The following is a 41,080-nucleotide window of genomic DNA, read 5'->3' on the forward strand; positions in this document are numbered from 1 at the left end:
GGCCGCCTTACGGCCGGACGAGTGTAGGCCGATCAGCCCACCGAAAGACCCGTAGGCCAAACAGACGAATCACACCTAATTCCTGATAGACCCTTCCGCTTGTCCTGTCTCAGCGCATCTGTCAGATGATGGGGTTCCGACCTGCGGAGTTGCCATGTCGTGAATTTCCTGTCGCATTGAAACTGTCGGATTCTGACTCGTTCTCGTTCGTGTTGGCGGATTCTCATCGCGCCGGGTGCTGAGCGGCGATGTTTGCATCGTTCGTGGGGTTTGATCTCACTTTATGGTCGAGGTCGAGTGGGCTGCCGTGGATGGTGGGGACTGCGGAAGTCGGTGCTCGGAGCAGTGGCTCGCGTCGCGTTCGAGTCGGTGCCCCCGGTACGGCACTTCGCGTCCTACCGCGCGCAGCGGCACTTCATGGGCCTGTATTGGTCGGCGACGACGGGGTGGCAAGTCGAGTTCGATTCGTGGCTGGAGCACGATCACGCGATCCTGATGGACTTCGATCCGCAGGTCGTGGGGTTCGCGTCGCAGCCTTTTGGCTGTTCTGGGGCGATGAGGCAGCCCGGTGAGCCGCCACGGTTCCTCAGCACTGCGGGATTTGACGCTTCCAGGTATTCGGGTCGCCGGTGTCCAAGTACCAGTCGTTGATGTAACCGTCGCCGATTCCGCTGTCGACCCGCATCCAGTACCGGTGGCCGTGGCCGTCCTCGTCGGGGTCGCCCGTGCTCCAGCAGGTGAGTTCCAGCCACTGCCCGTTGTCGTAACGGTTTGCCACCGGCGGCGAGCCGTAGCGCGGTTCGCTGTGCATGTCCAGGGCCAGGCCCGAGTCGACGTTAATCACTTGGGCGCAGCGGGCCGGGTCACTCGGGTCGGCGCCGGGGCAGGGGCGCGGGCCTGCCTGGTTTACGTTGCGGGTCAGGGCACTCAGCTTGTCGCGGATGTCGTGTCCGAACGAGCGCTGCATATCGTCGTACGGGGTGGTCGAATACCAATGCCCCTCCACGTACAAAGGGCGCCCGGTCGCAATGAGTCGACAGGGGATGTCACCCGTCTCCAAGTCGGCGAGGAACACGTCCGCCCTCGCCATCTCCTCGTCATACCCGGGCCGTGCCTCGGGGTCGTTGTAGGCCGTCACGCGGTAAAGGAGGGCGTAGCGCATGTGCAGCCCGATGTCGAGGACTTTCCTGAGCCGCTTGGCGGGGTCTTCCTCGACGCCTTTGTACGGCTGGTAGGCGTACTGGCTGTCGACCTCGAAGTGGTTCGTGCCCAGCGGACCTTGCGGGCCTGTGACCCACAGGCCGCGGATGAGCCAGCCCGGCGCCAGGGCGAACCTGCCCAAGCTCCAGCTGGGATCGTCGACGATCCTCTCTGGAGCGTCGGCCTCGCTCGCAAGCGCTATGTCGACATTTCCGCCTTGGCTGGCGGGGCTGTTGGACAGGATTTGGTCGGTGTGGTCGTACTGGAGGAACGTCGGCCGCGGGTCCACCTCCCTGTCGCACGCCCCTTTGCCGGGGCTGCCCTTGGGCAGGTGCGAAGCGGCGACGGCGAGAGCTGTACGCCGCTCCTCGTAGCGCGGCCGGTATTCCTTGAGAATCCCCTTCAGGACCTTGTCCGTCCGCTCCTCCTCGCTCTCTTCGTTCCCGCCGCATCCGGACAGCAGCATCGCGACCACGACCGCCGCCATGCCCAGGGCGGCGCCCTTCTGCATCCCCGTGCGCATCCGAGCCCTTCCCCTCGATGCCATTGCCCTGCAAGGGTGCCCGACACTGGCTTCCCTCACGCAGAGATGAGGGAATCGACGGCCTCGATCCACAAGATCGCGGAAACGTTGGGAAAGGCACTTCCCGGGAACTTCGTCGCTGACTATGCGGAGCGTCTCGATGCAGCACGGCGCCGTCTCAGGAAGACCACGGGCAGCTTCACCCCGAAGACCAAGACGGCTGAGTCGGCTGTCCTGCCGTCAGTCCGCTTCCGTGAAAGCCATGTCCTTTGAGAACACCGAGGGTCAGCGTTCTCGATCGACTTGGCAGCACAGCAGCTCAGCGGCCCCCTGCCCGCCAGATGCACTGCGACAGGACAGTGAAGAACGCTGATGGATCGGGTTCTCAAACGACGTGGCTTTCGCGGAAGTCGCGCTCGTGGCAAGAGAGGCTCCGCGAGTACGAAGCAGGGGTGCAGGCTCAGGTGAAGCCGCCCCGCTCTCGATCATTCCTCCAACTCGGCCGCCACGATGCCCAGCAACCCAGGAAACCTTTGCTCTAGATCAGCCCGGCGCAGGCTGGCCATCCGGCTGTTGCCCCGGGCAACCTGCCGGATCAATCCGGCCTCGCGCAGAGCGCGGAAGTGATGGGTGACTGTTGCCTTGGAGACTGGCATCCCGAAGGAGCTGCACGTTCGCGCCGTTCCATCAGGCTCCGCTGCCAACTCACGCACCACTCGGCGGCGCAGCGGATCCGCCAGCGCGGAGAGCACGGGACCGAGCTTCATCTCCTCGACGGTCGGATGGCCTTCATCGTCGGGCATCCGGACACCTCCCTTTAGGTAAGGCTTGCATCGTACCTATGGACTCGCTAGCGTGGGGTAGGTACGAACTTCATCGTACCTACGGGAGAGGCAACCTTCATGGCCCAGCCGTTCACACTCGTAGGCACCGCTCGCCCCAAGCCGGAACGCGCCGAGGAGCTGAAACAGCTCCTTCTCTCGTTCGTCGAGCCGACCCGGCAGGAACCTGGATGCCTGGAGTATCACTTCCACGAGGATCGGGGCGAACCCGGTGTCTTCGTCTTCTACGAGGCGTGGCGCTCCCAGGCGGATCTCGACGCCCATCTGGCCCTCCCGCATATGCAAGCCTTCTGGGAGCGGCGCATGGACTATCTGAAGTCCGACCTCGACATCCGTTTCCTCACCATGCACAGCCCTTACCAGTTCGCCGCCCGGACTTGAGGGCGGGCCTCCGGCGCCCCCAGCGGCGCCGGGCCGACCTCGAACATCTCGGGCGGCCCCACCCTGCCATGCGCGCCGGGAAGACCCGAAGGGGCAGGGGCCCGCGAGGCGCGGGCGGTAATCACGCCCACACGGCCGGCTCAACACACAGAAGGCCGCTGCTCAGAGCGCGATGTAGTGAGAATCTCCTGACGCAGGTGAGATCTGGTGAGAATCCGCCAGCACGAACGAGAATGAGTGAGAATCCGACAGCTACAGCGCGACAGGACACCGCTGAACTTGAGCGGGAACTCACGGGTCCAAAGTGCCGGTTTCCGGGCCTGGACCGGCGGGTTCGTGTTGAACACGCGGGTTGGCGTGGGGATGGTCAGCGCTGCGACGGTTCGCTGTCCGGATCAGGGCAGGGTCAGGATGCGGGGGCCTTCTTCTGTGATGGCGACCGTGTGCTCGATGTGGGCTGCTCGGCTGCCGTCGATGGTGTGCAGAGTCCAGCTGTCCGTGCCGGTGCGGTAGTCGTCGTGTCCGCCGGCCATGAGCATGGGTTCGATGGCGAGGGTCAGGCCGTGGCGGAGGGGGAAGCCGCGGCGGGGGCGTCCTCGGTTGGGGACGTGGGGGTCTTCGTGCATGTGGCGGCCGATGCCGTGGCCGCCGAAGTCGGCGGGCATGCCGCAGCGTGCCGATCGGGCGACGGTGCCGATGGCGTTGGAGATGTCACCGATGCGGTTGCCGGGGTTGGCTGCGGCGATGCCGGCGTCGAGAGCGCGCTGGGTGGCGTTGATCAGGTCCACGTCGGCGGGTCGTGGGGTGCCGACGGTGAAGCTGATGGCGGCATCGCCGGTCCAGCCGTCGAGCTCCGCTCCGCAGTCGATGCTGACCAGGTCGCCGTCCCGCAGGCGGTAGCCGGTGGGGATGCCGTGAACGATGGCGTCGTTGACCGATGTGCAGATCACCGCGGGGAAGGGGGTAGGGGCGAAGGAGGGCTGGTAGCCGAGGAAGGGTGAGCGTGCCCCGGCTTTGCTCAAAACGGTGCGGGCCGCTTCGTCCAGCTCCTGCAGGGACACCCCGATGCCTGCGGCTTCCTGAACGGCGGCGAGGGCGTGGGCCACGACGCGCCCGGCTTCCCGCATCGCGTCCAGCGCCGTATCGGTCTTGATCTCCACCATGCCCTGCGACTCCCTGTCTCACGCGCCAGCATCCAATTCTTATACCGGTATTAGTATCACAGGCATGGTGAGAACTCCTTTGACCCCGTGGGAACGGCAGCGCGGAGAGCGGTTCGGCGCGCTGCTGCGTCAGGCGCGAGGCGACCGCAGCATGGTGGAGGTCGCCGCAGCGGCGGGGGTGTCGGCGGAGACGCTGCGCAAGATCGAGACCGGTCGGGCGCCGACTCCGGCGTTCTTCACCGTGACGGCCCTGGCCGCAGCGCTGGAGGTGTCCTTGGACGAATTGGCGGCTGCCTGCGTCCAGGACAGCGACTGCGGTGACGAGGCCCTTTCAGCGTGAACCTCGACGGTGGGTTCGGTTTTCTCCGAGATGGGCCGGGGTTTTACTGCGGCCAGGCCGGGCCGGTCTCCGGCTCCGATTGCAGAAGTTTTCGTGCCGAGTCCGCGTAGCGGATGGCGGTCTTTTCGTCGATGCCGAAGACGAGAGCGAGGTGGAGCGGGTCGGCGCCGTGGGTGAGGGCCTCTTCGAGTTGGCGGTCGACGCGGAGTCGTTCGAGGGCGGCGGTGAGGTTGCGGGTGGCCCGGGTGGTCCAGAGCTTGCCGGCAGGGCCGAGTTCGACGGCGGTCTTCTGGGTGATCAGCAGGTGGGGGTTGGCGGTGTTCGGCCAGCGGTTGCGGCGGTAGTCGAGCCAGTCCAGGACGGCACGGCGGGTGAGGTCGTCGAGCGGGCGGACGTGGCCGCCGACGGTGATGCGCCGGTTTCGAGGAGAGTCCGCACCCAGGCTTCAACGTCCCGGCGAATGCCCGGGGACACCCCGCAGAGCTTGCGTCCCAGCCACCGGTCGACCGCAGGGGCACGGTCGTCGCTGAACAACCCGAGGCGGTCGAGTACTTCGGCGGTCCGCACGACCGGAAGCCCCCGGACGCGCAAGGCCGGGAAGAGCTCGGAGTACCGGATCAACTCACCCTCGCAGTAGCCGGACAGCACGATGACCAGAGCCCGCCGTCGTCGATGGATGTACGGGCGGAGAAGGCGCCACCCTCCTTCTCCCTCGCCCGCATCGGCCGTCTCCTCGTAGCGGTGGGACACCAGCACCAGCCTGCTGCCCCTGGCGTACGAACCGAGGCCATGGCCACCACCGTGCAACCCCCTTCGGGGCTGTCATTGCGACAGATCACATGACCTGAGGACACGTCAACTAGCAATAATAATCTGTGAGTTCGGTAATAGTTCAACGATTCGAGCACCGCGACCGTTCGACGATGGTTGGGTTCACCGCATGACTTTCAATCGACACCAGCCCGTGCCTGCAGGCACGGGACGCCGTGCTCTGCTGCGCGCCGCCCTCGCCGGAACCGCCACTGTCGGCGCGAGCCTCACACTCGGCACCACATCCGCCACGGCCGCACCCCGAATACAGGCCCAGAGCACAGGGCAAGTCACCCCGGACGAGGCGCTGCTCAAGTTGTCCACCGGCAACCGGCGGTGGCGCAAGAACGAGCAGCAGCACCCTCGCGAGTCACCGTCCGTGCGCCAAGCCCTCGTGTCGGGTCAGCACCCGTTCGCCGTCATCCTGGGGTGCGTCGACTCCCGCGTACCGCCGGAGCTGGTCTTCGACCAGGGACTCGGCGACCTGCTGACGGTGCGGGCGGCCGGCGAGGTACTGGACGAGGCCGTCCTGGGCTCCATCGCCTATGGCGTACTGGAATTAGGCATACCGTTGATCGTGGTCCTCGGGCACCAGTCGTGCGGCGCGGTGTCGGCGGCCGTTCATGCGGACGAGACCGGAGAACAACTCCCCGCGCATATAAAGTACTTGGCCGACCAGATACGTCCAGCCATAGATTACAGCCAGCAAGGCGACGCCCGCGTCGACTCCACCATCACGCGCAACGTCCGCATGGTCCGGTCGCGCCTCGCCGCCGAGTCCGACCTCGCCGACAAGGTGTCGGCCGGGAGCCTCGCCATCGTCGGAGCGCGCTACGAACTGAATACACAACTCGTCCAGGCCATCGTCTGACCGGTCCTCACCGACGCCGCTCGCTGTCGCCGGGCCCCTCACCCTCGTCCTCGCCGCCCCCCTCGCGGGAACCAGTCGTGACGGAAGTGTGTCTGTCATGGGGAGAGCAGGTGGGCTATCCTGCCGCAGTTCCTAGGGGGCGGGATGAACGCATGGTCGGTGCCCGGGTACACGGAATCCCGGGAGCTGGGTTCCGGTGGCAGCGGGCGGGTAGTCCTGGCCGTCCATGAAGCCACCGGCGTGCCCGTGGCCGTCAAATACCTCAGCCAGAGGCTCCGGGCGGACCCCGCCTTCGTCGAGGAGTTCCGGGCGGAGGCGCGTCTGCTCGGCGGCCTGGATTCGCCGTATGTGGTGGGGCTGTACGAATACGTCGAAGCGCCGCAGGGCGCCGCCATCGTGATGGAACTGGTCGATGGCGTCGCCCTGCGCACGCTGTTGCTGGCGGAAGGCGCCACCGGCCCCGAGGCGGCCCTGGTGGTGCTCAAGGGCTCGCTGCTGGGGCTGGCCGCAGCCCACCGCACGGGTGTCGTCCACCGCGACTACAAGCCGGAGAACGTCCTGGTCGCGGCGGACGGCACTTCCAGGCTCGTCGACTTCGGCATTGCCGCAGGCCGCGGCAGCACGCCGGGCGTGGCCGGCACTCCCGCGTACATGGCTCCGGAACAGTGGAACGGGGAACCCGCCTCCCCTGCGGCCGACGTCTATGCCGCGACCGCGACGTTCTACGAATGTCTGACCGGCCGCAAGCCGTTTTCCGGCGAGAACTTCGCCGAGCTGGCGCTGCAGCACATCGGAGCCCCGGTTCCCGAGGAGGAGACCCCGGAGCCCGTGCGCCCGCTGATCAGGCGCGGGATGGCGAAGGAGCCGCAGGAGCGGCCCGAGAACGCGGCCGCGTTCGTCGCGGAGCTAGAAGAGATCGCCGGGGCCGCCTACGGCCCGGACTGGGAAGAGCGGGGCCAGCGCAGACTCGCCGCGCTCGCAGCCCTCTTGCCGTTGCTCTTTCCTTCAGCCTCGGGCCAGGCCACGGGGACCACCGAGCTCGCCACGACGGCACTGGGCGGCGGCTGGGGCGGCAGCTGGAAACCGGGCCTGCGGGGAGTGCTGGCGGGCGTCGCCGCGCTGGTGGTGGCCGTGATGGTCGCCGTTGCCGCGGGAGCGAGGGGGGACAACCCCCGGCTGGCGACTGCCCAGTCCCTCGCCACCACCAGCCCGGTACCGGGCGCCATCACCTCGCCCGTCGGCGGGCCCACTTCAGCAAGCCCGTCGCCGACCGGAAGCGCCTTCCCCGACAGCTCCCCTTCTCCTTCTTCCGCTTCTCCCTCCGGCGGCGCGACCACCGGGCCGCCGTCACCTGCCCCGCCGTCGACAACGGCTTCCACGACGCCGACGTCCGCGTCGTCCACCGAAACCAGCCCGTCCGCTCCCACCACTCCTCCCGTGCGCGTGAAGTCGGTCTCCGTGTCGAGCCTGCGGCAGACGAGTACGAGGGGTGCCTCCGCGTCCATCGACGTCGCGACGGACGGGACCGGCCCGGTGACCATCGTCATCGCGTGGTTCACCGGCGACGCCAAGGGCGAACTGGGTGCGCAGGACGGCTCGCAGGCCTTCGAGCGCAGCGGCGCCACCCAGTACACCATCACCCTGGACCACACCTTCCAGGGAAAGGGCTGCTACTGGGGTGTACGGGCCACGACGAACCCGGTTGCCGCGAACGGCAGTTCCTCGCAGCAGATCCTGACCCGGCGGTGCACCGTCCAATGAACGATCCCCGGATTCCGTACGACGGCCCCACTCGCGACGAGGCCGAAAGCGACGCGTACAGCGCGACCGCACTGGGCAGTCACTGGATCGAACGGCCAGCCCTGGAGCCCGCGAAGAAGAGAGCCACTCCGGTCCAGGGCGAGCAGCGGGCGAGCGTCACCCCCGACCGCGTGGAGGGCGAGGTCCTCCGCTTCGGCCCCGGAGTGACCGCGGACATCCACCGGCACAACCCCGGCAACACCACCGCCGGGCTCTGGCACGGCACACTGCCCGGCCCGCCTGCCGGGCGGCAGCTCCCCGATCGCCGCCGCGGCGGGCTGCGCCGGTACGCCCTGGCCGGGACCGTACTGCTGGCCGTGCTGGCCTTCCTCGCCTGGCAGCGATACGGGCCCGCCCTGGCCGTGGACGACGTGACGGTCCGCACCGCGGCGGAGGGACCCGGGTGTGACGGCACGGCGGATGTCGTGGGCGTCGTGAAGACCAACGGACGGTCCGGCACCGTCACGTATCGCTGGGTACGCAGCGACGGCACCGCCTCGGAGCTGCTGCGGGAGAAGATGACGCGCGGCCAGAAGCAGGCGCGGCTGCATCTGCTGTGGACGTTCCACGGCCGCGGCGAGTACCGGGCCGGCGCCGAACTGCGGATTGTCTCACCCACCCGGCACACCGCCGCCACGCACTTCATCTACCGGTGCGCCTGACTCTCCGCGGCCCGGCGCGCCTCTGGATGCCCGCGTTGTCCATCGACGCGCCCAGGAACCCTCGGCTCAAGTCGCCTCTCGGCCCAGCAGGGTCCCGGCGGCCCCGGCCCGGTCCGGCATTGCGTTGAGGGCCGCGACGAGCCGCTTCTCCTCGTAGACGAAATGCGACTCCAGCAGGGCGGCCAGGCTGTCCAGCTCCGTCCGTAGGCGCTGCGCGTCCACGGGCTGTGTGTCCAAACCGGGCCGGCCGAGCAGCTCCTCCAGTCCGCGCAGGATCCCGGCCACCGCGTGGTGGTCGCGCCCCAACTCATCGAGCACCGGCCGCAATTCGGGGTGCAGCTCGCCGAGCGCGGGGAAGGCCCCGTCGTCCTCGCCGGAGTGATGCCGACTCACTGCCGAGCAGAAGGCCAGGCAGTGCGCCCGCAGTTCGCGCGGCCGCTCGGCGCGGCCGTCGAGCCAGGCGTCGGTGTCCTCGCGAAGCCGGGCGAGCTCCTCGCGGAGCGAAAGGTGGATGTCGATCAGCTGATTGCCGAGGGCTGCGATGCGGCCGTCCGGCTCGGGGGGTGTGTCCATGGCTGTCCCATGATGTGGCGCCTCCATGCCCACGGCGGTCTCTTTGCCGGGTGCACCGCGACGCTGACATGGGATCCCATCATCCTTCGGACGGACCGTCAACCGGCTTGCGGACATCCGGCCCGGCGTCCTCGACCGGGGGCTCAGCGGCTGCCGGGTCCAGGATGCGCATAAGGAAGTTCCTGGTCCGCTCGTGCTGCGGATCGCCCACGACCTGCTCGGCCGTGCCCTGCTCGACGATGACGCCGCCGTCCATGAACACGACGCGGTCGGCGACCTCCCGGGCGAAGCTCATCTCATGGGTGACGACCATCATCGTCATGCCCTCGGCGGCCAGCAGCCGCATCACGGAGAGCACATCGCCCACCAGCTCGGGGTCGAGCGCGGAGGTGGGCTCGTCGAAGAGCATCACCTCGGGACCCATCACCAGCGCCCGCGCGATCGCCACCCGCTGCTGCTGCCCGCCGGACAGCTGCGCCGGATAGGCCTCCGCCTTGTCGGCGAGGCCGACGCGTTCCAGATTCTCCCGGGCGACGGCCGCGGCGCGGGCCTTGTTCCAGCCCAGAACCCGGCGCTGGGGCAGCGTGAGGTTCTGGGTCACGTTCAGGTGCGGGAACAGGTTGAACTGCTGGAAGACCATGCCAATACGGCGGCGTACCGCATCGATGTCCACGTCAAGGTCGGTGACTTCCGTGCCGCCGACGTAGACCTGGCCCGATGTCGGCTCCTCCAACAGGTTCACGCAGCGCAGCAGGGTCGACTTGCCCGAGCCCGAAGGTCCGATGACGCACACAACCTCGCCCCGGGCAATGTCCAGGTCGATGCCGCGCAGCACCTCGTTGTCCCCGAACGACTTGTGCAGCCCCCGGATCTCGATCTCCGGGCGGTCCGTGCCCATGCTGTCCACCGTCTCCGTCTTCTGTGACATCTCGTCCTCACCTGGCCTTGTCGGCGCGGGCCTCGAGGCGGCGCACCACGAAGCTCAGCGGCACGGTCACGAGGAGGTAGCAGAGCCCGGCCACGAGGATCGGGGTGGAGTTGGCGGTCTGACTGGCCAGGTCCCTGCCGAACTTGGTCAGCTCCCGCTCCTCGAGGGTGACGCCGAGGAACAGCACCAGCGAGGAGTCCTTGAAGAGCAGGACGAGCTCGTTGGTGAGCGGCGGGATCACGATGCGGAACGCCTGCGGGATGATCACCGACACCATGGCCCGCGCGTGCGAGAAGCCCAGTGACCGGGCCGCCTCCATCTGCCCCTTGGGCACCGCCTGGATGCCCGCCCTGATCGTCTCCGCCATGTAGGCGGCGGCGACCAGACCGAGGCCGAGGGCGACCTTGCCGTACGTACCGCCGGGAATCTGCGTGCCGGGGAACGCCAGCGGCACCGCCACACCCACGAAGATGAAGATCAACAGGGCGGGCAGGCCGCGGAAGAACTCGATGTAGACGCTCGCGACCCACCGGTAGGGGGCGACCGACGACAGCCGCATCAGCGCGATGATCAGGCCGAGCACCAGGCCGAAGATGAACCCGGAGAGCGTATAGATCACCGTGTTGCGCAGGGCCGTGGTGATGATGGCCGGGAAGAGCTCCTCGGCGAGGTCCTTCTGCGCGAACTGGTTCTGCAGCCGGTCCCAGTCGGCCAGGAAGCCGATCACGATCAGCGCCGCGACGAATACGGCGTACTGGATGCCCTGCGAGACGCGGCGCCGCTGGCGCCTGGTCAGCCGAGAGGTCACGACTTGCCCTGCGGCAGCGGGCCGATCCACTGCTCGTACAGCTTCTTGTACGTGCCGTCCGCGCGCGCGTCGTTGATCGCCTTGTTGATCGCGGCGAGGAGCTTCTTGTTGCCCTTCTTCACCGAGAAGCCGTACTGCTCGCCGGTCTCGATGTTCTGCCCGAGCGTGAACTCGGCGGCGTTCGCCTTGTCCTTGAGCCAGCCCTGGACAACCGGGTAGTCGATGACGACGGCGTCGACCTGGCCCGTACGCAGCCCGTTGAGCACCGCGTCCGAGCTCTCGAACGCGACCGGGTTGAAGCCCTGCTCCTTGGCGTAGCTCTCACCGGTGGTCTCCGCCTGCGCGCCGAGCTTCTTGTTCTTGGCCTTGAGGTCCGCCAGGGACGTCACGCCGCTCTTCTTCGTCGCCAGCAGCGCCTGCGTGGCGTCGAAGTACGGGACGGAGAAGTCCACGTTCTTCTTGCGCTCATCCGTGATCGTCATGCCGGCGGCGGCGAGATCGCACTCGCCGGAGTTCAGGAAGGCGCCGGTCTTGAAGTTCTCGAACGGCGTGTCCAGGATTTTCTGCTCGACCTTGAGGTTCTTCGCCACCAGATCGATCAGGGCCACGTCGAAACCGACGACCTTGCCGTTCTGCTCGAACTGGAACGGCGGGTAGGGCAGGTGCGTGCAGGTGGTCAGCTTGCCCTTGGACACCACGGGCACGCCGCCCGCCGCCTCACCCGGTCCGTCGTCGCCGGAAGAACAGCCCACGGCAAGGAACATCCCCGCCGCCGCGGCACAGGCAGCGGCCCGGGCCCGGATGCTGCTGCGGTGACTGCGGTGTCCGCTGGCCGTCCTGAACACGGTTTGACCTCCAAGATTGTGTGTTGCGGGCGGTCGGCTCGGCGTGCGCGCCCGTCGGAGAGCGTAAGGCACTCAGGGGGCGGGGACGAAGCCGTCCACGATGCCTCCACTGCCTGGACCGGCGGCGTAGGCGGCACCGGCCCCGTGCCATGCCCGCCGCGCCGGCCGAAGCCGGCCTGCTCCCCGTTACGGGATCGGGATGATCAGTTCGGGGCGGTCCCACATCACAGCGGGCGGATTCGCGCTCACCGTGCCGATCCGCTTCGCGCCCACACTGCGGTAGAAGCCCTCGGCCGGCGGGTGCGAGACGATTCGCACGGCGGGGAGCCCGGCGTCACGCGCTTCGCCGATCATATGTTCGATGAGTTGGCGGCCGATGCCGAGGCCCTGGGCGGCGTCGGCGACAAACATCAGGTCCAGCTCCGGCCGGGAGAGGATCAGGGCGTAAAAGCCGAGCACCCTCTCGTTCTCGCCGACGGCGAGGAAGACGGGGTGGGTCTCGATGTAGTCGGGACCCACCCGGTATCCGGCGATCATCGGGGCGTACTGGCCCTCGTAGGCGCGGGACTTGCGTACGAGTGAGGTGAGCCGCTTCGCGTCACGGGCGGTGGCTCGTCTGATCCGTACAACCTCCACCCGGGCGCCGCGGCCGGTGCCCGTCATATGCGAAGTCATGTGGCGAGTATTACCTGCCGGTCGTCCGGCAACGAAAAGGCGGCCTCCTCAGCGTCCTCAGCGCCTACGCGCCGGCCGACCCGGAGCGCCGGCGGATCGCCGGCGCCTCGCCGTCGATGCCGCGCCGCCCGCCCTCGTCCAGGCAGGACGGGCAGAAGCACAACAACAGCAGCAGCCCGGTCGCCGGGTCCCTGCGCACGCCGCGCAGTTCGTGCGGATGGCCGTGCCCGGCGGGCAGATGGGCCAGGCTCTCCAGCATCAGCTCGTCCGGTAGCCGCCGATGGCCGCAGCGAGGTCCCGCACATACCGCCGTACCAGCGGATTCGCCGGGCACAGCCCGTGCGTGGAGGGGTCGCCGAAGCAGTTGCGCAGCGCGGCCTGCGGGCGGGCGGCGGCCAGGGCCGAGTTGTGCAGCGTCACCGTCCACGCGGTCAGCCGGATGCCCGCCGCCTCGGCCTCGGCCGCCAGCCGGGGGAACAGCTCAGGGTCCTCCCTGGCGAGTCGCCCTTCCGCCGGCCGCAGATCCGCGAACGCGCCCTGGGGCAGGGGCAGATGAGCGAGGTTCGCCTCGACCGGCGTGTGCACCCGGCTGCGGCGGCGCGGCGCGATGGTCTCGGCCGAGTGGTACGCGACGGCGAGCGCGAGCCGGTCCACGCCGAGCCAGGAGGAGTGCGGGCTCGCCGCCGGCCATGTGGGCGACCCGCCCCGCCGGGGCGGCAGGCCTGTGGCTCTCCGGGCACTACTCCGCGCTGATCAGCGTCCCCTGGTGGAAGTACATCCGCCAGCCTTCCGCCGTCCTGCGCCACAGGGAGCTCCGCCGGGCCAGGCGACCGCTCTCGTCCGACACGTATGTCACCTGGACGAGGCCGGGAGCGAGCAGCTTCCCGGACAGCTCGCTGACGCCGGTGGCGATCACCCGCTCACCGGGAGAGGGGGCGATGGCGGTCAAAATCGTCGTACGGTCGTAGCGCGCACCCGATGCCCCGAACTCGAAGAACTCCGGGTCCAGCAGCTCGGAGACCAGGTGGGGCAAGGCGCGCACCGCGGGATCCAGGAGCCGCAGTTCCCCCTCGACGGCAGCGTCGACCGACTGCTCCTCCTCGTCGTTCATGGCGGGAGCCTATGCCCCTCGGCGGCCTGTCGCCCGTGACACCACTGACCGCGGGACGGGGGACCGCGCGACGTAAGACTTTCGTCATCAGGATCAGCGGTGCCGAACGGATCGCCTGCCGTTGAATTGAGACCAGGCCGGACCGGGGGACAGGCCCGGTCGGCAGCCGGTGGACGTCAGGAGACGACGGTGGGGCGCGTACGGAAGTGGCTGGGCAGGCACTGGGCTGTGGCGGCACTGGTCGTCGCGCTGGCGGTGGCCGCCGTGGGGCTGTACTGGTTCCAGCCGTGGAGGCTCTGGGTGGACGAGACCGTGCGGGACGCCCTCCCCACGACGGCCGCGACCCCGGATGCGGCCGAGCCCGCAGCCCGGCCGACATCGCCCGCGCCCTCTCGGCCCCGGACGCTGGCTTCCGGCGAGTTGATCAGCCATGAGCACCGGACGAGCGGCTCGGTGAAGGTTCTGCAACTGGCGGACGGGACGCGCACCCTCCGGCTGGAGAACCTCGATACGAGCAACGGCCCCGATCTGCACGTATGGATCACCGATGCCCCGGTGAAGGAGGGCACGGCAGGCTGGCGCGTCTTCGACGACGGAAAGTACGTCAGCCTGGGCAAGCTCAAGGGGAACAAGGGCGACCAGAACTACGCGCTGCCCGCCGAACTCGATCTGAAGGGGTACACCAGCGTCAGCATCTGGTGCGACCGTTTCGACGTCTCCTTCGGCGCCGCGTCGCTCGCCCGCGACTGACCCCCGTCCACGACTGACCCCCGCCGGCGAATGTCCGCTCGCGGCGTCCGGGAGTCGCTGTGCGACGACGATTCTCGCAGCGCGCACACGCCCCGTCAGAACGGAAGGAGCCGACCCGACGGCGTCCGCAGGTCCAGGTCGCGGGCGGGCTTCTGGCGCACGGGCTTGCGTATACGGATCTGAGGAGCCTTGGCCATCGCACTCACCCTCTCAAGCCACGCTCGAAGAAAATCGCACCATTGCACAGCAGGCCCCAGCCTTGCTTGGGATGCGATACAACGCTGTGGGCGGCGCCGCGGTCAAGGCTCTAGGCGCACCCCAGGGCGTCCGCCGAGCCGCCGCGGCCCTCATGGCGGCCTGTGGCATATACCGGCGGCACCACCGTATCGAGTGTTGCCAAATCCCTTACGGGCTGTCGCTGCCTGTGCAACAGTCATTACTGGTCCTTTGTAGAGACTTGGCCGTGGCCGCGCCTGTATCGGAGTACGACATGCCGTCCCATGTGTTCGCGGACCGTCCCGCCCCGCAGCCGCCCGAGCGCGGCACCGTCGACGCGCTGATCACCCGCACGCGTCGGCTGCGCGGCGACGTGGACGCCGTGCGACGGGACGCCATGCCGGACGAGTACGACCCACAGGGGCGATGGCAGAGAGCACTCTGTGACCTGGCGGTCCACCATCTCGACGACCTCGGCGCGCACTTGGGCCAGCTCAAGGAAGGGCTGCCGGAGGAGACCGTCGGCAGCTTCGAGGACGAGCTTGCCACGTATGAAGCGGACAGCGCCCAGAGCAGCGGATCGCTGCTCAGCCGGGTCGGCAGCGCGGAGTGGAATCTCCTCACCGACGAGGTGAGCTGGTCCGACGAGCTCTACCAGATCCTCGGGCGCTCCCCGCAGAGCGGCCCCATGTCTCTGGACGAACTGCCCTCCATCGTGCATGGGGAGGACCAGGCGCTGCTCACCGCGCTGGTCACGGACTGTCTGGTCGACGGGCGTCCCATCGACGGCGAGTTCCGCATGGTGCGGGCCGACGGCTGGGTCCGTACGGTCCACATGATGGGCGAGCCGGTGCTCGACTCCGACGGATCCACCGCCTCCATGTGGGCGGTCCTGCGGGACGTCAGCGAACTGCGCCGCACCCAGCGGGCGGTGAGTGACACCCGTGACTCGCTGGAGCGCAGACAGCACTTCGCAGAGACGGAGCGCCGGGTCGCGGTCGAGTTGCAGGAATCCGTCCTTCCGCCGTGGCGGGGCTCCTTGCAGTTCCCGCTCGACGGACCCGCCGTGCTGGATGTCGCCGCGCACTATCTGCCGTCCACGAACAGCGCACTGATCGGCGGCGACTGGTACGACGCGCTCCAACTGCCCGATGGAGAATCGCTGTTGAGCGTCGGAGACCTCACCGGGCACGGAGTGACGGCGACATCGGCGATGGCGATGCTGCTGGGGGCGCTGCGCGGGATGGCCGTGGCCGGGATCAGGCCGGGACAGCTCATGGCACATCTCAACGAACTGCTGGAGACCTCGGTGCACACCGCGCTTGGCAGCGCGGTGTGCTGCCGCTACAACCCGGCGAGCCGCACCCTGACCTGGGCGCAGGCAGGACACCCCGCCCCGCTGCTGTTCCGCAACGGGACGGGGCGTGCGCTGACGCAGCCCGACGGGGTGCTGCTCGGTGCGACGTCCGGCGCCGCCTATGAACAGGCCGAGTTGCAGTTGCTCCCCGGCGATCTGCTTGTCCTGCACACCGACGGGCTGACACGCACGAGCGCCGCCGAGGTAAGCAACACGGACCGCCTGCTCGGGCTGGCGCCGCGATTCGCCAAGGCCCGCAGCGCGCAGGAGTGCGTGCGGACGGTCGTCGAGGAATGCGGTGACGACCGCGATGACGACGCCTGTGTGATGGTCGCAAGGATCCGTTCGTAGACCCTCGTAAGCGTGGGCCGTCTTGAATCCCGGGAATTCCGCCGGGAAGCGGCTAGATCTCGGCGCTCCTCGACCTCCTCGAGGGGCTGTTGGGCAGGGCCAGCTGGATTTCCTCGCGCAGATCCTGGATCTTTGCGTATTCCGCGTAGTGCCCGGTCAGCCGGTACATCTCCCGCAGCCTGTCCCACGTCCGGTGCGAGGAGGTCTCCCCCATCGAGACGAGCGCCAACCTTGCGTAGCGGTCGGCCTGTTCGGGGTCGTCGGCGATGAAGCACGCCGATGCCAGTGAGATGTAGTCGAAGATCTTCGAGCGTTGCCGGCCGCCCTCACGCAGCTCCAGCGCCTGTTTGGCGTGGTTCTGTGCGGTGACGGCTGCCCCCGGGTCGTGTTCGGCGAGGGTGCGGTACGCCAGTGCCTCCATGCCGTGCAGATCCGCCTCGTCGAACATCTGCATCCAGCACGGCGGGGGCACATCGCCCTTGTCCGAGACGAACAGGTCCTCGGCCTTGCCGAGGGTGCGGCGCATGGCCTGGCCGCGCCCCATGGAGGCCTGGGCCCAGGCCTCGATGGTGTACAGCATCGCCTGGGTGCGCGGCAGGGTCTGTTCACCCGAGCCGGATTTGGCGAGCTTCATCAGGTCCAGGGCGTCGTCGGGACGGCCCAAATGGACCATCTGCCGGGCGGCGCGGGAGAGTGCTTCGCCGGCGCGCGGGCGGTCGCCGCCCTCGCGTGCCGCGTGGGCGGCGATGACGAAGTACTTCTGGGCGGTGGGTTCGAGGCCGACGTCGTGGGACATCCAGCCGGCGAGTACCGCGAGGTTGGCGGCGACGCCCCACAGGCGGCGCTGGAGATGGTCGGGGTGGCGGTAGGCGAGCATGCCGCCCACCTCATTGAGCTGCCCCACAACGGCCTTGCGCTGGAGCCCGCCGCCGCGGGCGGCGTCCCAGGCGCGGAACACTTCGACGGAACGCTCCAGTGCCTCGATCTCCTGCGATCCGATGGGGGCGGCCTCATAGCGGTCGAACCCAGCGGCGTCGGCGTGCAGGGGATTCTCGATACGGGGGGCGTCGTGGGCGAGTGCGGGGTCGGTGTGCAGCCAGTCGTGCATGGCGCTGCTGAGTGCGGAGCCTGCGGCGAGCGCGGCGCCCGCGCCCACCAAGCCGCGTCGGTTGAGCATGAGGTCCATTCCCGTGAATTCGGTGAGGACCGCCGCCGTCCGTTCGGGCGCCCACGGAAGGCCGTCAGGATTGTCTGTTCCCTGGACGTCCTGCCGCTTCCCCGCTCGCCCGATCCGTACGAACCCGAGGTCCTCGATGGTCACGACACGACCGAGTCGCTCGGTGAACAGAGCTGCCAGCACTCGCGGCACGGGATCGCGCGGGGTCTCCCCCATGTCGATCCAACGCCGCACCCGCGAGGTGTCGGTCGCCAGCTGTGGGTGGCCCATGGCCGCCGCCTGCCGGTTCACGAGTCTGGCGAGTTCCCCCTTGGACCAACCGGCCAGGCCGAACAGGTCGCAGAGGCGGGTGTTGGGTTCTCCGGTCACGTCAAGCCCCCAGGTTCTCGGCTGAGTTGACAGTAACCCCCTGTCAGATGCGTGGCGACTATTCGCCAGGGTTCGCCAGGGTGCGCCAGATGGTGTGCCACCCGCGGCCGGGTGTGACGTAGGAACGCGCCACCTCGGCCCGGCAGTCGGACGCATTCCCCAGGGTGTTGACCGGCTGCCGGGGCGGGGCCGCGTATGCATCTGTCGGCACACGAAGGGATCTGTCACCCCCATGTACACAGCATCGTCCTCCGTGTCCGCCCCGTACCGGCCGCAGCGCTCCGCCACCCCGGCTGGTACCGGGCCGTATCTCGACCCCACTCACGCCGGTCGGGCTCGACGGCCGGCGGGGACGGTCGGCCAACCCCTCAGCGGGAGAATCGACTTGTCCGGCCCTCAGGGCGCGCAGCTGCGCATGGCTGTCGCGTCGGTGCACCGCATCTGTCCGGAGTTCAATCCGGTGCAGGTGCTGCGCCGCAGCGGACGCTCCGTACTGCTCGTCGGCACGACAGGACGTACGACAGCGGTCGCCAAGTGCTTGCTGGACCACTCACCCGCGTGGGCCGAGCGGCTCCGCCACGAAATAGCTGCCTATCGCGCCTTCGTCCGGCACCGCCCACCAGTGCGGGTCCCACGGCTGATCGCCGCGGATCCCGAAAACTGCACGCTGGTGATCGAGCGGATGCCGGGCCGGGCGGCTGCCCTTGCACGGCACCCGGTCGATGCTCCGCCCCGTGCCGATGTTCGGACCGCCCTCGGCGCGATCGCCCGGCTCAACTCCTGGCGGCCGCCGGCCGGGATGTTCGATGCGCCACTGGACTATGCCTCGCGGATCTCCCGCTATCACGAGTTGGGACTGTTCACCGACCGTGACCTCGGGGATCTTCAGAAGCTGCTGCACGGTCTGGCGTACGCGGGCGGTAGGCAGGGAATGGGGCAGTTCTGTCACGGCGACGCGCTGCTCTCCAACATCCTGTTGTCGCCCACCGGTCCTGTGCTGGTCGACTGGGAGCACGCGGGCTGGTATCTGCCGGGCTACGACCTGGCGACGCTGTGGGCGGTGCTGGGGGACGCGCCGGTGGCGCGCCGGCAGATCAGCCAGCTGGCGCAGCAGGCGGGAACGGCGGCGCGGGACGCGTTCCTGGTGAATCTGATGATGGTGCTGACCCGGGAGATCCGTACCTACGAGACGGCTGTCCAGCGGACGATTCGGGAAGCGCCCCCTGTGGGCGGCGGCCAGGCTGCGTCCGGCGGTCTGTCGGCCGGTGAGGAACAGCGGCTGCTGCTGAGGCGGCTGCACGACGACTGCGCACTGGCCCGGCGGGCCGTGCGTGCGGCGGTCGGCACTCGCTGACCGGCCTCCACAGAGGGGGAAGCGCGCTGCGCGCCCAGTGCCGACACACTGGGCGCGCAGCGCTCTGTGGTGCTCCGGCGCACCTCGGTGACCAGGGCGATGCCGGCGCGAATCGCCTCGCGCGGACGGGCTGGCCGCAGCTGCCTGCCGCCGACGGTCATGGTGCCCGCGGTGAAGGGCGCAGCGCCGAACAGAGCGCGGGCGAGCGAGGTGCGTCCTGAGCCCTGGAGGCCTGCGACGCCGACGACTTCGCCCGCCCGCAGGGTCAGGTCGATGCCGCCGATGCGCGCGTTCGAGCCGCCGGTGACGGTGAGCCGCTCGGGGCCGATCTCCTCGGGGCGGGTGCGCGGCGGGTAGTACGCGGTCAGCTCCCGGCCGACCATGGCGCGTACGACATCGTCGGCGTCGGTGTCCTTGGTACGGAGTGTGGTGACGCGGCGGCCGTCCTTGAGGACGGTGATGCGCTGCGACAGGTCGAAGACCTCGCGCAGCCGGTGCGAAAGGCGAGTGGACGCGCTCATCGCGCACGGCTTTGTCGACGAGACGGCGGCCGAGGCCGGCGCTTCGACCGGCGGCCGTCCGCCGCGCAGGCTCCACTGCGCACCCGTGAGCACGCCGTCGCCGGGGTGGACCTCGGCGCGTCGCACTGCCGGGTGGCGCTGATGGACATCGGCGCGGCAACGCTGGCGACGAAGGAGGACCCGCTGTCGATCGCGGACGGCCCGGAGTCCGTACTGCGCCATGTGGAGCGCACGCTGCACACGCTGCTGGAGGAGGCGGGCCGGGACCCGGGGACGCTGCGCTCCATCGGCGTGGGGGTGCCGGGCCCCGTGGAGTTCTCCACCGGCGGCCCGGTCGATCCCCCGATCATGCCGGGGTGGCACCAGTACCCGATCCCGGAGTTCTTCGCCTCGCGAATCTCGGTGCGTGCCCTGGTCGACAACGATGTGAATGTGATGGCGCTGGCCGAGCAGCGCCGCGCCTTCCCGGACACCCGCTATCTGCTCTACATCAAGGTCGGTACGGGCATCGGCTGCGGCATCGTCGCGGACGGCCGGCTGCACCGGGGCGCGCAGGGCTGCGCCGGCGACATCGGCCATATCCGGGCCGGGGACCAGGAGGAGCCGTGCCGCTGCGGCAACTCCGGCTGTCTGGAGGCGGTCGCGGGCGGCGCGGCGCTCGCGGCACGCCTCGCCGGGCTGGGTCTGGACGGCGCGTCGGGCAGCGATGTCGTACGCCTGGTGAAGTCGGGCAACCGGGACGCGGTGCGCATGGTGCGCGAGGCGGGGCGCGCGGTCGGAGAGGTGCTGGCGAGCCTGGTGAACTTCTTCAACCCGGACACGGTGGTGCTCGGCGGCGCGCTGGCCGCCGTGCACGACCAGTTGCTCGCGGGCGTACGGGAAGCGGTCTACCGGCGTTCGCATCCGCTGGCCACCCATGTGCTGCGGATCGAGCCGAGCCGCACGGGCGAGGACGCGGCGGCGCTCGGAGCCGGAATCCTGGCGATCGAGCACGCCCTGTCCCCCGCCCAGGTGGACCGGCAGCTGGCGCGAGCGGCTTCGTGAGCCACCGGTCCAGCGGGATCGCCCGGCCGGAGCCGAGACGCCGTCAACAGGCGGCAACATCGGTTACGTATACGGTTATTGGTCCATCCCACTGACGCGCCGCAGGCCCGCGCCCTTTCACCACGAACTCCGCCACCCCCGTGCTGACGTGCGAAATTCTTGCCGCTGACGCTGATTGACGGATCGTCCGGGAGCCGATACCCCTGTAGTCGTGTCAGGCCCCGCAGGCCCCGTCGCGCACCACCCGTCCCTGGAGGCTGCCTTGCAAGGATCCGCGTCCGTACGACCGAGAAGCGCCCGTCGGCGCATGATGAGGGCAGGGGGCGCGGTGGCGTCGGCCGCTCTGCTGCTGCCACTGGTCTCGGCCGGTCCGTCGGCCACGGCCGAACAGCGCTCGACCGGCTCGCTGCAGCGTGACTTCGCCGCTGCCGCGGCCCGGTACGGAGTACCGCAGAGCGTGCTGCTCGGCGTCTCCTATCTGCAGTCGCGCTGGGACGCGCACGGGGGCGCGGCGAGCGTCACGGGCGGCTACGGGCCGATGCATCTCACCGACGCCAGGACCGCACTCGCCGAGGCGCCGCACCATTCGCACGGCATCGAGGACGCACGCGGCGACGACGCGCGTCCGGCGCGGAACACCGCCGAGGCCGAGCTGCCCGAACCGTCCGAACTACCGGAACGGCTGCGGACGTTGGACCGGGCAGCCGAGCTGTCCGGCTACACCGCCGAGCAGCTGCGCGACAACCCGGCCGCCAATGTGCACGGCGGCGCCGCCCTGCTCGCGGGCGCGCAGCAGGGGCTCGGCCGGCCGCTGAGCGAGGATCCGGCCGACTGGTACGGCGCGGTGGCGCGCTTCTCCGGGGCCGACGACACGGCGACCGCGACGACGTACGCCAACGATGTCTTCGACGTGATCCGCACGGGCGAATCGCGCATCACGGACAGCGGCCAGCAAGTCGCGCTCGCGGGTGACCCGGCCGTGGCCCCCGATCCGGCGCAGGCGGCGCCGCTCGGGCTGCGGACGGCCGACGCGGGGAAGACGGAGTGCCCGCGGACGGTGGCCTGCGAGTGGATCCCCGCGCCGTACGAGGAGTTCGGCGAGGGCGACTACGGCAACCACGACCTGGCGGCCCGGCCCGCGTCCCAGTCGGTGAAGTACATCGTCATTCATGACACCGAGGGCTCCTGGGACACCACCCTGAAGCTGGTGCAGGATCCGACGTATGTGTCGTGGCAGTACACCCTGCGGTCCTCGGACGGTCACATCGCCCAGCACGTTCCCCTCAAGGACGTGGCCTGGCACGCCGGCAACTGGTATGTGAACGCCAAGTCGGTGGGCCTGGAGCACGAGGGCTTCCTGGCCTCGCCGGATGCCTGGTACACGGAGGCGATGTACCGCACCTCCGCCCGGCTGGTGAGGTACCTGGCGCAGCGGTACGACATCCCGCTGGACCGCCAGCACATCCTCGGGCACGACAATGTGCCGGGCACGACCGCCGCGACGATCCGCGGGATGCACACCGACCCCGGCCCGTACTGGGACTGGGCGCACTACTTCCAGCTGATCGGCAAGCCGTTCACGCCGACCGCGGGCCCGGGCAGCGGTGTGGTGACGATCCGTCCCGACTACGGGCAGAACCAGCCGGTCTACACAGGCTGTGTGAAGCCCGGTCAGGCATGCGTGCCGCACGGCTCGGCCGCGGTCCGGCTGTACACCGCGCCAGCCGAGGACGCCCCCCTGGTCGAGGACATCGGGCTGCGTCCGGGCGGCGACTCCACGACCGGTGTCAACGATACCGGTGCGCGTGCCTCGACCGGCCAGCAGTATGCGGTCGCCGGGCGCGAGGGGGATTGGACGGCGATCTGGTACCTGGGGCAGAAGGCGTGGTTCCACAACCCGCGCACGCAGCCGACGGCGGTGGGCGCCCGGGGCTTGGTGCTCACTGCGAAGGACGGCGCTACGGAGATCCCGGTGTACGGACGGGCCTACCCGGAGGCGCCGGCGTACCCCGCCGGCGTCCCGGTGCAGGCGATCTCGCCGCTGCCGTACAAGCTGCTCGCCGGCCAGAGGTACGTGGTCGGCGACCGGACGCCGGGCGAGTACCTGTACGCGACGACGTTCGACACGGCTGGACACCGGGTGGTGCGCGGCAAGGAGCCGTACTACGAGATCCAGTTCGGGCACCGGGTCGCCTTTGTGAAGGCGTCCGACGTGCGCGTACTGAGCTAGGCCCTGGCCGGGCAGTCGCGGTGCGCCACCGTTCGTGGGGTCCGGTGGCGCACCATCCATCCTTTGTGGGCTCGTGTGACTATTTGCGGTGGGGCGTGGGCCATACAGGCGACGGGTAGGGCTGGCCCGTCCACGACCTGTCCGCGCCCCCGAGCGCGGATGCTCACCGAAAGGCCCTGGCGCACATGGCACAGCCCTTCGTACTGCCTGACTTCTACATCCCGTATCCGGCGCGGCTCAATCCGCACGTCGAACAGGCGCGGCGGCACACCAAGGAGTGGGCACGCCGGATGGGGATGCTGGAAGCCTCCGGCATCTGGGAGGAGAGCGACCTCGACGCGCACGACTACGCCCTGCTGTGCGCATACACCCACCCTGACTGCGACGCCGACACCCTCTGTCTTGTCACCGACTGGTATGTGTGGGTCTTCTTCTTCGACGACCACTTCCTGGAGATCTTCAAGCGCTCCCAGGACCGCGATGGTGGCAAGGCATACCTGGACCGGCTGCCGGCCTTCATGCCGATGGACCTGGCGGAGGGCACGCCAGAGCCCACCAATCCGGTCGAGGCGGGACTGGCCGATCTGTGGGCGCGGACCGTGCCGAGCATGTCCGACGCCTGGCGGGTGCGGTTCGCCGAGGCCACGAAGAATCTCCTGAACGAGTCCCTCTGGGAGCTGTCCAACATCAACGAGGGGCGTATCGCCAACCCCGTCGAGTACATCGAGATGCGTCGCAAGGTCGGCGGCGCGCCGTGGTCGGCGGGGCTGGTGGAGTACGCGGCGCGGGCCGAAGTCCCACAATCCGTCGCGGACTCCCGGCCGCTGCGTGTCCTGCGGGACGCCTTCGCCGACGGTGTGCATCTGCGCAACGACCTCTTCTCGTACCAGCGTGAGGTCGAGGACGAGCGCGAGAACAGCAATGGCGTACTGGTCCTGGAGACCTTTTTGAGCTGTACGGCGCAGGAGGCCGCCGAAGCCGTCAATGACCTGCTGACGTCACGGCTCCAGCAGTTCGAGAACACCTTCTTCACCGAACTGGGCCCGCTCTGCGCCGAGCGGGGCCTCGACCCGGCCGAGACCGCCGCGGTACTGACCTATGTGAAGGGCCTTCAGGACTGGCAGTCCGGCGGCCACGAGTGGCACATGCGCTCCAGCCGCTACATGAACGAGGACGCGCACACCGGCCCCGGGCTCGCCGGCGACGGCTTCGGGATGGCAGCGGCCTCCATCCGGCACACTCCCCGCGCGGAGGCAGCCCGGTGGCGCAGCCACACGCATGTCCCGCACCAGCGGGTCGGGCCGTCCCAACTGCCTGAATTCGAGATGCCGTTCCCGACCACGCTCAGTCCCCATCTGGAGGGTTCGCGGGTCCGGACCGTCGAATGGACACGCCGGACGGGCATGCTGGAGGCCCAGCCGGGTCTGGCCGGCTCGCACATCTGGGACGAGCGGAAGGTGGCGGGCTTCGACTTCCCGCTCTGCGCGGCGGGGCTCCACCCGGAGGCCACGCCCGACGAGCTCGATCTGTCGTCGCAGTGGCTGACCTGGGGGACGTACGGGGACGATCTCTTTCCCGCGGCGTATGGACGCACCCGCGATCTGGCCGGGGCACGGGCCGCCAATGAGCGGCTGTCGTTGTTCATGCCGGTGGACGGCTCACCGGCGCCGGAGCCTTCGAGCGCGATGGAGCGCGGACTGGACGATCTGTGGCAGCGCACGGCGGGCCCCATGTGCGAAAGGGACCGGCGCGCGTTCCGCGAGTCCGTGGAGGTCATGACGGCGGCGTGGCTGTGGGAGCTGGCCAACCAGGCGCAGCACCGCATCCCGGACCCGGTGGACTACATCGAGATGCGGCGCCACACCTTCGGTGCGGACATGACGACGAGGCTGTGCCGGATCGGGCACGGCGAGGTGCCGGAAGAGGTCTACCTCACCGGTCCCGTCCGCTCACTGGAGAACGCGGCCGTCGACTATGCCACGCTCCTCAACGACCTCTTCTCGTACCAGAAGGAGATCGAGTACGAAGGCGAGGTGCACAACGCGGTTCTGGTGGTGCAGAACTTCTTCGGCGTCGACTACCCGACGGGAGTGGCGATCGTCGCCGACCTGATGAACTCGCGGATGCGCCAGTTCCAGCACATCGCCGCGCATGAACTGCCCCAGATGTATGACGATCTGGATCTCGACGAGGGGACGCGGACGATCCTCGACGGTTATGTCCATGAGCTGGAGAACTGGATGTCCGCTATCCTGACCTGGCACCGCGACTGCAAGCGCTACCGCGAGGAGGACCTGCGGGCCGGCAGCGCTGCCCCGTGGCGTCTGAACATCCCCACGGGGCTGGGCACTTCGGCGGCCCGTGTCGTGTCACTCATGGCGCAGACTCAGTCGTCCGCCGCCGTCAGCACGTAGCGCCTTCCGGCCTGGACCTTCAGCACCTTCTCGCCGCCCGTGAACAGGCTGGACCGGAGGGTGAGTTGGCCCTTGCGCTCCGCTGTGAGGACTATGCGGCGGGCCGTGCCGCCCGACCAGGCGATGTCGAGCGTCGCGGCCCCGCGGGCCCGCAGTCCGCGGACTTCACCGTCGGGCCAGGAGGCGGGCAGCGCGGGCAGGATCTCGATCGCGCCATGCTGGCTCTGCAGAAGCATCTCCGCGATACCGGACGTGGCGCCGAAGTTGCCGTCGATCTGGAACGGCGGGTGGGTGTCCCAGAGGTTGGGCAGGGTGGAGCTCTTCAGCTGCTCGGAGAGCATCTTGTGGGCGTGGTCGCCGTCGTGCAGCCGCGCCCAGAAATTGATCTTCCAGGCTTTGGACCAGCCGGTGCCGCCGTCGCCGCGCGCGGTGAGTGACACCTTGGCGGCCTCGGCCCAGGCGCTGCCCGGTTCGATCTGACGGCCGGGGTGAAGGCCGTAGAGATGTGAGACATGGCGATGGGTGTCGGTGCGTGAGTCGAGGTCCGCCTTCCACTCCTGGAGCTGGCCCCAGGAGCCGATGCGCAGTCCGGGGTCAAGCTTGGCGAGGGCGTCTTCGAGGCGGCGGCGGAATGCGGGGTTGTCGCCGAGGGTCCGAGCAGCCTCCAGCGTGTTGGTGAACAGATCGTGGACGATCTGCTGGGACATCGCCGCGCCCGCCGTGAAGTCGCCGTGCTCGGGCGAGTAGCTGGGAGTGACGACGAGCAGTCCGTCTCGGGGATCGGTGCGCAGATTGGCCAGCCAGAACTCCGCGGCCTCCTTCATCACCGGGTAGGCAGTGGAGCGCAGGTAGGCGGTGGAGCCGCTGAAGCGGTAGTGGTCGTACAGCTGCTGAGTGAGCCAGGCGGCGGCCTCCGGGAACCAGAAGGACGTCGCCCAGTTATGGACGCCGGTGAAGCCGTAGGGGTTGGTCTCGTTGTGGACGACCCAGCCACCGGTGGAGAAGATCTCCTGCGCGGTACGCCGCCCGGGAGCGCGCATTGCCTCGACGTAGGCGTCGTAGGGGGCGGTCGTCTCGGCGAGGTTGGTGACCTCGGCGAGCCAGTAGTTCATCTGGAGGTTGATGTTGACGTGGTAGTCCGCCGACCAGGGCGGGTTGGTCGTGTTGTTCCATACGCCCTGGAGGTTCGCGGGCAGGGAGCCGGCGCGCGACGAGGCGATGAGCAGATAGCGGCCGTACTGGAAGAACAGCGCCTCCAGTGCCCGGTCGGCGGGGGTGGTTCCGCCCGTGTACTGGGCGAGGAGACGGTCGGTGGGCAGCTCGGGGAGCCGCTGGCCGATGTCGAGCGTAACCCGGTCGAAGAGCGCGCGGTGGTCGCGCACATGATCGGCGCGCAGTGCCGCATACGAGCGGGCGGCTGCCCCGTCGACGGCGCCGGTGACGGCGTGGTGGGGGTCGGCTCCCCGGTAGTGGGGGTAGGTGCCGGCGTAGTCGGTGCCCGCGGCGAGGACGAACCACGCACTGTCGGCGCCGCTCACGGTGAGGGTGCCGTCCGCCCCCGCGGTGACGGTGCCGCCGTCGGTACGCACCCGGATCTGGGTCTCGAACCGCAGCCCGTTGTCCTGGAGCGCTCCCTTGACGGTGAGCCGGTCGCCGGCCGCCACGGCGTTGAAGTCCTGGCGCGGCGAGGTGTAGCGAAGGGTGAAGCCGACTTTTCCGGGCTGGTCGGCCGAGAACCGTCCGGCGATGACCTTGCCGGGGTAGGAGGCGAAGAACTCCCTGGTGTAGGCGGTGCCTTGGTGGGTGTAGGCGACGGTGGCCACGGCCGTGCCGATGTCGAGGGCACGCCGGTAGGAGCCGTCGGGGGCCGAGGGTGCGCCGGGCACGGCCAGCTCCAGATGCCCGAGGACCTGGTAGGCGCCGAAGCCGTGCTTCGGCTGGCCGAGCTCGGCCGCGACGGCCTCCGGGGTGACAGACCCCTGGGCGTCGAGTTGCTCCTGCACGGAGGCAAGGGCGCCGGGTCGGGGTGCGGTCCAGTTGCCGTGGTCGTACCCCTGCGCAGAGCCGGGCCCGCCGGTCCACAGGGTCTTCTCGTTGAGGGTGAGCCGCTCGGCAGCGAGGGTGCCGTGCACACTCGCGCCGAGCGCCCCGGAGCCGATGGGGAGTGTCTCGCGTTCCCAGTCGGCTGCGGGGGCTCCGTACCAGAGCGTCAATTCATCGGAGGTGTTGGCCGCCGCCGCTTCGCCTGCCAGCGCCGGAACTCCCAGCATCAGAGCGCCGGTTGCACCGATGGCGGACTTCATCGTGGTTCTTCGACTGATCTCCGGAGTCATGTCCAGCACGTTAAAAGTCCGATGACTGATTTGACAAGGCGCATGACAAATTTGCCGCGGGACGCGGTGAAGCCGTACGGGGACGAGAGTGTCAGTCCTGCTGGAAGAGCTCCGCGGGCAGCGGCTTGAGCAGCGCGTACAGATCGTCGGTGATCGGCCGGTCCCAGCTGGCGATGGTCACCAGGACATTGTCGCTGCGGTCGAACTGCACGCAGGAGATACGGCTTTCGGAGAGCTTGAGGCGACGCACGATCAGCAGGTTGTCGCCCTGCATCACCGGCATGTCCTCGACGTCCACGACCTCGACCGGCTCGTCGTTGTCCAGCGCCAGCAGCAACTGGGCCACCTCGAAGGGGACCTGTCCGTCCTCGAGCTCGCGGGCCGGCGAACCCTCCGGCAGATTGCCGATGATCATCGCCGGGCCGCGGCCGCCGAACAGGTCGTACCGCAGGAAGACGCCCTGGCAGGTGCCGTCCGGGGCGGGCAGCAGACCGGCGCCGAGATTGCCGGGCCAGTCCCCCGGGTCCATGGCGAGGACATCGAAGTCCGGGCCCGCGGGTGTGGCGGCGCTACGGCGGCGGAGGAACGACATACCGCCATGGTACGTGTCCGGGCGGGCCCGGCCGAGCCGGGGCCCGGAGCCTCCTGGACGCCGCCGGTCACCGTCCACGGCCGCCGTCCCGGGCCACGGCCAGGGCCTCACTGGCCTCCGCCAGGCCTGCCTCGTCGGTGCCCGCCTTCCGGTGGACGGCGAAGAGCAACCTCGTCACGGCCTGTTCGTCGAGGTGGAGGGAAGGCGCCAGCGACGGCGGCCCTGTCGCGGCCAGTTCGGCCTCGCGCTCGAAGAGACGACGTCTGGTTCTGCCGGCGCGTCGCGTCATGGTGCACCCCCACGGCCGGGGCGTACGCCCGGCACGGTGAAGGGGCTGCCGGACGGACGTCCTCGAGGCACCTCAGGGTACGCCCGCCCGGCCCCGTGCGAACCCCTCCGGCGAGAGGGGATTGTCCGGATCGGTCAGCGGGAGCGGCTGTTCCCACTCCCGCTCGTCACGCCGATGTCTGGGTCGTACCGATCCCGGGGGCGGCCGAGCCGTTGATCTTCTCTATGGCCTGCCGGGCGTGCTCACCTGGAGTACGGGCAGTCAGGGACGACACGGACGAGGGCACACCGTGCTGGTTCCGGTCGGCTGGGGGCCTCGCGTGTCCGGCGGTCCGCGTGCGCAGCCGGTCGCTCGCGGCCTCGTCGAGGGTCACCGGGCGCTGCATCTGGGCAGCCAGCCGGCCCGCCTCCTGCCCCAGCGCGGCAATGTCCTCCCACTGCAGACGGAGCACCAGACGGAGTTCGGCCTCCCCGTCCGGGAGGGCCTGGAGAGGAGGATTGACGGGGTCATTCATGGCTGGATCCTCACGGTCTCGGAACGGAATCTCGCGGGAACGCTGCGCACCCGTGTTGCCGGGGTGCGCAGAGTGATACGGGAAACCGCCCCGGCGTGTTCAACGGGCGCCGCGACGCCGAGACTCTCGGGCGAGGCGGTGCGGAGCCGTTCGTAGCTGCGCGGGCGAGAGCGGCGGTCACGACGTCGCGCTCCGGATGATGAGGGCAAGATCGAGTACTGGAGGATGAGCGGGCCGCGGGTTCCAGGCACTGCCGATCACGCCCACTGCCTTGCAGTGCGCGGGACACCCGCGACCCCAGAGGCCGCTTCGGCGTCAGGTGAGGTCGAACTCCCCGTCGCGGGCGTTCAGGACGAAGGCGCGCCACTCGGCCGGGGTGAAGATCAGCGACGGACTCTCCGGCCGTCCGCCGTTGCGCATGGCGATGAACCCCTCGACGAAGGCGATCTGGACGTCTCCCGTTCCCTGGCTGCTGGACTGCCAGTCGGCGTTGCTGAGGTCGAGTTCCGGCTTGTCCCAGCCCGAAAACCTTTGCCTGGTGGTCGTGCTCTCGGCCACGTCCGTGCTCCTCCCGCATCGGCTCCGGGGCTCAGACTAGCGATCGTCTCCGGTTGCGGACAGGCCGCGGAAGAAGGACCGCGACCTGTTCGGCGCCATATGCCGTACGGCGGACGGTCAGGTGGAGGGCGGCCTCGGCGAACCGGATCATGCCGGAGGCGGTGCTGTGCACGCGGGCCGCGACCAGGTTGGAGGCGACGAGCGCGGTGGAGCCGCCGACCGAGCCGGCGGTGTGAACGCGCAGCATCGGTTGTCCACGGCGCCCAGCGCGTCGGCGAGACAGAGCTCCGGCATCATCAGGCCCTCGAAGAAGTCCGGTGCCTTGCCGATGACGACGGCGTCGATGTCCGACCAGGTCAGGTCCGCGTCCTGAAGAGCCCGCCCGGCGGCCTCACGGACCAGTCCCGCGATGGAGACGTCCCGGCGGGCGGCGACATGCTTGGTCTGGCCGATGCCGACGACGGCCAGGGGCTGCTTGCTCATGACTCTCCCTCGAGGACGGCGACCAGGTTCTGCTGGAGGCAGGGCCCGGAGGTGGCGTGGGCGAGCGCCCGGTCGGACTCGCCGCGGTGGATGCGAGCGGCGGCCTCGCCGAGGCGGATCAGGCCCGCAGCCATGACCGGGTTGGCGGCTAGCACTCCGCCGGACGGGTTGACCCTCACCCTGTCATCGAGCTTGAGGGCTGCTCGCAGGACTCCTTCCTGCGAGCTGAAGGGGGCCTGCAGCTCGGCGGTGTCGACGGGCCTTTCGAAGGCTCCGGCGCGTTCGGCGGCGAGCCGGGTGGACCGCGAGTCGGTGAGGTCGCGGACGCCGAGGCTGTGCGGTTCGATGCGGTGGTCCATGCCGCGGATCCAGGCGGGGCGGTCGCACGCGCCGAGGACCCTGCGCTCGCGCAGGCCGGTGAGGAACGCGGACTGGACGGGGCCGAGGGAGCGGGTGAAGGGGAACTCGACGACGAGGGGGGCGCGCAGCGTCTGGCGGGCGGGGGCGGCGGTCATGGGCGGGGCCCTTTCTTGTGGGGGTCGACGAAAGTGCGGGCGGCGGCACCGCTGCGCGGGGCGTTCCCGTAACTCGCGTACGCGGGATCTGGCGCTGCAGCCGTACCGTCGAGCCGCCGATCGGGAAGAGTCCGCGCTTGACCTCGAACAGGCCGAATGTGGCACTCTCGCCCGCGACCCGGATGTCAGCGCCTTGCAGGATCTCGGTCCCGCCGGCCACGCAGTACCCCTCTACCGCGGCGATCACCGGCTTGCGGGGCCGGTGGTGGCGCAGCATCGCCTTCCAGTGGAGGTCGGGGTCGGCCTTCAGCCGGTCCCCGTACTGCTCGCCCTCCATACCCTTAAGGCGGGCGAGCCCGGCCGGATCGCCCAGCGCGGGCGCGTGCCCCTCGGCTACTACAACGACCCCAAGACGACCGGCCGAGACTCCGGCGCGGCGACGAGCGGTGGGTGCTGCTCGGCGACATGGCCACGGTCGACGAGGAGGGCATCGTCACCGTCCTCGGCCGCGGCTCGCAGTGCATCAACACAGGCGGCGAGAAGGTGTATCCGGAGGAGTCGAGCAGGCGCTCAAGTCCCATCCGGACGTGTACGACGCGCTGGTCGCCGGTGTGCCGGACAGTAAGTGGGGCAACCATGTGGCGGCCGTGGTGCAGGTGCGCGGGGGCGCGCTCACGCCGACGCTGGACGACATCCAGTCGCACTGCCGCAGCCGGCTGGCCGGCTACAAGATCCCGCGGCAGCTGGTGATCGCACCAGAGATCCAGCGCTCGCCCAGCGGCAAGGCGGACTACCGCTGGGCGCGTACGGTCGCGACCCAGTCGGCCGCACAGTGACGCTCCGGGGTCAGTCCTCGCCGTCGACCGGCCCGATGATGCGCTCGCCGTTGAAGACGCCGAGCCGCTCACGGTAGAGCTCGAGCGGAACGCCGTTGGGGTCGCGGATGTAGAGGCTGTCCTCGACACCCCGGTCCGGTCCCAGATAGTCGGCGCCCGCCTCGTCCAGCGCCTTGCGGGCCGCGTCGAACTCTGCCGCCCCCACCGAGAGAGCGAGGTGCTGCACCCCGCCGATCGTCTCGGTGATGGGCGGGTGTTCGTGGCCGGGGAAGTCGAAGAAGCCGAGCAGATTGCCGTGGCCGATGTCGAAGAAGAAGTGGGTCGAGCCGCGGTAGTCGCGGTTCTCCACGATCTCGACCAGCGGGAAGCCCAGGAACTCCTGGTAGAAGCGAATGGTTTCCTCTACGTCACGGCAGATGAAGGCCACGTGGTGGATGCCCCGGGCGGTGGCCGGGGACCGGTCGGACATCGGGCGCAGATAGCGCTGCCGCAGCTCCTCCCTGCGGGCGAGGACGGCGTCGAGTTCGGCTCCCTCGGGCTGAGGCATCGCGGACTCCTTCTCGGAGGTTGTTTGGCGGGTTTCAACTTCTACCCCGCATCATCCACTCTCGCGCTCGCCTCACCGGGCAGGGAATGCGACAACCGTAGGCAGGCACCAATCCGGATCGCCGACCCGGCAGACCGGATCGTCGAACCAGGGCAAGTGCCTCAGCCGAGACGCTCGAGCGGTCGGTGGGCAAGATCAAGCGGATCGTGGATCTCAGGACGAAGTGAAGCGGTCCCTCAGCTCGCGCTTGAGGATCTTGCCGCTGGCGTTGCGCGGCAGCTCGTCCACGAACAGGACCTTTTTCGGGGCCTTGAAGTGCGCGAGCTTCTCGCGTGCGTGGTCGATGAGTTCGGCCTCGCTGACCTCGCCGCGTGCCACGACGACAGCGGTGACCGCCTCGATCCAGCGGTCGTCAGGAAGGCCGATGACGGCGGTCTCGGCGACGGCGGGATGGGTGTAAAGGGCGTCCTCGACCTGTCGTGAAGCGATCAGCACTCCCCCGGAGTTGATGACATCCTTCACCCGGTCGACGACGGTGTAGTACCCCTCGGCGTCGCGGACCACCAGGTCTCCGGAGTGGAACCAGCCGTCACGGAAAGCCTCCTTCGACTCCTCCGGCTTGTCCCAGTAGCCTTCGCACAACTGCGGTGACCGGTACACGACTTCGCCCGCAGTCCCGTCCGGTACCTCTTCCCCGTTCTCGCCGAGGACCTTGGCCTCGACATGGCGCACCGGCCTTCCGCAGGAGTCCATCCGGCCGTCGTGCTCGTCGGGTCCCAGCACGGTCGCGAGCGGGCCGATCTCGCTCTGCCCGAAGCAGTTGTAGAACGCCAGCCCCGGCAGCCGTTCGTGGAGTCTTTCGAGCACGGGCACCGGCATGATGGAGGCGCCGTAGTACGCCTTGCGCAGCGCGCTCAGGTCGCGGGTGGCGAACTCGGAGTGGTTCGCGAGACCGATCCACACGGTCGGCGGGGCGAAGAGGCTGTCGGCGCGTCCCGCCTCGACCAGGTCGAAGACCGTCACCGCGTCGGGCGCGTCGATGATGGTGTTCTCCGCGCCCACCGCCAGATACGGCAGCAGGAACACATGCATCTGGGCGGAGTGGTAGAGCGGCAGCGAGTGGACGGGCCGGTCGCTCTGCCGGAGGTCGAGGGCCTCGATCGCGCTGTCGTACTCGTGGGCCAGCGCCCGGTGCGTCATCATCGCGCCCTTGGGCAGCGCGGTGGTTCCGGAGGTGTAGAGCAGTTGCACCAGGTCGCGGGCGTCCCGGTCGGGGTCGTACGACTGGGGAGTGCCCAGCGCCGCGAGCAGCGAGTCGTCGGCGTTGCGCAGGGTTCGTACGGCCATGTCGTCGGGGATCCGCGGGACGAGATCCGGGTCGGCCAGCACCAGCGAACTCCCCGACTGGCGAAGGATGTACGCGAGGTCGTCGCCGGTGAGGTTGTGGTTCACGGGTACGTGCACAAGCCCGGCGCGGGCGCATGCCAGGAAGGCGATCAGGTAGGCGTCGGAGTTGTGGCCGTAGGCGGCGACGCGGTCGTACTGGCCCAGTCCGTGGGCGGTCAGGACCGCGGCGGTGGTGGACACGGCGGCGTCCAGTTCGGCATACGTCCAGGACCGGTCGCGGTACCGCACTGCGGTGCGGTCGGGGGTGCGCTGTGCGCTGCCGCGCACGATTCCGTCGACTGTGCTGTTGCGTACACCTGTCATGGCGCGATCCTGGGCGGCGCCGAGGCGACGGTCAAGACCTCGGATACCGAACGGGATGTTGACACCGTTCGCCTCGGCTGACTGCATGGACCAACCAGCCTTCACCGCAGTCCCGTTGGGAGGCACGTTACTCTTCCGCACCCGCCTGAGACACCTTGCGCTGACCGGCGCGGCGCTCGCCACCGTGGTGGCCGCGCTGCCGCCCGCCACGGCGGCTGACAGCCGCGAACGGCATCTGTCCGGCGGTGGTCTGTCCGCCGTCATCCGCTACGCCGTACATGGCATCCCGCACATCGTCGCCGGCAACTACGCGAGTCTCGGCTTCGGCACCGGCTGGGCGCAGGCCGCCGATCAGGTGTGCGGTCCTCGCCGACGGGTTCGTCACGGGCCGGCCGGTGGTGCCCGAGGTGTAGTTCATGACCCAGCCGAGCGAACGGTCGGCGGGCACCGACTCCGGCTGTCCGTCAAGGAGTTCGGCGTACGGGCGAAAGCCCGGGACACTGCCCACGGCATAGCGGGGGGCGGGCAGCTTGGCCTCGTCTGCGGCCGCGGTGGCCGCTTCGGCGAACCGCTCGTGCGCGATGAGCACCTTGGCCCCCGAGTCGCCGACGATCCACGCGATCTCGGGGCCGACGAGGTGGTGGTTGACGGGGACGAGGTAGAGGCCGGCCTGGGAGGCGGCGAGGTAGGCGGTGAAGCGTTGGCGAGCAGTTTATCGGGTAGCCGAAGGCGACGTCGTTGGGGTGGTTGACAGCACCCGGGCCCGGCAAGAAAGTTTCATTGCCGTGTCAGATCCCGAAAGATACTTTCAGGAAGGGTTCCGGATGACAGAGGACGCAGCGGGCAGAGGGATCAGCCGCCGGAGGCTGGGCAGCGGAGTACTGGCGCTGGGCGGGGCGCTCGCGCTGGCGCCGATCCCCTTCGCGGAGGCGGCGTCGGGCTCGGGTTCAGGATCAGGATCAGGTTCGGCTTCGGGGTCGGGCAGCGCCTCGGGGGTCGAAAGCGGATCCGGGCGGCCGACTCTGCGACGCGGCTCCGCCGAGCGGGCCGGGCTGATCCCCGGCCATCTGGACCGACTCGTCGCCGACGCCGAGAAGTTCCTCGCGCCCTCCCCCAAACACCCGTGGTACGCGGGAGCTGTGCTGCTCGCGGGGCGCGGCGGCACGGTGGCGCTGCACCGCCCCATCGGCAAGGCCGTGCGCTACGCGGCGTACGACGAGAAGACCGACACGGGCGTGGAGTTCCCGGCCGACCGGCAGATCTCGATGGCCGAGGACACCGTCTTCGATCTGGCGTCGGTCTCCAAGCTGTTCACCTCGATCCTCGCCGTGCAGCAGATCGAGCGGGGCACGCTGGAGCTGGAGGCCACCGTCGCCTCCTACCTCCCCAACTTCGGGGGCGCGGGCAAGCAGGACATCACCGTGCGCCAGCTGCTGACCCACACCTCCGGGTTCCGCGCCTGGATTCCGCTGTACAAGGAGCCGACGCGGGAGGGGAAGCTCCGGCTGTTGTGGAACGAGGCCCCGGCCAGCGCTCCCGGCACCAAATACCTCTACTCCGACCTCAATCTGATCTCGCTGCAACTGATCCTGGAGGAGATCACCGGTCACTCTCTGGATGTGCTGCTCCAGAGCGAGATCACTGCTCCGCTCGGGATGCACCGCACTCGCTTCAACCCACCCGCCTCCTGGAAGCCGAAGATGGCGGCCACCGAGGACGCCCGGCTGCCCTGGTCGGGCCTGGACCGCGGACTGGTCTGGGGCGAGGTGCACGACGAGAACGCGTACAGCTTCGGCGGCGTCGCAGGCCACGCCGGCGTCTTCTCCTGCGCCTGGGACCTCGCGATCCTCGCCCGTACCCTTCTCAGCGGCGGTGTCTACGGACGGTCCCGCATCCTGCGCCCGGCGTCCGTGGAGCTGATGTTCACCGACTTCAACACCGCCTTCCCCGGCGACGAACACGGCCTCGGCTTCGAGCTCTACCAGCACTGGTACATGGGTGCGATGGCCACACCCCGCACCGCCGGCCACACCGGCTTCACCGGCACCAGCCTGGTCCTCGACCCGACCACCGACTCCTTCCTGATCGTGCTCGGCAACTCCGTTCACCCGGTGCGCAGTTGGCGCTCCGGCAGCGCCCCGCGCGTCGCCGCCGCCAACAACATGGCCCGCGCCGTGGCCGTCCGGCCCGCGCACGGACGGACCGCCTGGTTCTCCGGCATGGCGGGCTCCACATCCGCGACGCTCACCCTGCCCGCGCTCGCACTCGCCTCGGAGCAGGCGCGGCTGCGGTGTTCGCTCTGGTGGGACACCGAGCCGGGTTCGGACGCCCTGTTCCTTGAAGCGTCGGCGGACGACGGGGCGACCTGGAAGGCAGTGCCGTTCACCACCGTGCGCAAGTCGGCGGAGCCGCAGCCGCACCCATCGGGGTCGGTGACCGGCTGGTCAGGGCGTGTCTGGCAGCTGCTGACCGCGGATCTCTCCGCGTGGTGCGGCGGCGCGAAGGTGCGGCTGCGCTGGCGGTATACGACCGACCAGCTCTATGTGGGCCGCGGGGTGTACGTGGACGGCCTGCGCGTCGAGGACCGCGGGCATCCGGTCTTCGACGAGGCCAGGCCCGGCGACGCCGCCATGATCGAGGCCAACGGCTGGGCGGCGTCCCGGGACTGACTCTCGTCAGCGACAGGTCACCGGCCGAGCGCCGCCATCGCGGCGTTGTGTCCCGGCACCCCGCTGACCCCGCCGCCCCGGACGGCGCCCGCCCCGCACAGCAGCACATTGGCGTGCGCCGTCTCGACGCCCCACCGGCCCGTGGACTCGGTGGCGTAGGGGAAGGCGAGATCGCGGTGGAAGATATGGCCGCCGGGCAGCCGCAGCTCCCGTTCGAGATCGAGCGGCGTCTTCGCCTCGATGCAGGGCTCGCCGTGCTCGTCGAGTGCGAGGCAGTCGGCGATCGGCTCGTCCAGGTGGGCGTCCAGCTCGGCGAGGGTGGCGGCCAGCAGTTCGGTGCGCGCCGCGTCGTTGTCGGCGGCGCAGAGGCGGGCCGGGGTGTGCAGTCCGAAGAGGGTCAGCGTCTGGTAGCCCTGCGCCGCGAGCTCCGGACCGAGGATCGACGGGTCGGTCAGCGAGTGGCAGTAGATCTCGGACGGCGGCGCGCTGGGCAGCCGTCCCTCGGCAGCCTCCCGGTACGCGGTCGCCAACTGCCCGTATCCCTCGGAGACATGGAACGTCCCGGAGAATGCGTCGTGCGGGTCGACGGAGCGGTCGCGCAGCCGCGGCAGTCGGCGCAGCAGCATATTGACCTTGAGCTGGGCGCCCTCCGCGGGAGCGGGAGGCTCCTCGCCGAGCAGCGCGGCCAGTTCCTGGGGCGAGGCGTTCACCAGCACCTGTCGGGCCGCGACCGTGCCCGCTGCGCCGGGCGTTCGGAAGGTGATCTCGGACCGTTCGTCGTCGGTCTCGATCCGGGTCGCCTCGTGCCGCACCACGATCTCCGCGCCCGCGTCCCGCGCAGCCGCCGCAAGTGCGTCTGTCAGCGCGCCCATGCCGCCCACCGGCACGTCCCAGTCCCCCGTGCCGCCGCCGATCACGTGGTACAAGAAGCACCGGTTCTGGATCAGCGACGGGTCATGGGCGTCGGCGAAGGTGCCGATCAGGGCGTCGGTCAGCACCACGCCGCGTACGAGATCGTCGGCGAACCGCTTCTCGATGGCCACGCCGATCGGCTCTTCGAAGAGCGTCCGCCACGCCGTCTCGTCGTCGATGCGCGCACGCAGCGCCTCGCGCGTCGGCAGCGGCTCGGTAAGGGTGGGGAACACCCGCCCGGCGACCCGGCCGGTCATCCCGTAGAACTCCTGCCAGGACGCGTACTCCCGCTCCCCACCGGTGAGCCGGGCGAACGACTCCCGGGTGCGGTCCCCGCCGACGAGCAGACCGCCGCTGCCCTTCGGGGTGTACGAGGAGACAGTGCGTTTGCGGACGGTGAAGTTCAACCCCAGCTCGCGCACGATCTTGTCCGGGAGCAGCGACACGAGGTAGGAGTAGCGCGAGAGCCGGGCGTCGACCCCCTCGAAGGGGCGGGTGGAGACGGCCGCTCCGCCGGTGTTTCCACGGCGTTCCAGGACGAGGACGGAGCGTCCGGCGCGGGCGAGGTAGGCGGCGGCGACCAGGCCGTTGTGGCCGCCGCCGACGATCACGACGTCGTACGAAGTGTGTGCGGGCATGGCCGGACCCTAACCGCTATCGGCCCTGCGCGCCCCGCTGCTGCCGCAGCGCCGCCACCCGCCGGTACAGCTCCACCGCCTCGGCGTGCCTGCCGAGCTGCTCCAGACAGTGCGCTTCATCATTGCGGCTGGCCAGCGCGTCGGGGTGGTCCGTGCCGAGCACCCGCTCGCGGGCCTCGGCGACCTGGCCGTAGACGGTCAGCGCGTCCGCCCAGCGGCCCAGCCAGCCGAGGCCCACGGCGACTTCCCGGCGGCTGACGAGGGTGTCGGGGTGGTCTGCGCCAAGGACCCGCTCGCGCAGGGCGCACACGTCGCGCGCCTCGGCCAGGGCCTCGTCCCAGCGGGCGAGCCGGCCGAGATTCACCCCGAGGCCGTGTCGGGCGCGCAGCGTCTCGGGGTCGTCGGGCCCGTGGACGCGAGTGCGGTCGTCGACCAGGTCGCGGTACAGCTCCAGGGCCTCCGCGCTGCGGCCGAGCCGGCCGAGGCTGATGCCGACCTCGTAGCGGGCGGCGAGGGTGTCGGGGTGGTCTGCGCCCAGTGCCCGAGCGCGCGCGACGGCCACTTCCCGGTAGGTCTGCAGCGCCTCGGTCCAGCGCCCCAACTGGCCAAGTGCGTACGCGACTTCGTACCGCGTGACCAGGGTGTCGGGGTGCTCGGCGCCGAGCACCCGGGCGCGCGCGGCCACGACGTCGTACGCCATCCGGTAGGAGTCCTCGAGCCGTCCCAGCCTGCTGAGGTTGAAGGCGAGGTTGTGCCGGCAGCGCAGGGTGTCTGGGTGGTCGTGGCCAACGGTGCGCTCGCGGGAGTCCAGAACCGCGGCGTACACCTCGTGGGCCTCGAAGTGCCGTGCGAGCTGGCCGAGGACGTACGCCATCTCCTGGCGGGCGGCGAGCGTCTCGGGGTGGTCTGCGCCCATGGTCCGCTCGCGCCCCTCCGCGACCCGGCCGAACTCCCGCAGGGCATCGGCGGCGCGCCCGGTCCTGCTCAGCGTGAAGCCGACCTCGTAGTGGCTGGCCAGGGTGTCCGGGTGGTCGGGGCCCAGGGCGTGCTCGCGCTCGGCGGCGACCGCGCGGTGCACTTCGCCGGCCTCCTCCCAGCGGCCGAGCCGGCCGAGGCTGAGGCCCGCGTTGTGACGGCCGGCGAGGACGGCGAGCAGTTCGGGCGGCGGCGTGGGGCGCTCGGGCCTGGCCCGGGGCGGCAGGAGCGGGCCGCCGCGCGGATAGGTGTGCGTGGTCCACTCGCCGGTCAGCCCCGCGGTGTGGTCGGGCAGGGCGGGCCGCAGCAGGGAGGTGCCGGTCGCCTTGTGGCCGGTGGTCATGCCACGGGTCCAGGACGGCAGCCGCGGCTCGCGCGAGGGCGGCTGCTCGGGGCGGGTCCCGGGCACGATGGAGTGCGCCTGGCGCGCGGCGGCGCCGATCCGTCGGCGCAGGTCCTTGGCGTCGGTGGGCCGCGCCTCGGGGGTCTTGGCGAGCAGGTCGAGGACGATCCGCTGGAAGTACTCGGGTATCTCGGACCGGTGGGTGCGAAGCGGCTGCGGCGGGGTGTCGCGGTGGCCGACGAGCACCGCCCAGGCGTCGTCGTGGTCGAAGGGCGGGGCGCCGGTGGCGATCTCGTACAGCACACAGCCCAGTGAGTACAGATCGCTGCGATGGTCGACATGGCTGCCGCTGATCTGCTCGGGCGACATGTAGTGCGGGGTGCCCATGGCGATGCCGGTGCCGGTGAGCCTGGACGTGAAGCCGATGTCCGCGCCGAGGCGGGCGATGCCGAAGTCACAGATCTTCACCGCGCCGTCGGTGAGCCGCATGATGTTGGCGGGCTTCAGGTCACGGTGGACGATGCCCTGTTCATGGGTGTAAGCGAGCGCGTCGGCGATCTGCTCGGCGATGTCGACGATATCGGGCACCGGCAGCGGATACCGTTTGTTCTCCTCCAGCAGCTGGCTGAGATTGCGGCCCTCCAGCAGCTCCATGACGAGGTAGAGCACTCCCTCGTGTTCGCCGAAGTCGTGGACGACTGTCACCCCGCGGTGCTGGAGTGCCGCGGCGACCCGCGCCTCGCGCCTGAAACGCTCCCGCAGCACCCGGGTGAAGTCCTGGTCGTGCTGGGGTCCCAGCGGCTTGAGGCACTTGACCGCGACGCGCCGCCCGAGGGACTCGTCGCGGGCCCGCCACACCTCGCCCATGCCCCCGCGCCCGATGACGTCGAGCAGCCGGTAGCGGCCTTGGATCAGCCTGGATTCCGCCATCGCGTGCTGTCGCCCCCGTCGCTGAGCTGCGCCCTCCTCGGCCCGTCCAGTATGGCCTCCTGTCTGCGGAGTTTGTACGGGGCAGGGCGGGCGCCGGAGCCGAGTCGCGCCATCGCTTTCAAGATGTGACCTGGCGGCAGTTGCCAGCGCAGGCGGGAAGGAATGCAGCGCAGCAGGTTGCCCGTTGCGATGAGTTGATGCGTGACGCCTTCGGGGGCGGGGGCTGGTCTGCCGTACAGCTCATGGGCGTAAGGGGGCAGCGCGTTGTACGCGAGTGCGGCCACGCGCCGCCACAGCAGGTCGCGCGCCGGGGCGAGCAGAGGGTTGATGGGCGGCCGTTGCAGGAAGTCGTCGACGTCGTATGCCTCGGGTCCGGCGGCGAGCTCGGGACGCACCCGGTCGAAGTAGGCGGCGAGCTCCCCGGCGGATGCGGGCACCTCGGCCGGGTCGAGGCCGACCAGGCGTGCGCTTTCGCGCTGTTCGGCGAGGTAGCGGTCGGCCTGGGCGTCGCTGAGCGGGATGCCCGAGCGGCGCCCGACGTCGAGATACGAGCCGACCTCGGCGCAGTGCACCCACAGCAGCAGCTCCGGCTCGTCGACGCCGTAGCGCTCGCCCGTGACGGGGTCGGTGGCCCCGAGGTGGGTGTGGATGCGGCGGACCCGGGTGCCCGCCTTCTCCGCGGCTTCGCTGGTGCCGTAGGTGATGGTGCCGACGAAGTTCGCGGTGCGCAGGAGACGGCCCCAGGCGTCCTTTCTGAAGTCGCTGTTCTGTATGACTCCGCGGACGGCGCGGGGGTGCAGCGCCTGGAGGTACAGCGCGCGCACCCCGGCATCCAGCCGCGCCGTCACCGCCGAGCGCGGCACCGACCCCTGCCCCGGATCCTGGAGGTGTACGCGGGAGTCCAGCGAGCCACTGCGCTCG

The 41,080-nt window shown here is 69.7% G+C and carries 35 protein-coding genes and 9 pseudogenes; 15 read left to right on the forward strand and 29 right to left on the reverse strand.

Annotation, left to right across the window (positions count from 1 at the left end; genetic code table 11):
• Positions 1-586 precede the first annotated feature (586 nt).
• Positions 587-1,723: a hypothetical protein gene (locus ACWDO5_RS19370; RefSeq protein WP_450531545.1), complete on the reverse strand. Its 1,137-nt coding sequence runs from the start codon at positions 1,721-1,723 to the stop codon at positions 587-589.
• Positions 1,724-2,208: 485 nt separating this feature from the next.
• Positions 2,209-2,526: an ArsR/SmtB family transcription factor gene (locus tag ACWDO5_RS19375; protein WP_450531546.1), complete on the reverse strand. Its 318-nt coding sequence runs from the start codon at positions 2,524-2,526 to the stop codon at positions 2,209-2,211.
• 99 nt (positions 2,527-2,625) lie between these two features.
• On the opposite strand from ACWDO5_RS19375, the gene ACWDO5_RS19380 reads away from it, so the two are divergent.
• Positions 2,626-2,946: a putative quinol monooxygenase gene (locus ACWDO5_RS19380; protein WP_450531547.1), complete on the forward strand. Its 321-nt coding sequence runs from the start codon at positions 2,626-2,628 to the stop codon at positions 2,944-2,946.
• A 395-nt stretch (positions 2,947-3,341) separates the two neighbouring features.
• Here the strand turns inward: ACWDO5_RS19380 and map are convergent, their stop codons facing one another.
• Positions 3,342-4,109 carry a type I methionyl aminopeptidase gene (gene map, locus ACWDO5_RS19385; protein ID WP_450531548.1) on the reverse strand — a complete coding sequence of 256 codons (768 nt, stop codon included), beginning with the start codon at positions 4,107-4,109 and terminating at the stop codon, positions 3,342-3,344.
• A gap of 64 nt (positions 4,110-4,173) precedes the next feature.
• On the opposite strand from map, the gene ACWDO5_RS19390 reads away from it, so the two are divergent.
• The 5 genes from ACWDO5_RS19390 (at position 4,174) to ACWDO5_RS19410 (ending at position 8,592) form a co-directional block, all read left to right on the forward strand.
• Positions 4,174-4,449 (forward strand): helix-turn-helix domain-containing protein, encoded by a 276-nt coding sequence (locus ACWDO5_RS19390; protein ID WP_450531549.1) that lies wholly within the window; start codon positions 4,174-4,176, stop codon positions 4,447-4,449.
• A 79-nt stretch (positions 4,450-4,528) separates the two neighbouring features.
• Positions 4,529-5,086 carry a hypothetical protein gene (locus ACWDO5_RS19395; protein WP_450531550.1) on the forward strand — a complete coding sequence of 186 codons (558 nt, stop codon included), beginning with the start codon at positions 4,529-4,531 and terminating at the stop codon, positions 5,084-5,086.
• 303 nt (positions 5,087-5,389) lie between these two features.
• Complete coding sequence (locus tag ACWDO5_RS19400; protein ID WP_450531551.1) at positions 5,390-6,130, forward strand: carbonic anhydrase; 741 nt, start codon at positions 5,390-5,392, stop codon at positions 6,128-6,130.
• Positions 6,131-6,274: 144 nt separating this feature from the next.
• Positions 6,275-7,891: a serine/threonine-protein kinase gene (locus ACWDO5_RS19405; RefSeq protein ID WP_450531552.1), complete on the forward strand. Its 1,617-nt coding sequence runs from the start codon at positions 6,275-6,277 to the stop codon at positions 7,889-7,891.
• Complete coding sequence (locus ACWDO5_RS19410) at positions 7,888-8,592, forward strand: hypothetical protein (RefSeq protein ID WP_450531553.1); 705 nt, start codon at positions 7,888-7,890, stop codon at positions 8,590-8,592. Before ACWDO5_RS19405 ends, ACWDO5_RS19410 begins: the two co-directional genes overlap by 4 nt.
• A gap of 66 nt (positions 8,593-8,658) precedes the next feature.
• On the opposite strand, the gene ACWDO5_RS19415 is transcribed toward ACWDO5_RS19410, so the two are convergent.
• From ACWDO5_RS19415 to ACWDO5_RS19450, 8 genes are all read right to left on the reverse strand, one after another.
• Positions 8,659-9,165, reverse strand: coding sequence for a hemerythrin domain-containing protein (locus ACWDO5_RS19415; RefSeq protein WP_450531555.1), 507 nt, complete (start codon positions 9,163-9,165; stop codon positions 8,659-8,661).
• A gap of 79 nt (positions 9,166-9,244) precedes the next feature.
• Complete coding sequence (locus ACWDO5_RS19420; RefSeq protein WP_450531556.1) at positions 9,245-10,093, reverse strand: amino acid ABC transporter ATP-binding protein; 849 nt, start codon at positions 10,091-10,093, stop codon at positions 9,245-9,247.
• Positions 10,094-10,100: 7 nt separating this feature from the next.
• Positions 10,101-10,901 (reverse strand): amino acid ABC transporter permease, encoded by an 801-nt coding sequence (locus ACWDO5_RS19425; RefSeq protein WP_450531557.1) that lies wholly within the window; start codon positions 10,899-10,901, stop codon positions 10,101-10,103.
• A complete protein-coding gene (locus tag ACWDO5_RS19430; RefSeq protein ID WP_450531577.1) occupies positions 10,898-11,665 on the reverse strand; it encodes an ABC transporter substrate-binding protein in 768 nt (255 codons plus the stop codon). Before ACWDO5_RS19430 ends, ACWDO5_RS19425 begins: the two co-directional genes overlap by 4 nt.
• 267 nt (positions 11,666-11,932) lie before the next feature.
• Entirely contained in the window at positions 11,933-12,421 is a 489-nt protein-coding gene (locus ACWDO5_RS19435; RefSeq protein WP_450531558.1) for a GNAT family N-acetyltransferase, read from the reverse strand.
• A 64-nt stretch (positions 12,422-12,485) separates the two neighbouring features.
• A complete protein-coding gene (locus ACWDO5_RS19440) occupies positions 12,486-12,680 on the reverse strand; it encodes a hypothetical protein (RefSeq protein WP_450531559.1) in 195 nt (64 codons plus the stop codon).
• On the reverse strand, positions 12,680-13,075 hold the full coding sequence (locus tag ACWDO5_RS19445) for a hypothetical protein (protein ID WP_450531561.1): 396 nt from the start codon (positions 13,073-13,075) through the stop codon (positions 12,680-12,682). Before ACWDO5_RS19445 ends, ACWDO5_RS19440 begins: the two co-directional genes overlap by 1 nt.
• Before the next feature lie 85 nt (positions 13,076-13,160).
• The gene (locus tag ACWDO5_RS19450) at positions 13,161-13,532 is read right to left on the reverse strand and encodes a nuclear transport factor 2 family protein (protein ID WP_450531562.1); all 372 of its coding nucleotides are present in this window, start codon (positions 13,530-13,532) and stop codon (positions 13,161-13,163) included.
• Positions 13,533-13,721: 189 nt separating this feature from the next.
• On the opposite strand from ACWDO5_RS19450, the gene ACWDO5_RS19455 reads away from it, so the two are divergent.
• Positions 13,722-14,282 carry a DM13 domain-containing protein gene (locus tag ACWDO5_RS19455; protein WP_450531563.1) on the forward strand — a complete coding sequence of 187 codons (561 nt, stop codon included), beginning with the start codon at positions 13,722-13,724 and terminating at the stop codon, positions 14,280-14,282.
• Between the two features lie 202 nt (positions 14,283-14,484).
• On the opposite strand, the pseudogene ACWDO5_RS19460 reads toward ACWDO5_RS19455, so the two are convergent.
• Positions 14,485-14,574 (reverse strand): annotated as a pseudogene (locus tag ACWDO5_RS19460) (DUF5999 family protein); the annotation flags it as partial.
• Between the two features lie 198 nt (positions 14,575-14,772).
• Here ACWDO5_RS19460 and ACWDO5_RS19465 point away from each other — a divergent pair.
• The gene (locus ACWDO5_RS19465) at positions 14,773-16,206 is read left to right on the forward strand and encodes a PP2C family protein-serine/threonine phosphatase (protein WP_450531578.1); all 1,434 of its coding nucleotides are present in this window, start codon (positions 14,773-14,775) and stop codon (positions 16,204-16,206) included.
• Positions 16,207-16,258: 52 nt separating this feature from the next.
• Here ACWDO5_RS19465 and ACWDO5_RS19470 read toward each other — a convergent pair whose 3' ends face one another.
• On the reverse strand, positions 16,259-17,752 hold the full coding sequence (locus ACWDO5_RS19470; protein WP_450531564.1) for a DNA-binding protein NsdB: 1,494 nt from the start codon (positions 17,750-17,752) through the stop codon (positions 16,259-16,261).
• A gap of 232 nt (positions 17,753-17,984) precedes the next feature.
• Between ACWDO5_RS19470 and ACWDO5_RS19475 the strand changes: the two genes are divergently transcribed.
• Positions 17,985-19,106, forward strand: coding sequence for an aminoglycoside phosphotransferase family protein (locus ACWDO5_RS19475; protein ID WP_450531565.1), 1,122 nt, complete (start codon positions 17,985-17,987; stop codon positions 19,104-19,106).
• Here ACWDO5_RS19475 and ACWDO5_RS19480 read toward each other — a convergent pair.
• Positions 19,076-19,609: pseudogene (locus ACWDO5_RS19480) on the reverse strand (ATP-binding cassette domain-containing protein); the annotation flags it as partial. The gene ACWDO5_RS19475 and the pseudogene ACWDO5_RS19480 sit on opposite strands and share 31 nt — an antisense overlap.
• A 123-nt stretch (positions 19,610-19,732) precedes the next feature.
• Here ACWDO5_RS19480 and ACWDO5_RS19485 point away from each other — a divergent pair.
• From ACWDO5_RS19485 to ACWDO5_RS19495, 3 genes are all read left to right on the forward strand, one after another.
• Entirely contained in the window at positions 19,733-20,671 is a 939-nt protein-coding gene (locus tag ACWDO5_RS19485) for an ROK family protein (protein ID WP_450531567.1), read from the forward strand.
• Between the two features lie 310 nt (positions 20,672-20,981).
• On the forward strand, positions 20,982-22,901 hold the full coding sequence (locus tag ACWDO5_RS19490) for an N-acetylmuramoyl-L-alanine amidase (protein WP_450531579.1): 1,920 nt from the start codon (positions 20,982-20,984) through the stop codon (positions 22,899-22,901).
• A 185-nt stretch (positions 22,902-23,086) separates the two neighbouring features.
• Positions 23,087-25,315 carry a terpene synthase family protein gene (locus ACWDO5_RS19495; RefSeq protein ID WP_450531568.1) on the forward strand — a complete coding sequence of 743 codons (2,229 nt, stop codon included), beginning with the start codon at positions 23,087-23,089 and terminating at the stop codon, positions 25,313-25,315.
• On the opposite strand, the gene ACWDO5_RS19500 is transcribed toward ACWDO5_RS19495, so the two are convergent.
• The 9 genes and pseudogenes from ACWDO5_RS19500 to ACWDO5_RS19540 form a co-directional block, all read right to left on the reverse strand.
• The gene (locus tag ACWDO5_RS19500) at positions 25,288-27,618 is read right to left on the reverse strand and encodes a glycoside hydrolase family 95 protein (RefSeq protein ID WP_450531580.1); all 2,331 of its coding nucleotides are present in this window, start codon (positions 27,616-27,618) and stop codon (positions 25,288-25,290) included. The two genes, ACWDO5_RS19495 and ACWDO5_RS19500, sit on opposite strands and share 28 nt — an antisense overlap.
• Positions 27,619-27,739: 121 nt before the next feature.
• Complete coding sequence (locus ACWDO5_RS19505) at positions 27,740-28,240, reverse strand: hypothetical protein (protein WP_450531569.1); 501 nt, start codon at positions 28,238-28,240, stop codon at positions 27,740-27,742.
• A gap of 67 nt (positions 28,241-28,307) precedes the next feature.
• On the reverse strand, positions 28,308-28,529 hold the full coding sequence (locus ACWDO5_RS19510; RefSeq protein WP_450531570.1) for a hypothetical protein: 222 nt from the start codon (positions 28,527-28,529) through the stop codon (positions 28,308-28,310).
• A 166-nt stretch (positions 28,530-28,695) separates the two neighbouring features.
• Positions 28,696-29,043 (reverse strand): hypothetical protein, encoded by a 348-nt coding sequence (locus ACWDO5_RS19515; protein ID WP_450531571.1) that lies wholly within the window; start codon positions 29,041-29,043, stop codon positions 28,696-28,698.
• A gap of 315 nt (positions 29,044-29,358) precedes the next feature.
• Positions 29,359-29,601, reverse strand: coding sequence for a DUF397 domain-containing protein (locus tag ACWDO5_RS19520; RefSeq protein WP_307665273.1), 243 nt, complete (start codon positions 29,599-29,601; stop codon positions 29,359-29,361).
• Positions 29,602-29,761: 160 nt separating this feature from the next.
• Positions 29,762-30,084, reverse strand: a pseudogene (locus ACWDO5_RS19525) (thiolase domain-containing protein); the annotation flags it as partial.
• Positions 30,081-30,470 (reverse strand): annotated as a pseudogene (locus tag ACWDO5_RS19530) (lipid-transfer protein); the annotation flags it as partial. The pseudogenes ACWDO5_RS19525 and ACWDO5_RS19530, both read right to left, overlap by 4 nt.
• Positions 30,471-30,473: 3 nt before the next feature.
• Positions 30,474-30,599 (reverse strand): annotated as a pseudogene (locus ACWDO5_RS19535) (DNA-binding protein); the annotation flags it as partial.
• A 49-nt stretch (positions 30,600-30,648) separates the two neighbouring features.
• Positions 30,649-30,942, reverse strand: a pseudogene (locus ACWDO5_RS19540) (enoyl-CoA hydratase-related protein); the annotation flags it as partial.
• A gap of 6 nt (positions 30,943-30,948) precedes the next feature.
• Here ACWDO5_RS19540 and ACWDO5_RS19545 point away from each other — a divergent pair.
• Positions 30,949-31,435 (forward strand): annotated as a pseudogene (locus ACWDO5_RS19545) (AMP-binding enzyme); the annotation flags it as partial.
• Positions 31,436-31,445: 10 nt separating this feature from the next.
• Here the strand turns inward: ACWDO5_RS19545 and ACWDO5_RS19550 are convergent.
• Entirely contained in the window at positions 31,446-31,982 is a 537-nt protein-coding gene (locus ACWDO5_RS19550; protein ID WP_450531572.1) for a VOC family protein, read from the reverse strand.
• 213 nt (positions 31,983-32,195) lie between these two features.
• Positions 32,196-33,692 (reverse strand): acyl-CoA synthetase, encoded by a 1,497-nt coding sequence (locus ACWDO5_RS19555; protein WP_450531573.1) that lies wholly within the window; start codon positions 33,690-33,692, stop codon positions 32,196-32,198.
• A gap of 85 nt (positions 33,693-33,777) precedes the next feature.
• Between ACWDO5_RS19555 and ACWDO5_RS19560 the strand changes: the two are divergent.
• Positions 33,778-34,084, forward strand: a pseudogene (locus ACWDO5_RS19560) (penicillin acylase family protein); the annotation flags it as partial.
• Here the strand turns inward: ACWDO5_RS19560 and ACWDO5_RS19565 are convergent.
• A pseudogene (locus tag ACWDO5_RS19565) lies at positions 34,078-34,389 on the reverse strand (AMP-binding protein); the annotation flags it as partial. The pseudogenes ACWDO5_RS19560 and ACWDO5_RS19565 sit on opposite strands and share 7 nt — an antisense overlap.
• Positions 34,390-34,516: 127 nt before the next feature.
• Here ACWDO5_RS19565 and ACWDO5_RS19570 point away from each other — a divergent pair.
• Complete coding sequence (locus ACWDO5_RS19570) at positions 34,517-36,361, forward strand: serine hydrolase (protein ID WP_450531574.1); 1,845 nt, start codon at positions 34,517-34,519, stop codon at positions 36,359-36,361.
• A 17-nt stretch (positions 36,362-36,378) separates the two neighbouring features.
• Here ACWDO5_RS19570 and ACWDO5_RS19575 read toward each other — a convergent pair whose 3' ends face one another.
• Genes ACWDO5_RS19575 through ACWDO5_RS19585 form a run of 3 tightly spaced genes read right to left on the reverse strand, consistent with a single transcriptional unit; the run spans position 36,379 to position 41,022 of the window.
• Positions 36,379-37,911, reverse strand: a complete 1,533-nt coding sequence (locus ACWDO5_RS19575) for a phytoene desaturase family protein (RefSeq protein WP_450531575.1) — start codon at positions 37,909-37,911, stop codon at positions 36,379-36,381.
• 16 nt (positions 37,912-37,927) lie between these two features.
• Positions 37,928-40,159, reverse strand: coding sequence for a tetratricopeptide repeat protein (locus ACWDO5_RS19580; RefSeq protein ID WP_450531576.1), 2,232 nt, complete (start codon positions 40,157-40,159; stop codon positions 37,928-37,930).
• The gene (locus tag ACWDO5_RS19585; protein ID WP_450531581.1) at positions 40,141-41,022 is read right to left on the reverse strand and encodes an oxygenase MpaB family protein; all 882 of its coding nucleotides are present in this window, start codon (positions 41,020-41,022) and stop codon (positions 40,141-40,143) included. The genes ACWDO5_RS19580 and ACWDO5_RS19585 overlap by 19 nt, the downstream gene beginning before the upstream one ends.
• Between the last annotated feature and the right edge of the window lie 58 nt (positions 41,023-41,080).

The organism is Streptomyces sp. NPDC000880 (assembly GCF_053599675.1).

Bases quoted from the DNA above. Each gene is read 5' to 3' on its own strand.
- ACWDO5_RS19370 (WP_450531545.1), bottom strand. From the start codon at position 1,723: ATGCGCACGGGGATGCAGAAGGGCGCCGCCCTGGGCATGGCGGCGGTC.
- ACWDO5_RS19375 (WP_450531546.1), bottom strand. From the start codon at position 2,526: ATGCCCGACGATGAAGGCCATCCGACCGTCGAGGAGATGAAGCTCGGT.
- ACWDO5_RS19380 (WP_450531547.1), top strand. From the start codon at position 2,626: ATGGCCCAGCCGTTCACACTCGTAGGCACCGCTCGCCCCAAGCCGGAA.
- map (WP_450531548.1), bottom strand. From the start codon at position 4,109: ATGGTGGAGATCAAGACCGATACGGCGCTGGACGCGATGCGGGAAGCC.
- ACWDO5_RS19390 (WP_450531549.1), top strand. From the start codon at position 4,174: ATGGTGAGAACTCCTTTGACCCCGTGGGAACGGCAGCGCGGAGAGCGG.
- ACWDO5_RS19400 (WP_450531551.1), top strand. From the start codon at position 5,390: ATGACTTTCAATCGACACCAGCCCGTGCCTGCAGGCACGGGACGCCGT.
- ACWDO5_RS19405 (WP_450531552.1), top strand. From the start codon at position 6,275: ATGAACGCATGGTCGGTGCCCGGGTACACGGAATCCCGGGAGCTGGGT.
- ACWDO5_RS19410 (WP_450531553.1), top strand. From the start codon at position 7,888: ATGAACGATCCCCGGATTCCGTACGACGGCCCCACTCGCGACGAGGCC.
- ACWDO5_RS19415 (WP_450531555.1), bottom strand. From the start codon at position 9,165: ATGGACACACCCCCCGAGCCGGACGGCCGCATCGCAGCCCTCGGCAAT.
- ACWDO5_RS19420 (WP_450531556.1), bottom strand. From the start codon at position 10,093: ATGTCACAGAAGACGGAGACGGTGGACAGCATGGGCACGGACCGCCCG.
- ACWDO5_RS19430 (WP_450531577.1), bottom strand. From the start codon at position 11,665: ATGTTCCTTGCCGTGGGCTGTTCTTCCGGCGACGACGGACCGGGTGAG.
- ACWDO5_RS19435 (WP_450531558.1), bottom strand. From the start codon at position 12,421: ATGACTTCGCATATGACGGGCACCGGCCGCGGCGCCCGGGTGGAGGTT.
- ACWDO5_RS19440 (WP_450531559.1), bottom strand. From the start codon at position 12,680: ATGCTGGAGAGCCTGGCCCATCTGCCCGCCGGGCACGGCCATCCGCAC.
- ACWDO5_RS19450 (WP_450531562.1), bottom strand. From the start codon at position 13,532: ATGAACGACGAGGAGGAGCAGTCGGTCGACGCTGCCGTCGAGGGGGAA.
- ACWDO5_RS19465 (WP_450531578.1), top strand. From the start codon at position 14,773: ATGCCGTCCCATGTGTTCGCGGACCGTCCCGCCCCGCAGCCGCCCGAG.
- ACWDO5_RS19475 (WP_450531565.1), top strand. From the start codon at position 17,985: ATGTACACAGCATCGTCCTCCGTGTCCGCCCCGTACCGGCCGCAGCGC.
- ACWDO5_RS19490 (WP_450531579.1), top strand. From the start codon at position 20,982: ATGAGGGCAGGGGGCGCGGTGGCGTCGGCCGCTCTGCTGCTGCCACTG.
- ACWDO5_RS19495 (WP_450531568.1), top strand. From the start codon at position 23,087: ATGGCACAGCCCTTCGTACTGCCTGACTTCTACATCCCGTATCCGGCG.
- ACWDO5_RS19500 (WP_450531580.1), bottom strand. From the start codon at position 27,618: ATGAAGTCCGCCATCGGTGCAACCGGCGCTCTGATGCTGGGAGTTCCG.
- ACWDO5_RS19505 (WP_450531569.1), bottom strand. From the start codon at position 28,240: ATGTCGTTCCTCCGCCGCCGTAGCGCCGCCACACCCGCGGGCCCGGAC.
- ACWDO5_RS19510 (WP_450531570.1), bottom strand. From the start codon at position 28,529: ATGACGCGACGCGCCGGCAGAACCAGACGTCGTCTCTTCGAGCGCGAG.
- ACWDO5_RS19515 (WP_450531571.1), bottom strand. From the start codon at position 29,043: ATGAATGACCCCGTCAATCCTCCTCTCCAGGCCCTCCCGGACGGGGAG.
- ACWDO5_RS19550 (WP_450531572.1), bottom strand. From the start codon at position 31,982: ATGCCTCAGCCCGAGGGAGCCGAACTCGACGCCGTCCTCGCCCGCAGG.
- ACWDO5_RS19555 (WP_450531573.1), bottom strand. From the start codon at position 33,692: ATGACAGGTGTACGCAACAGCACAGTCGACGGAATCGTGCGCGGCAGC.
- ACWDO5_RS19570 (WP_450531574.1), top strand. From the start codon at position 34,517: ATGACAGAGGACGCAGCGGGCAGAGGGATCAGCCGCCGGAGGCTGGGC.
- ACWDO5_RS19575 (WP_450531575.1), bottom strand. From the start codon at position 37,911: ATGCCCGCACACACTTCGTACGACGTCGTGATCGTCGGCGGCGGCCAC.
- ACWDO5_RS19580 (WP_450531576.1), bottom strand. From the start codon at position 40,159: ATGGCGGAATCCAGGCTGATCCAAGGCCGCTACCGGCTGCTCGACGTC.